A 45164-nucleotide genomic window follows, 5' to 3' on the forward strand; every position below is an offset into this window, starting at 1 on the left:
TGCGCAATATATAGCAGAGGTTTTACGAGGATCAAACCGATCGAAGATAAAAGAAAACGGACATGATCGTTTATCTGTTTATGGTATTGGAAAAGAACACTCCATTGATTATTGGCTTCATGTGATAAGGCAATTAATTTATCATGGCTATCTAATACAAAATATTGCTGCGTATAATACCCTACAATTAACAGAGCGTGCACGCCAAATATTGAAAGGTGAAATTGCATTATCCTTGGCTAAACCACGACTTGAAATTGTGAAGAAAAGCCGTTTAAATCGTTATGCAAGAGCAATAAATTTAACCACTATTTTATCTTATGAAGAGCGTATTTTATTTGGTTATCTTAAAAAATTACGTAAAGACATTGCCGATAGTGAAGATGTTCCACCTTATATTATTTTTAGTGATGCAACCTTACTCGAAATGGTACAAACGATGCCTGAAAGCAAACAACAATTACTCAATATTACTGGTGTTGGTAAAATTAAATTAGAAAAATATGGCAATCTTTTTCTTGATAAAATTAAAGAATTCATGATTAACAATATATAATATTAAAACTATTTAAAAATAAACTTAGCATAATAATTATTTGTATGATCCAACAGGAAAAGTTAAATAATTAACAACCAATAAAATGGAGCTTTTTATGTCAACAATGAATGATATGTCTCAAATGCTTGCATTAGTATTATTGCTACTAATTCTTTTTTTAGGCGATATCGTATCTACACGAACCAAAGCATGGGTGCCGTCAGTTTTCGTTTGTGCCGTGCTTTTCTTAGCAGGTTACTTCACTTTTTTCCCAAAAGATATTGTCGCTCGAGCAGGAATACCTAAAGTTGTTGCTGTCATGTTTATGTATCTGTTAGTCGTTAACATGGGAACTTTGCTTTCAGTTAAAGAGTTACTGCGTCAATGGAAAACTATCGTTATTTCACTGTCAGGTATTGTTGGAATCATCATTGTGGTTGTGATCGTTGGATACTTATTTTTTGACTACAATACAGTTATTGTTGCGATTCCACCTTTAGTGGGTGGGATCGTTTCCGCGATTATAATGGCAGGCGGAGCAACAAAAGCCGGTTTGCAAGATCTTGCCGTGTTCGCCATTATTATTTATGTCATGCAAGGCTTTATTGGTTATCCTCTCACTTCAATCATGCTTAAACGTGAAGGGCGCAGAGTGCTTAAACAGTATCATGACGGTACATGGAATGCTTTAAATGATCCTAAGCCTACATCGAATAAGGAAGAAACCGAATCTAATGATGAACATCCAATGCCAAAAATGTTTGCGATGTTTTCAGCACGGTATAACACAACCTATTTTATTTTTTTACGAATTGCGATTATTGGATTTTTTGCCTATTACGTGGCGAAAGTATTGGATCCTATTATCAGTATAAGTCCATTTGTACTTTGTCTATTATTCGGTGTGATTGCCGCATCGTGTGGTTTTCTTGAACGCCATCCTTTAAAAAAGGCGGGTGGTTTTGGTTTAGCGGTTATGGGGCTTATGCTGTTTATTTTTGACACATTAAGTCAAGCTACACCTGACATGCTAGTAAGATTAATTACGCCTTTGGTTGTCTTTATATTAGCAGCTGTACTTGGTATGTTTATCTTTTCGCTTATTGCCGGAAAAATGCTAAACGTTAGTCGAGAAATGGCGTTTTCGATAGCACTAACAGCACTCTATGGGTTTCCTGCTGATTATATTATTACCAATGAAGTGATTAATAATTTGACCAAAAATGAAAAAGAAAAAGAGGTACTTACTCGTCATATGTTACCGCCTATGTTGATTGGTGGATTTATTTCAGTCACTATAGTGTCGGTTGTTTTAGCAGGCTTTATGGTCAATATGATAGTCGCCCCTGCAATACAGTAAATGATAAATGTCTACAAGTTTGATGACAACTAATCGGATAACAAGATTTAAGAACAGTTTTTCTAACTATCTTCTTATTATGTTTTCAATATCAAACGCATTAATTTTGATGGACTAAATAACAAGAACAAAGGTAGTAAAATGATAAATCAAGATATTAAAAAGATAGTACAACAAAATATAAAAGAAATGGTCGCTTTTCGCCGTGATTTGCATCGTCACCCAGAATTACCGTGGGAAGAGTTCAGAACGACAGATAAAATTGCAGAGCAGCTTGATAAAATTGGCATCCCTTATCGTCGTACTGAGCCAACTGGTATTATTGCCGATATCCAAGGCGGAAAACCAGGTAAAAGAATTTTATTGAGAGCTGATATCGATGCGTTACCGGTGCAAGAGTTAAACGACAATATTGATTACAAATCAACCATAGACGGTAAAATGCATGCTTGCGGACATGACACGCATGCAGCCATGCTACTGACTGCGGCAAAAGCGCTTTATGCAATACGTGATCAACTAAAAGGTAATGTGAGATTGGTTTTTCAGCCTGCTGAAGAGATCGCACAAGGTGCAAAAGGCATGATAAAACAAGGTGTATTAGATGATGTGGATACAGCCTTTGGTATGCATATCTGGTCACAAACACCTGTCGGAAAAGTATCCTGTGTGGTAGGTTCAAGTTTTGCTTCTGCCGATTTGCTTACTGTCCGATTCAAAGGAAAGGGCGGGCATGGCTCGATGCCTCACGACACGGTTGATGCTGTCATGGTGGCATCTTCATTTGTGATGAACATACAATCGATTGTCTCACGTGAAGTGTCTCCGCTTACCCCGGCGGTGGTCACTATAGGAAAAATGGATGTCGGCACTCGTTTCAATGTTATTGCGGAAAATGCGGTTTTAGAAGGTACAGTTCGCTGTTTTAGTGTTGAAGTGCGAAATAAAATTGAAGATGCTATTCGCCGTTATGCCAATCAAGTTGCTGCAATGTATCGTGCAACGGCTGAAGTAGAATACATTTATGGCACCTTACCCGTCATTAATAGTGAACAATCTGCGCTATTAGCACAGAAAGTCATTGTTGAATCGTTTGGTGAACAAGCCCTTTATTTCGAGCCACCAACAACTGGCGGTGAAGACTTCAGTTTTTATACTGAAAACATTCCTGGTGCATTTGCATTAGTGGGTTCGGGTAATCCTGAAAAAGATACACAATGGCCACATCATCATGGTTGTTTTAATGTTGATGAAGACGGCATGACTATGGGCGCAGAATTTTACGCACAATATGCTTGGTCATATTTGAATCAACAATAAATATGAATAATCAACCATTATGGAATCGAAATAATGGTTGAGATTTATCTACTCTGGATTCAAATTTTCAACTACAATGAATCTGTATTAGTAAACACGCCCATATTTCTGAATAACTAACCACAACAAATTCAATTTATTCTTATTATTCATTTCTTATTAATAATCTATTTATTAAAAGCATTCATCAAAATAAACGTCAATAATAAAAATTGACTGGATTCTCATTCAATAAAGTATTGTAAATTGTTTACTGTCATCTTAAAGACTAATTTTACGCTTTATGATATTATTGATGCCAAATTGATTAGTTATACGCAATGGTGAATATGAGTTATCAAGTTCTGGCACGCAAATGGCGACCAAAATCATTTACTGAAGTCGTAGGGCAACAGCATGTCCTCAAAATTCTATCAAATGCACTTTCGCTAGGTCGGGTTCATCATGCTTATCTATTTTCAGGCACGCGTGGTGTTGGAAAAACCTCCATTGCTCGCTTACTTGCTAAAGGCTTAAACTGCGAAACAGGGATTACTGCCACGCCTTGTGGGGTATGTGATAATTGTCGTGATATTGAGCAAGGCAGATTTGTCGATCTTTTAGAAATTGATGCTGCTTCACGAACTAAAGTTGAAGATACACGTGAAATATTAGATAACATTCAATACTTGCCAACTAAAGGGCGCTTTAAAGTCTATTTAATTGACGAAGTGCACATGTTATCTCGCAGCAGTTTTAATGCCTTGCTAAAAACATTAGAAGAACCACCAGAACATGTTAAATTTCTGTTGGCAACAACCGATCCACAAAAGTTACCGATTACCATATTATCACGCTGTCTACATTTACATTTAAATGTGCTTGATACTTCGCTTATATCGGAACAGCTTTCTCACATTTTACAACTTGAAAAAATTGAATCTGAACCGAAGGCGATTCAGTTATTAGCCAAAGCGGCTAATGGTAGTATGCGAGATGCCTTAAGTTTAACCGATCAGGCCATTGCCTTAGGTAATGGCGTTGTTGATGCGCAATCAGTCAGTGTTATGTTAGGGACACTGGATAAAACAATTCCTTTTTTATTGGTTGAGGCACTTTATCAAAATGATGGCAATGCTTTGATGCAACAGATTGAAGCAGCTGCAACACAAGGCGTGGATTGGGATAACTTATTGGCTGAAACCATTACGCTTTTGCATCAAATCGCTTTATTACAAATTGTACCAACAGCATTGGGTGATTATACCGATAATGAAGAACGAATACGCTTTTTAGCACAATACATTGCGCCAAATGATATTCAGTTATTTTATCAAATATTATTAATGGGGCGAAAAGAATTAGCCTATTCACCCGATAAAAAAATAGGTGTTGAAATGAGCTTTCTAAGAGCATTAGCATTTCAACCCAAAACTAATGATAACAATACGTTAGTGTCAAATACAAAGCCAACGGTTCAGGCACCGCAGCCATCAAAGCCTTTACCTATTCAAGCATCAGCTAGTAAGAGTGACATATCAAACGCCACATCCGACTCGATGAGTAATGTACCGCCCGTGACTGATATTCATCAAAAATCAGCACCTGGCTCACCACAATCAGTGCACAATTTTCAACAAGTTGAGTTAGAAAAGACATCACGTATTGAGAGTAACGCACAATCTGATATAAAACACTCTCAAAATAATCAGCAACAACCGGCTAAACACGATATGCCGATCCCAGATGATGTCTCTTCAATGACGAAAAGTATTTTAGAAATGCGGATGCAATTAATACAAGAGGAACAAAATAAAAAAAAGTCTGAACTGGTTGAAAAAAATCAACCAATTCAGGCGAGTATCAATGCATCATTAGCGCATGGCACAGACAAACGTTCACACGTAGAGTCAAATGAAAATAACTTAAATAAGCCCGATAAGGATGAAGAGCAAATTACCGCAGAAAATTATCAATGGCAGGCGTGTGGGCTGATTGAAACCAAAGATGAATTAATCATTGATACGAAAAGTTTTCGCGAATCATTAAATGGTGATAAAACACCTGAAATGATGAAAAAATTAATTGATGAAATGGCGCAAAAAGACGCATGGTGTGCCGAAATTGAGCAACTTGATATTGCGCCTTTAATTAAGCAAATTGTGATAAATTGCTCTATTGAACAAATAGATGATGAAAATATCGTTTTACATTTGCGATCAGCGGTAAAACATCTCATTAATGCATCAGCAAATATTTCAAAATTAGAAAAAGCAATGTCGAATTATCGACAAAAACCGTTAAAAATTAACGTTATTATTGATGATAATCAAACGATAAAAACACCTTTGGAAATGCGTGAAGATCTTTATCAACAAAAACTTGCGCAAGCTAAAGTGACAATTAATCAAGATCCAAAAGTGGCAATGATCTGCCAATATTTTGAAGCCAAGATTGATGAAACAAGTATTCGTCCTGTATAATTATGGACTAAATATATTTAACGAGGAATAATTATGTTTTCAGGTGGAAAAGGCGGTTTGGGTAATTTAATGAAACAAGCCCAGCAAATGCAAGCAAAAATGCAGCAAGCGCAAGAAGAAATCGCCAAATTAGAAGTAACAGGAGAGTCGGGTGCAGGTATTGTTAAAGTCAGCATTAATGGCGCTCATAACTGTAAACGAGTTGAGTTAGATCCGTCATTATTGAATGAAGATGACAAAGAGATGTTAGAAGATCTTATTGCAGCAGCTTTTAATGATGCAACTCGCCGATTAGATGAAGCTCAAAAAGAGCGTATGGCTCAAGTTACAGGTGGAATGCAATTACCACCAGGTTTCAAAATGCCTTTTTAATTTAAGCAAATTATCAGCTGTTTCTACTTACTATTTTGCCGAATTGGTCGGCAAAATTTTTCCTTTTATTGCCTGTCTATTTATACAGTTTTTCTTTATTATTTCAATTTCATCAGGTAAACTAAACAACAATAGTTTATACACTCGATATCAATGACAACATACACTTTACTCATTAATACTGTATTTGATTGAGTAATTATTCTTTTTTCATTGTTACATGTCATTGATAAATCTGATAACACTCAATATTAAGGATTAATTGTGATAGGTCGTTTACGCGGAATCATTATAGAAAAACAGCCACCCAAAGTGCTTATTGATGTGGGCGGTATCGGTTACAATGTTTTTATGCCCATGACCTGTTTTTATGAATTACCCAACAATGGTCAAGAAGTTATCGTTTTAACACATCTGATTGTTCGTGAAGATGCCCAATTATTATATGGATTTAATCATGAACAAGAACGCGAATTGTTTCGTGAATTGATCAAAGTGAATGGCGTTGGACCAAAATTAGCATTGGCAATATTATCAGGAATGTCGGCTCAACAATTTATCGTGGCGGTTGAACAAGGTGAAATCAAAACGCTGGTTAAATTACCGGGCGTGGGGACTAAAACGGCAGAACGATTAATTGTGGAAATGAAAGATCGTGTTAAACGCTTTGGTGAAGAATTATCTGACTCAATGACCATTGTTGAAACTGGCAATATCAAAAAATCCTCAAATCAAATTGAAAGTGAAGCTGTTTCCGCCCTTATTGCTTTAGGCTATAAGCCACAAGAGGCCAGCCGTATAATCAGTAAAGTTATCAAGCCTGAAATGGATTGTGAAACGCTTATACGTGAAGCATTAAAATCAGCGTTATAAAAAGGTAAGCATTATGATTGAAGCGGATCGTTTAATAGCTCCACAAGCTCAAAAAGAAGAAGAGTCTCTAGATCGTGCAATTCGTCCAAAGTATCTGGATGAATATATCGGGCAACCTCATGTGCGTGAGCAAATGAAAATTTTTATTCAAGCTGCAAAACAGCGTAGTGATGCTCTCGATCATGTTCTTATCTTTGGCCCTCCCGGGCTGGGTAAAACGACCTTAGCAAATATTGTTGCTAATGAGATGAGTGTTAATTTGCGCACTACCTCTGGCCCAGTTTTAGAAAAAGCGGGTGATCTTGCTGCCATGTTAACTAATTTAGAGCCTAATGATGTCCTTTTTATCGATGAAATTCATCGATTATCGCCAGTCGTTGAAGAAATCTTATATCCGGCAATGGAAGATTATCAACTAGACATTATGATTGGTGAAGGTCCTGCTGCACGTTCAATAAAAATTGATCTTCCGCCTTTTACCCTTATTGGTGCGACAACAAGAGCTGGTTCATTAACATCGCCATTACGTGATCGCTTTGGAATCGTACAACGCCTTGAATTTTATCGTGTCGAAGATCTGGAATATATCGTTAGTCGAAGTGCCAAATTTTTGGGTATGGATTTATCCTGTGAAGGGGCTCATTTAATTGCTAAACGTTCACGAGGTACCCCTCGAATAGCTAACCGTTTGTTACGTCGAGTCAGAGATTATGCTGATGTAAAATCAAAAGGTATTATCGATGAAAAAATAGCGACCAAAGCACTCGATATGCTCGATGTCGATAATGAAGGTTTTGATTATATGGATCGCAAATTATTGCTAGCTATTATTGAAAAATTTATGGGTGGTCCGGTTGGTTTAGATAATATTGCTGCTGCAATTGGCGAAGAGCGAGAAACGATTGAAGATGTGCTTGAGCCTTTTTTAATTCAACAAGGTTATATTCAAAGAACACCAAGGGGCAGAATTGCAACACCGCATGCTTATCGGCATTTTGGCATTATTCACGAATAACGATTTTAATCTGTTTAAATTATTAATAGATCTCTAAATTAAATGGATTAAATACCGTCGATTGACGGTATCTTTTATTTTAAGTCATCCTAATTCTTTTTCGGTAAAAATCCCGCTAAATAAGTCAGTACTTAAATAACGTTCACCTGATGAAGGTAATATTACCACAATGGTTTTATCGCTATTCTCCGGTAAGTTAGCCAATCTATCAGCGGCAAAAACTGCTGCTCCTGAAGAGATTCCCGCCAAAATTCCTTCCTTTTCCATTAAAATGCGCGCAGTTTCGATCGCTTCTTCATTCGATACTTTTTCCACTAAATCAATTAAACTCAAATCCAGATTAGCCGGAATAAAACCCGCTCCGATACCTTGAATTTTATGTGGCCCTGGTTTAAGCGGTTCGCCAGCAAGTGCTTGAGTGATTACAGGTGACTGGCTTGGTTCGACCGCAACCGCCATAATATTTCGACCTTGGGTATTTTTAATGTAACGTGTTACGCCTGTGAATGTTCCGCCTGTTCCAACCCCTGCGACAAAAATATCTATTTTTCCATCAGTATCAAGCCAAATTTCAGGCCCGGTTGTTTTTTCATGAATTTCGGGATTGGCTGGATTGCTAAATTGTTGTAGCATAATATTACGTTTGGGATTACTTGCTACCATTTCCTCAGCCTTTTCAATGGCGCCTTTCATTCCTTTTGACGCTTCTGTTAGAACTAAATTTGCACCTAATGCTTTCAATAATTTTCGTCGCTCAATGCTCATGCTTTCAGGCATGGTTAACGTTAATTTATAACCACGCGCTGCGGCAACGGCTGCTAATGCGATACCTGTGTTACCGCTGGTGGGTTCAATCAATTCAACATCCGGCGTTAATAAACCACGCTTCTCCGCATCCCAAATCATATTTGAAGCTATACGACATTTAACACTAAAACTGGGATTGCGTGACTCCACTTTAGCTAAAATATTACCATGACCAAAATGCTTTAAACGAACAAGAGGTGTATAACCAATAGTTTGAGAATTATCATCAAATATCTTACCCATGAATAAATCCTTATTAAAATATTAGAAAGGGATAGCATTGGAACATTATCGCTAATCATAGCTAATATTATAAATAGAACTCAAAAAGATGATACTAATTATTCATTATAACATTATGCATTTTAGCTATATCTTTGATCAAAGGAGTAATGCAATAAATCTAGACGCTGATTTAGCGATTATTTAAAAAGTTCATCGAAGTCAACAATATGCATTCCGTGTGCATTGGCATTTTTTAATAAATCCCGCTTTCCGTATCTAATTCCTGTTCAATGTTTTTGATCGCTTGTTCACACCGATAAATACGATTATCCAGTGTTGCAATCTTGATTGGATCGATTGACTCAGCAGAAAGTAATAACTCATATTTCATTTCTTGCAATCGACGCAAATAATCTAAATGGCGACAATGTTTTTCAGAGAGTGTTTCTTGAAATGAAAGTTTAGATTCTTCTTTTTTACGAAGTTGATGCGTCGCTAATTCACGGGTGAGGGCGGTGATTTGATTAACTAACATTTCAGACAAATAGACAATTTGTTCATCTTTTTGATTCATCACATTATTGACTAAAGCTTGAAAAGTTTGTTTGATTTTTTCTAAATAAAAAGCGTTATCCGTATTGATTTTGGTGGTATTAAATAAGTGTTCATCAAAATAGTGTTCTTGATAATTTTGTTGTTCAGATATATTGACTTGTTGTTCAAGTATATCAATTTGTTTTTTTAGTGATGCCAGCCGTTTCTGCATTTATTTTGATCTTAATAATGAGTTTCTGAACTATCATCTTGAGCAAAGTAATTGCCAAAATGCTTTTTTGATAAAGTTATCAGCTTCATAAATGATTCGAAGGTTAATTTTTCGTTCGTTTCTTTATTTTCTACCAAAATTTTTTTTTCAATTAGTTTTGATTGAATATGATTATAGCAATCGACTAAATTGAGTGGTAACGGAGATTGTGAACGCTTGCCTAACCAATAGATACCCTGAACAGGTAAACTTAACGCAAACAAGATTGCGATAATCGTCACCGCTAATTGTGCTGGCATATAATATTGCCAAACAGCTAACGCAATAATTATTGGGGGTAAATACTTCTTCGCGGTTTTTATGTGGTTTATGATTTTTAATTCGGGAAATGAATACGAAAGTGCTTTATCTTTTGGACAAAGTTCCATATATCGTTGACCAGTCTTAAATGCCTTAACTAAATTCATAAATTTGTGATTCCTCGACATTCACCTATTATTGTCTTAAAATAGTGCCATCCAATTAGGGGCTTTCTTTATTTTATCTTAAAATGCAGAATATCAGAAGTCACCTTGTATATTCACATCGATTATTAAATCATGTGTAGAGTTACCAATTTTGATTGGTATATATCTTTTTATTCAATTTATAGGAATTACTATGTCGTCAAGTAACAATGTTCTTGTTCTAAATTGCGGAAGCTCATCTTTAAAATTTGCTATTATCAATCCTGAAAATGGCGATGAATTTTTATCTGGGTTAGCTGAATGTTTTAATCTTCCTGATGCACGCATTAAGTGGAAACTTGATGGAAGTAAAAACGAAGCATCTTTAGGCGCAGGAGCTGCACATAGCGAAGCAATTAAATTTATTGTTAATAGCATCTTCCCACAAAAACCAGAATTATTAGATAGTATTAAATCTATTGGGCATCGAATCGTTCACGGTGGCGAAAAATACACGCAATCAGTTGTAATTGATGATTCTGTTCTAAAAGGAATTGAAGAAGCAGCGGCATTTGCACCATTACATAATCCAGCGCATTTAATCGGTATTCGTGAAGCATTTGCAGCATTTCCTCATTTGAAAAATAAAAATGTGGCTGTGTTTGATACGGCATTCCATACAACCATGCCGAAAGAAGCATATTTATATGCAATTCCTAACGAATTATACACCAAACATGGTGTTCGCCGTTACGGTGCTCATGGTACAAGTCATTACTATGTTAGCCGTGAAGCGGCAAAATTATTAAATAAACCAGTTGATCAAACCAATGTGATCACTTGTCACTTAGGTAACGGTGCGTCAATCACAGCAGTTAAAAATGGTAAATGTGTTGAAACCTCAATGGGGCTAACTCCGTTAGAAGGTTTAGTCATGGGGACTCGTAGTGGTGATATCGACCCTGCAATTATGTTCTTCTTACACGACAACTTGAAAATGTCTGTTGCTGATATCAATAACTTGTTAAATAAAAAATCAGGTTTATTAGGTTTAACTGGTGTAAGTAGCGATTGCCGTTATGTGACAGATCATTATGACACTGATGAAAATGCGAAAAATGCCTTAGATGTATTTGTACATCGTTTAGTCAAATACATTGGTGGATATGCAATGTTATTAGATGGTCGTTTAGATGCGATTATCTTTACGGGTGGTATCGGTGAAAATGCGGAAGAAGTTCGTCGTATGGCGCTTCAAAAATTATCAATTTTAGGATTTGAACTTGACCAAGAACGCAATTTAGCTGCACGTTTTGGTAAAGGTGGCACAATCACTAAAGATGGTTCAGCAATTGCAATGGTTATTCCTACAAATGAAGAACTCGTCATTGCTCAAGATGCTGCGCGTCTAACAGCTTAAAAGACAAATAAAACCGCCTTTATGGCGGTTTGTTTTTATATTTAATAAAGAATTAAGAGGAAATTGATTATGTCTCGTACTATTATGCTAATCCCAACCGGAACAAACGTCGGGTTAACAGGTGTGAGTCTTGGTGTTATTCGAGCAATGGAGCGTCAAGGAATTAACTTAAATGTATTCAAACCTGTTGCTCAACCAAGAGCAGGTGGGGATGCGCCCGATAACACCACCACTTTAGTAAGCAGCAACACATCTATACCAGCTTTAAAACCACTAAAAATGAGCCATGTTGAAAATCTATTAGGTTTAAATCAACAAGATGTGTTAATGGAAGAAATTGTCGCGCTTTATGCTGAAAATACCAAAGGTGCAGATGTTGTTTTAGTTGAAGGGATTGTGCCTACCAGTGATTATCCTTTTGCTAACGAACTAAATAATAATATTGCTAAAACATTAGGTGCTGAGATTATTTTTGTTGTTAATATGGGTAAAGATACTCCAGAACAATTAAAAGAACGAATCGAAATTGCACGTTCTAATTTTGGCGGTATTAAAAATGAAAAAATCGTAGGTGTTATTGTCAATAAAGTGAATGCTCCCGTTGAAGAACAAAGCCTTGCACGTCCAGATGTGGCAGAAATTTATCATACACCAAAATTTGATGATAAAAAAATCACAATCGACGATTTAAATGCGCACAGTCCTTTACCGGTACTTGGCTGCATTCCTTGGAATATGGATTTAAGTGCATGTCGTGCAATTGATATTGCCAAACATTTTGATGCAAAAATCATTAATGAAGGTGAGATCAAAAACCGTCGTATAAAACACATCTCATTTTGTTCTCGCAGTGTGCCAAATATTGTTAATCATTTACAACCAAATGCACTACTTGTCACATCAGCTGACCGTGTTGATGTTTTAGTTGCAATCAGTTTAGCCGCAATGAATGGTGTGGCAATTGGAGGGGTATTATTAACAGGTGGTTATGATATAGATGAAAAAATCTATAAATTATGCCAACCTGCATTTGATACAGGTTTACCGGTATTTACGGTAAAAACCAATACATTCCAAACTTCAATCTGTTTACAACAGTTTAATTTAGAAATTCCTGTTGATGATAAAGAGCGCATGGAAAACACGCAAAACTTTGTTGCTGACCATATTGATAGCAATTGGATCAAGTCGCTAAACCAAGTAGTGAATTCTGTTCGTCGCTTATCTCCTCCTGCATTCCGTTATCAATTAACTGAACTTGCACGGAATGCGAAAAAAGTGGTGGTATTACCTGAAGGTGATGAACCAAGAACAGTTAAAGCAGCCGCTATTTGTGCAGAGCGTGGAATTGCAAAATGTGTGTTAATTGGTAATCCAGATGATGTGCGTAAAGTTGCTGCTTCACAAGGAGTGACATTGGGTGAAGGCGTTGAAATCGTCGATCCTGAAAATATTCGTGAAAAATATGTACCGCGTTTAGTTGAGTTACGTAAAAACAAAGGCATGACCGAAGTGATTGCGCGAGAACAATTGGCTGATAACGTTGTGCTTGGAACCATGATGCTTGAAGCAAACGAAGTTGACGGTTTAGTGTCTGGTGCAGTGCATACTACGGCAAATACAATTCGCCCACCATTGCAATTAATTAAAACGGCACCGGGTAGTTCTTTAGTTTCCTCAGTATTCTTTATGTTAATGCCTGACCAAGTATACATTTACGGTGACTGTGCAATTAATCCAGATCCGAATGCGCAAGAACTGGCTGAAATTGCGATTCAATCTGCTGATACTGCTATTGCCTTTGGTATTGAACCAAGAGTTGCAATGATCTCTTATTCAACCGGTAGTTCAGGTCAAGGTGCTGATGTTGAAAAAGTAAAAGAAGCAACTCGAATTGCTCAAGAAAAACGTCCAGATCTCATGATCGACGGGCCTTTACAGTATGATGCTGCTGTCATGCCTGATGTGGCTAAATCGAAAGCACCTAATTCTCAAGTTGCAGGTAAAGCAACCGTATTCATCTTCCCAGATCTTAATACGGGTAACACGACTTATAAAGCCGTACAACGTTCTGCTGATCTTGTTTCAATTGGTCCTATGCTTCAAGGTATGCGTAAACCAGTTAATGACTTGTCTCGTGGTGCATTAGTGGATGATATTGTTTATACCATTGCATTAACGGCGATCCAATCAGCGCAAGAACAAAATGCAAATAACTAATTTATAAAGGTTATTTCAATATAAAAAAGAGGTGAGTAACATCACCTTTTTTTATATGCATTGATTTTTACCACACGCTTTTTTATCGACTCCATTAACGCTATTTCATTAATGTTATTTGATTGGTCAAAAAAAGTGTTTTAATTGACTATAATAAGAGTCAATACTCAGTTTTTTTAAATTAAATTTTACAATATAAAGGGGAGTAGAGACACAAGAATAAAATATAAAAACAATTCTAAGATAATTCATACTGTTTTAACAAAAAAATTTCAATTCACTCTTCATCTCATAACTGATTAAAAATTAATTAATGCCTTGAATTGATTATCAATCTTAATTATTTTTTTATAAAAAATAAATTGATGAATTTTTATCTTTTATGTAATACAATTGTATGTAAATGTTAACAAAGGTAAAGTTATATGAAAAGTCTTGAGCAAGACTTGATTAGAATTATTGCACCGAGTTTATATCATGACACCTCATGGAATGAAGCTGAGGTATTAGGGGCTATGATCTGGTTATGGAATCGAAATCCTGAATACAAAAAAGCGGAATTAAACTCCGCTTTAACCGTTTTGTTACCTATTATTCAGTCTAAAAATTTTGCTCTATTTATTCGCAACAACCAACCGCTAGGTTATTTAAATTGGGCTTATCTCAATCGAGAACAAGAGCAACTCTATTTAAACAAAAAAAAACCTTATATCAATTTTGTTCAATGCAATCAGCCAATGGAATCTACACGCTTGTGGATATTATCTTTTTTTTGCCCATTTGGACTGCATGAAGTGTTACTAACCAAATCGTTAGGAAAAAAAGTCCTAAAAAATAATCTTTGCTTTTTTGGCTATCACAAGTCAAAAACAGAAACAGTCGTTAAAAAAGTTCAGTGCTAATCATTAATATGCAGTTTAAATCTGTTTTTTCTCTATAGTTTCAGATGGTTCTTAATTAAATCGTTGTCATTCTCGATAGTAATTTGTTGTCGTACTTATTTTTTATCGTTAATTTGAAGGAAATTAATATGAACCAAATTTATCAAACGAAATTTAATGTTATCACGGGTACTACTATAGTGTGTTCTGAATTAGTACGACGAGCAAGTAAAGCAATGATAACATTATGTGTTTTAGTTACCTCTGCTTCTTCGTTTGCTTTAGACTGTACCGCCAGTGCCGATGGCTCTTACTTGGTCGGTCAAAATAGCCCAAGCTGTAATAATATTAACGCAGCGACCGTTAACCAATCGGGTAATGCCAGTTTTTATATTCTTACTCGAAGCCGATTACATGAACAACTCAATGTCGGTGATACAACGCTTACCGCCAATGTAAACGGTGATTACACTGGTCTGGCTAATCAATATACCTATGGCGTGTCGGGCGGCTCAATTAATGCAGGTAATTTAAATTTTACCTTGAATAACAACGGTAACATGCTAGGTCTTGCCACTTATCACAATGTTAATCTGACTGCAAAAAATGTGGAATTAAATATCAATGATAACTATACGCGTGGTGGCAATTCAAGTGGTACGGTTGCCTCTTATGGTTTATTAGCTGGTTCGTCCGTTAATGCCGGTGAGAGAGATACGTATAATGGTAAATACAGTACAATCACAGTGGATAGTTTGAAAATTAATCAAACAGCAAAGGGGGGCAAAACCCAGCCAATTTTAAATAACGGTATTCGAGCAATTCAAGGCGCCTATGATAATTCAGGCGATGGTTCTGCAGGACAAGTTATTATCAATGATAATTTAGATATGACATTAACGGGAAATCGCTCAATTGGTATTTATGTTTCGGGCAATCCAACCAATCATGGCGTTGCAGAAAATAAAGGCCGAAACGGTCAGTTAACCCCAAAAGTAATTTTGAAAGGAGAGAAAAACACTATCATCATTAATAAAGGTAATGATAGCTCAAGGTTAAACTGGGATAGTGTGGGGATTAAACTGGGTAAAACCCGTAATACAGGTGAGGGGCCAGGTATTTTAGAATCACATGGGGAGTTGACTATTGATACCACTAACGCTTTAAATGGTAGTGGTATCAAAATGGTTAGGAATTCTTCATTAACAGCAAATTTTGATAATAGTAAAACGATCATTAAAACCAATGGTTATGCATTGGAAATTGGTACCCATGATGATGCGACTTCAAGTGGACAATTTGAACAAGCTGCATCACACAATATGAGTATCAGTTTAAATAATGCAATATTTACCACAACAGGAACAAGTGCTGATCCCGTAATTGAAGGTTCTGTTGCACGCAAAGATTTAATTTTTGTTGATCAAGGTCAACAAAATGTTAATTTTACAATTATGGGTGATGAAACCGATCTCCATGCTAATCAAGACGGCTATATTCTCAACGTCAGCGGTAATTACACTGCACCTAATTATCAATTTTTTTCTAATACGTATGATGCTAACGGTGTTGAACAAGGACATGATGACTATGAAGTTTCCTCTGTCAGCTTTTATGCTTATGGTAAAGGAAGTATGACTGGGTTAATTTCCAAAGGGCAAGTAAAAGAGAAGGAGGGTCAAATTCTTGATATAAATAAAGAACCAGGAGTTTGGTTAGATTTAGCTAATGACTTTCGTTGGAATTTGCAAAAAAAAGGTAATGATAATATATCAAAATTAAATACGATTCTAATTGAATCTGGTGGAACAATCAATGCAGCTTATAATGATGATGGTGGTAATGATTTTATCGTACAAGCTGATGTTTATAGCAATTCAGGCATTATTAATTTAGATAATTCCTCTCATCAAAAATATAATGATATATTAACTATCGATGGTAACTATACCGGATCTAATGATGCTCAAATAAGATTGAACACATCGTGGAATAATGCCAGCGATACTTATGCGATGAATTCACAATCTGATGTGTTAAAAATCACAGGTACTGCATCTGGTTGGACTAAAGTGATACCGATAGATGCGAATGGCACAGAAAACGTGATTGATGGTAATATAAGTCAAATTGACGCAGTGATAAATACTGTTCCCGTGATTTATGTAGGACAAAGTAAAAATGAACTTAATTTTCATGGTGAAGCGCACACAAACGGCGCGACTGAAATTCAACTAGCAAAACGTCAAACAGCTGATGGTGACGAATATTTCTGGACTATGCAAGCAGGTACGACACCACCACCACCGCCGCCGCCACCACCACCGCCGCCACCGCCACCGCCACCACCGCCGACGCCAGAACCGCCGACGCCAGAGCCACCGACGCCAGAGCCACCGACGCCAGAGCCACCGACGCCACCGACGCCACCGACGCCGACGCCGACAATTAAACCTAAACCCATTTTTGCCAGTCCGGTAGCAGGATATGTTGCTATGGCGAGAGTCAATCAGGAACAAGGATTTTTAAGTATTGGTTCTTTACATGAACGTCGGGGAGAATACACCAATTTTGATTTAGCAAATTGTAATACTTGTGAAGAGTTTTTAAGTGAAACTTGGGGTAGGATTTTAGGCAAACACATAAAACAAGATGGTAAAGATCGATTAAATTTAGAGAGCGATATATATGGATTCCAATTTGGTCATGATTTGCTGAATAATGTAAGTGATGATGGAAGTCATAATTATACAGGTATCTATTTAACCTATAGCAAAGCGCATACCGACTTTTCCGATAAATATCGAGCTGTACATGGGATAATTGACCATAATAAACGAACAGGAAAAGGCAAATCAGAATCGTTGAGCTTGGGATTAACCAATACTTATTTTTCAGTAGAGAATAACTATTTAGATTTAGTTGGACAGTTTTCCTATTTACGTAATAAATATGAAGCTCGTAATGGTAATAATCCACATACTCAAAATGGGTGGGCATTTGCCATTTCGGCTGAAGCTGGGCACACCTTTAAAATAAATCAGAATGATCTTGATAAAGACTATTGGATAGTTGAGCCTCAAGTTCAATTAGTGTACCAATATGTTGATTTAGATAGTTTTAAAGATAAATATCGTCGTGTTGATCAAAATAATCAGGATCTATTACGGGGTAGAATCGGTATTCGTTTGGGTAATAATAACCAAGCAACAGTTGAGCAGCATACCACATTCTATGCAATTGGTAATATTCTGCATGACTTTATCAAGCCAAGCCAAGTTACCATAGGTAGAGATAAACTGCGTGAAAATTATGCTCGTACATGGGGAGAATTGGGCGTTGGGTTAAAAACGCCTTTATTTGAAAAGACTTATCTTTATGGCGATGCTCGCTACGAACACGATTTTGGAAATACCAAACGGCAAGGTTATCGAGGAAATATCGGTATTGAACATAAATGGTAAGTGTAAATTAATAATGTAAATTATGATTTAGTTTCAAAGTGTTATCTATGTTACACTCATCTTATACGTAATGGCTTGTTTAGCATTACGTATATTTTTTATCTAACATAATAGTAAGTTACATAATAAAAAATATTGATTTTTTTAGACTTATTAATCAACTAAGTTTGCAGCAAGATAACTCAATAATCATAATGAATAGCTAAAAACAGCAAATACTTAAATTTTTAACTCAAGCTATTCTTCAATCAGTTCGGTTTTTTAAGAGTGTTAAAAGCATCGTCATAAAGTGCTTTTTATCCTCTTTTAATAATGAAAAAAATTCTTGATCCATTTGTTCAACTAAAGGAACGGTTTCATTTGCCTTATCAAGCCCTTTTTGCGTTAATACAATTGATTTTGCACGACTATCTTTGATTGAACAAGTGCGTTTAATGTAATCTTTTTTCTCTAAATTCTCTAATATTTGAGAAATAGTCATGACATCAATATTCGTTTTATGGGATAGAATAACTTGTGTTATCTCATCAGGATATTGAGATAAATAAGCTAGGGTCGCTAGCACAATAAATTGGGGATGTGTGATAGACTGTTTTTTTAAACAATTTTTTATATTTGTATGCCAGGACGAATAAGTTTTCATAAAAAGAAAACCAACAGAGTCTGAATCAGATTGGAATTGCGTCAAAAACTTATTGTCCTTTGCCATAACTTACCCTTCAACTAAACTATTTAATTTGTATGTTTTATCAATAATATCATCCGAAATCTGTTTAATAAAATTATAAGATGCATGAGTATCCATTTTCGGATCCGGTTTTAATGAAATTTCTGACTTCAATGCATATTGATTATGCGATAATTCAATAATTTGATGTGAAAAATAGAGTAAACCTATGTCAGGCATATCAAATTGTTCGGTAAATTCTTGTTCATTAATTATTTTAGATAACGTCACGTCCATTTCTGGCATATTTTGTAATTTAAAAATACCTTTAGAACCGGTTTTTAACTCGCCCGTGATACGAAAATCTTCAAGATCGGTTTCCCATAATTTTCTGAAATTAAGATCAGTATAGTATGGCCATATTTTAGATGGTGTAGCCTTTGTTGGTAGTACAAAAGAAATTGAAATAGTATTCATCGTTTTTTCCTCGTTTTGATAAGTCTGCATATTATAAGTATACTTATTAAATAAGTAAAGAAATTTTATTGTATTAAAAAAAATTATATTCATGATTAAAATCGGTTAGTTAATTCAAAAAGAAAATAATTAAGATCTGACTAATTCATATAAGGATTGTCGTTTTATTAACAAAATAAAATACCGTATCAGGATATATTGAAACTTGCAAAGGTAAAATATTTACAATTGTTTTTTTATTTAATCCGTTCAATTTAGTCGGTAAATGATACAATACCACCTTGATTTTGTAATAGACCATAGTTTAGGAACAAATTTGATGAAAAATGACATCCACCAGCAACGTATTTTAATTCTTGATTTTGGTTCACAAGTTACCCAATTAATTGCACGTCGGATTCGTGAAATTGGTGTTTATTGTGAGCTTTGGCCGTGGGATGTATCGGAAGAAAAAATTAAACAATTCAATCCTAAAGGGATTATTTTATCGGGTGGTCCAGAAAGTACGACAGCACAAAATAGCCCAAGAGCCCCCGAATATGTTTTTAACGCAGGTGTGCCTGTTTTAGGTATCTGTTATGGTATGCAAACTATGGCAATTCAAGTTGGTCAAGGTGGACAAGTCACCGGTTCAAATCAACGTGAGTTTGGTTATGCTAAAGTCGACATTATCGGACGCTCAAAATTAACTGACGGCATTTTAGATAGTACTAACAACGATGGTATAGATCAACTTGATGTCTGGATGAGTCATGGTGATAAAGTCACAACTTTACCGGATAGTTTTACGGTCATTGGTCGAACAGAAACCTGCCCATTTGCCATCATGGCTAATGATGAAAAGCAATTTTATGGCGTTCAGTTTCACCCCGAAGTCACTCATACAATAAAAGGGTTTGAATTGCTCCAACGGTTTGTAATTGATATTTGTCATTGTGAAAAACTATGGACACCATCTTCTATTATTACCGATGCAATTACCCGAATAAAAGAAAAAGTCGGCAAAGATAAAGTATTATTAGGGTTATCGGGTGGCGTTGACTCTTCTGTTACGGCATTATTACTCCATCAAGCCATTGGTGATCAGCTGACCTGTGTTTTTGTCGATCATGGTTTATTACGTTTGAACGAAGCGCAACAAGTTATGGACATGTTCGGCAATAAATTTGGGTTAAATATTATAGCCGTGAATGCCGAAGACCGCTTTTTAGCAGCCCTAAAAGGGGAGGCCGATCCCGAAGCTAAACGCAAGATTATAGGGCGTGAATTTGTCGCTGTGTTTGATGAAGAAGCGGCAAAACTCAAAGATGTGAAATGGTTAGCACAAGGTACTATTTATCCTGATGTGATCGAATCTGCGGCAGCTGATACCGGTAAAGCACATGTGATTAAATCGCATCATAATGTCGGTGGTTTGCCAGAAGAGATGAAAATGGGGTTAGTGGAACCACTACGAGAACTTTTTAAAGATGAAGTACGTAAAGTTGGGTTAGAGTTAGGTTTACCATATGACATGTTATATCGTCATCCATTCCCTGGACCGGGTTTAGGCGTTCGAGTACTTGGCGAAGTGAAAAAAGAGTATTGTGACTTACTCCGTCAAGCTGATGCGATCTTTATCGAAGAACTGTATAAAGCCGACCTATACCACAAAGTCAGCCAAGCTTTCACCGTATTTTTACCGGTACGTTCAGTCGGCGTAATGGGGGATGGGCGTAAATACGACTGGGTTGTCTCGTTACGTGCAGTTGAGACTATCGACTTTATGACCGCTCACTGGGCACATCTGCCATATGACTTCTTAGGACGAGTATCAAATCGGATCATTAATGAAGTAAACGGAATATCTCGCGTTGTTTATGACATCAGCGGTAAACCGCCAGCGACGATTGAGTGGGAATAAAAAATAACTTAATAATCCAGCATAATCGAAATATCAGCGCTGATAAAGCGCTGTTTTTTGCTGTAGTATTTTCCAATCTGCTGATTACAAACAGTATAACAGTCATTTGGGTAGAGAAATTGTCTTATTATCGTTGATGATTAAGAATCAGTGCTTAATGTCTAATTACAACCTTATCCTTTAAACCCAATCAAGATAAGGTTGTCATGTTTATTCCATAAAATGATCTAAAATAAACTATTTTTATTAACCGATTTTACTTTTTCTACATGGGACTCAATGACATCCCAATGTTCAACGATCTTATTGCCTTCGACACGATAAATATCACATACTTTATTTACAGTACCGTCTGGTAGGGAACATTTATAAAATACGTAAACCATATTCGCTTCACAACTGATGTTGATAATGTCGAGTTTGGGTTTAGTTTTAATAAACCCTTTGAAAAATTTAATAAATCCTGCTTGACCATCTTCAACTTGAGGATTATGTTGAATATAGTTTTCTGCAATATAATGAGGAATTTTATCCACATTACCGTTAATAAAAACATCTTTGTAATAATTTTCGATCAATTCTTTATTTTTCATCATAGTTACCTTTTGTTAGAAAGACATACATTCTATTGAAATTAATGACTTATTAAGAAAAGAAGAAAATCTGAATAGCTATTGTGTATTAAAAAATGGATATGATAATGATAAAGACTGTAAATAATAAATGGCAGTTAGTGTTATACCACCTCCTTAATCAAATGTCACGATTTCTGTTTAAACTCGATTAGTCTAAAGTCGACCATATTAGGTCATTTTAATCTTACTGGGATAACTTAACACAATAACTAATTATTTTATCAATATAAAGCATTCGTAATAGGAATCAAAAAAGTCTAAAGGCTATCACAGTCTATCTATTAAAATGTATTGGATAAGTATATACTTAAACAAATGCTGTGTATTTGTGATATCAGTAATGTTTCATTTATGAAGGATTATCAAATATGATTTTAGGTAATATTAACCATTTAAATTTAGTCCCTTATTTGCCTGCCAAAATAAAGCAATCGATTGAATATATCAAAGATAATGTCAATCAAAATACGCCTATAGGGCGTTATGACATTGACGGTGATAAGATATTTTTTATGCTATCTGATAGTTCAACTCGTCACATTGACAAGGCTAAACCTGAATATCATCAAAAATATATTGATGTGCAAATTGTATTAGACGGTCAAGAGGGAATGGCGATTAATACTTTACCACCTTACACTAACAGGCTCGATGATCAACTTACTACTAACGATATTGCATTTGTTGAAACCCCTAAGGAAGAAACATTACTGGTTTTGCATTCAAACGATTTCATTGTTTTTTTTCCTAATGAAGTCCATAAACCTTTGTGTGCAATAAACAATAACATTAATACTGTTCGTAAAGTGGTCATTAAAATAGCCTTAGATCATCTTTAATTTAGGAATCATTGCGCTAAATTGAGATGAATTTAGCGTATATACTATGACATACTTGCCAAAATTGCATCCAAGCTAATGAGTTTAATAAATAGTGAACATCTATTTTCAATGCTTACTTCGAAAAGTCGGTTAACTGGCACATTATGCTTAAATGTTCTGGCATTAACGGAGTACGATAAAACTCATTATGATATTTTGCTCATTGAATTTTATTGATAAATTTGTTAGCGTTAATAAAAGAACCGTAAAACCCATAAACTCATCAACGGTGAATTAGTACTATATTTCATCACTCATCACTGGTATAATATACAGTTAAATTTTCATTTGAATTGTACAAAAAACATACTTAAGAAGAGATCTATGTCAATTAAAGATATCGATATTCGAGGTGCGAGAACGCACAACTTAAAAAATATTAATGTCATTATTCCACGCGATAAACTTGTCGTTATTACAGGGCTTTCAGGTTCTGGTAAATCTTCATTAGCATTTGATACGCTTTATGCAGAAGGGCAACGGCGTTATGTCGAGTCATTATCCGCCTATGCACGACAGTTTTTATCATTAATGGAAAAACCCGATGTTGATCACATTGAAGGATTATCGCCAGCGATTTCAATTGAACAAAAATCTACATCACATAATCCACGTTCAACGGTCGGCACGATTACTGAAATTTATGATTACCTCAGGTTGCTTTTTGCCCGAATAGGAGAGCCTCGTTGTCCAAATCATAATTTACCGTTAGCAGCGCAAACCGTGTCGCAAATGGTCGATAGCATTATGGCATTACCGGCTGAAAATCGATATATGCTACTTGCACCAGTGGTGACCGAACGTAAAGGGGAGTTTGTTAAGCTTTTTGAACAGCTTTCTGCAAGCGGTTATATACGGGTAAGGGTAGACGGTGATGTCTATGATTTATCTGATCCACCACAACTTGAATTACAAAAGAAACATACTATTGAAGTTGTTGTCGATCGTTTTCGTATTCGTGATGATTTAAAACTACGTCTGGCAGAATCGATTGAAACAGCACTATCCATTACCAATGGTATAGTTAAAGTAGCTAATTTGGATGATCCAAAAGCTGAAGAAAAAATATTTTCGGCTAATTTTGCCTGCCCAATTTGTGGTTACAGCATTTCTGAGTTGGAACCTCGTTTATTTTCATTTAATAATCCAGCGGGTGCTTGTCCCGAATGTGATGGTTTAGGTGTTCAACAGTACTTTGATCCTAAACGCATTGTACAAATGCCTGAAGTTTCGTTAGCTGCGGGCGCAATAAAAGGCTGGGATCGTCGTAATTTTTACTATTTTCAGATGTTAAAATCTTTGGCGGATCACTATAAATTTGATATTGATAAGCCTTACGAAAAATTACCTGAAAAAATAAAAGATATTTTATTAAATGGTTCGGGTAGTACCGAAATTACCTTTGTTTATACTAATGATCGTGGTGATGTGGTTAAACGAAAACATACTTTTGAAGGTATCATAAATAACTTAACGCGTCGCTATAAAGAAACCGAATCACAAACGATTCGTGAAGAATTAGCTAAATACATCAGTAACCGCCCATGTCCATGTTGTCATGGATCAAGGTTATGTACAACAGCAAGACATGTATTTATTAACGATACAAATTTACCAACGATTAGTGATTTAAGTACTCAACAAGCAAAAGAATTTTTTGACAACTTAGTATTAACCGGCCAACGTGCCCAAATTGCAGAAAAAATTCTGAAAGAAATTAATGACCGATTACAGTTTTTAATTAATGTTGGACTTAATTATTTAACGTTATCACGTTCGGCAGAAACCTTATCCGGCGGTGAAGCGCAACGTATTCGCTTAGCCAGTCAAATCGGTGCCGGTTTAGTTGGCGTAATGTATGTACTTGATGAGCCTTCTATCGGTCTTCATCAGCGTGATAATACTCGCTTAATTGATACATTGACTCATTTACGTGATTTAGGTAATACCGTCATTGTGGTTGAACACGATGAAGAAGCGATTATGGCTGCCGATTACGTGATTGATATTGGTCCGGGGGCAGGGGTTCACGGGGGCGAAGTTGTGGCTCAAGGAACACCTAAACAAATCATGGAAAATAATGCATCGCTTACAGGAAAATATTTATCCGGTAAAGAAAATATCGAAATCCCCGCAACACGTACTAAAGTTGATAAAAAACGGATGTTATCGCTAATCGGGGCAACGGGTAATAATCTTAAAGATGTCACGTTAAATATTCCGGTCGGACTGTTTACCTGTATCACAGGGGTATCGGGATCGGGCAAATCCACATTAATTAATGATACTTTATACCCACTCGCTCAAAATGAACTCAATGGCGCTGAAAAAAGTGATATTGCACCTTATAAATCCATTAAAGGTCTTAACTTTTTTGATAAAGTTATCGCGATAGATCAAAGCCCGATTGGACGAACACCACGTTCAAATCCTGCTACTTATACCGGATTTTTTACATCGATTCGTGAGCTTTATGCAGGAGTACCTGAAGCACGAGCCAGAGGGTACAATCCGGGGCGATTTAGCTTTAATGTAAAAGGTGGACGTTGTGAGGCTTGTCAAGGCGATGGCTTAATTAAAGTTGAAATGCACTTTTTACCTGATATTTATGTGCCATGTGATCAATGTCATGGTGCACGCTATAATCGTGAAACGCTTGAGATCAAATACAAAGGTAAATCTATTAACGAAATTTTAAATATGACCGTTGAAGAAGGGCGTGAATTTTTTGATGCGGTTCCAATGATCTCTCGAAAATTACAAACCTTGATTGATGTTGGTTTGGCTTATATTACTATTGGTCAATCGGCAACGACATTATCGGGTGGGGAAGCTCAGCGAGTTAAATTAGCCAAAGAACTATCAAAACGTGACACAGGTAGTACGCTCTATATTTTAGATGAGCCAACGACTGGTTTGCATTTTGCCGATGTTAAACAATTACTTGCGCAATTGCATACTTTACGTGATAAAGGTAATACTATTGTCGTCATTGAACATAATTTAGATGTCGTCAAAACCGCTGATTGGATCGTGGATCTTGGGCCAGAAGGGGGGAATGGTGGCGGTGAAATTATTGCCGAAGGTACACCAGAAGAGGTTGCAAAATCGAAAATATCTTACACGGGTCAATATTTAAAACCACTATTAGATAAACAAAAAAGAAAGTAAAATAGAGTCAATTTTGATTAAAGGATTAAAAAGGACGGGAGGCAACTCCCCACTTTTATTTATTTCTCTATTAATAAACATCGATAAAAAGTTCATTAATTGAATTAGTTTAACTTTTTATCGATATAATAATCAGAAAATAGGTACATCTAGGGAGGGGCTTTTGTCATTAGAAATCTTAGCGATGATCATCATCGCCTATCTTTGTGGTTCATTGTCAGGTGCTATGATAGTTAGTCATGCTATGAAATTGCCCAACCCCTTAACGCATGGCTCTCACAATCCTGGGGCAACCAATATCCTACGAATTAATGGTAAACTACCTGCTATTGTTGTCTTAATTTTTGATATGTTCAAAGGTACGCTACCTGTGTATCTGGCGTATCGAATAGGAATATCGCCCTTCTTTTTAGGTATTATTGGCATTTCTGCTTGTCTTGGGCATATTTTCCCCTGTTTTTTTCATTTTAAAGGTGGTAAAGGGGTTGCGACAGCATTAGGGATGATGGCTCCGATTGGACTTGATTTTACAGGATGTTTTATACTGACTTGGCTAATAACCTTATTGATAACGGGCTACTCATCAGTTGCAGCTATTATCGGGTTTCTTATGGCGCCATTTTATGTTTGGTTGTTTAAACCTGAGTTGACCTTACCGGTAACTATGCTTTCTTGCCTCATTATTGTTCGCCATAGTAGTAATATTATGCGTTTATTAAAAGGTGAAGAACCAAAAAGCTTAAAGCGATTAAAACTGTAATTTAATGGCATCAGTCGGATTCAGATCGGTTAACATAACAGTATTGACATGACGATAGCGATGAAAAATGAGTTGTTAACTTCACAAATTATTACTTGATGATTATCAGTTAGAAATTCGCCTAAAAAAGTATCAATCTCAATAAAATTCTCGAAAAAAGAACACGTACATTGATGATGATTGATTCTTCATCGAATTAATTGGTGTTATCACTTTCCTTTTAACTTATCCAAAAATAATCATCTTTTCAGTTTAATGGTATTGAGTATATTGCTCTTTGGATTCATCATTGACCAAAAATAACGTTGTATCACTGGCTAACACCGCGTTATGCAAACGTATTTTATCTTGTTCATTAAGCTGCTTAATACAAGCAACGACATAACTACACGTTTTATTTTGTAAGGCTTTTTCAATCGTTGATACCAGATTTTCATTTTTTATATTGGTGATATGGATTACTTTTTGCTTATCTAAACCGGCAAAGTTAACCCAAGATCGCTTTAACATCGGTCTATCGGATAACCAAAGCTGCCATTTTTTTGCTTTATTAAATGAACGTAATAACGGTCGCTGTTGTTGTAATACTTGCTGAAAAGGAGATTCAAACTCAAACGCCATAATTTGTTGTGATGATTGTTCAATAAGCATAATGACCTCTAACTGTATTAATATACAGTGTATATTAATACAGTATTTTAAGGTTGTAAATATTTTTTATGTTATGTTAGGCTAATCAATTATTAGGCTAACAAAACGATCAAGAACGAAAATATTGATAAGTCCAAATGCCTAAAAAAGTCATCAATACCGAGCCAACAACATGGATACCTATTGTCGCTAATGCCCATGTTACTCTGCCTTCCTGTAAAAAATTAACAATTTCAGCCGAAAAAGTAGAAAAAGTTGATAAACCACCACAAAAACCCGTGACGATTAATAAACGCCATTCAGGGGAAAGATTAGAATGATTAAAAAAAGCGATGGCAAAACCAATAATATAGCCAGCAATTAAATTAGATAATAGTGTTCCGATTGGAATAGTAAAGGCAACCACATTGAATTTAAGTGATAAAAACCAGCGAAGTAAACCACCCGCTACAGAACCGAATGAAATGGCTAAAATAAGTTTTAGCATCAACAATCCTTAATAAAATTTGAGAAATGATTTTTACTCAGTGAATGAGAATGTCATTATAAAATGACTTAATAAATATTGACTAGTTTTTGTATAACAAATTCTAATAACGCTGCTTGAACACTGAGTTTCAATAGGGTATCAAAAAAATAGAGTTCTTAGGGTATATCTAATAGTACTTAACATAAGTTATTCAAACCAATCTTAACCGATTAAATTGATTTGTTAAGGAATGAATGATAAACATAGAAATTTATTATTAGATTACGATAAAATGGAGATCTCAAAAGATTCAAACGGAAATAATATGTTTACGGGTATTGTACAGGGTGTTGGTCAAATAATTGATATTAACGATCAAGATAAATTACGAACTTATAAAGTTAAACTTCCAAGTCAGCTAACGCAAAATATTGAAATTGGTGCTTCGATTGCGAATGATGGATGTTGTTTAACGGTAACAGGTTTTGCAGATGATTGGGTCTCATTTGATATCATGCAAGAAACGCTAGCTTTAACCACATTAGGCGATAAAAAACTGAATGATTACGTTAATATTGAACGCAGTGCAAAATATGGCGATGAAGTCGGTGGACATATCATGTCTGGACACATCTCTTGTACAGCAACGATTGTTGATATTCAAAAAACGGCAACCAATTGCCAGATGCAACTTACACTACCCAAACAGTTTATAAAGTATGTTTTATATAAAGGTTTTATCGGCATTGATGGGGCTAGTTTAACGGTGGGCGAAGTAGATGAAAATCGTTTTAAAATTCACCTTATTCCCGAAACATTAGCGATAACAACGTTTAAAAATAAAAAAGTTGGTGATAAAGTCAATATAGAAATTGATTCACAAACTCAAGCGATAGTTGATACGGTTGAGCGAGTATTAGCAACTAAGTTTAAATGAGGTTGAAATAGAACATTGTGATGTAAACTGCCGATTAGTCAATAAGTTAGTTATTTATTTTATTCATTTAAAATATAAGGAGTAAACATGCGTCATTCTACCAAATTGAAACCCTTGTTTTACGGAGTATTATTGTTATTCACTAGTTACAGTTATGCATCTGAAATGCAGCTATCCAGTCCTGATTTAAATAAAAATGGTTTTACAGATCAATTTATTTATAATCAATTTGGTTGTCAGGGTAAAAACCTATCGCCTAGCATTGAATGGAATAATGTACCTAAAGAAGCAAAAAGTTTGGCATTAACCATGTATGATCCAGATGCGCCAACCGGATCAGGATGGTGGCATTGGACGGTTGTCAATATTCCGGTCGATGCGACAGCGTTAAAGCAATCAGCTGGTAATAATATTGATTTATTGCCTAAGGGAAGTCAGCAAGTTCGTAATGATTTTGGTACGGCAAATTATGGCGGACCTTGCCCACCAGAAAACTCTAATCACCGTTATCAATTTACACTCTATGCACTTGATATAGACAATATCAATGTTGATGATAAAACAACGCCAGCTTTAGTTGGTTTTATCATCAATTCGCATCAAATCGCTAAAGCATCCATTACCTTCAATTACGGTCGTTGATGAGAAAGTTACTCTTCAATATGAAGTCTTTTATTAGTGATTGAATATAAAAGTTTGATAATATCGAAATCAACTAATCAAACCAAAAGTATACAAAATCAACATTATTTGATTTTGTATACTTACTCAACGAAAAGTTTTATTTATCTTGCAGGAATTTAGCGATATTAGCAATATCGTTAGGCGTGGTTTGACAACAACCGCCAATTAATTTAGCACCAGATTCTATCCAGTTTGTTAACTGATTAGCAAAGGTACAATTATGTTGCGGGTTAGGGTGCCATTGTTTGATTAAAGGATCATATACTTCGCCAGAATTTGGGTAAACGATTAATGGTTTTGATGTGAGTTTGTTTAACACATTTAGTGACCTTGTCACTTTTTCTAATGCAATGCAATTGATGCCTACACTGGCAATTTGCTCAATATTATTTAAATATTCGACAACTAATGATAACGGTGTTCCATCACTCAGATGCTGATCATCTTTCAGTGTAAATGAAAACCAGCAACGTATTGCAGGAAATTGTTTAATCACCTTTGTTAATGCTTTTATTTCTGTAAAAGAAGGCAAGGTTTCACAAGCGAGTAAATCCACATTGGCATCGATAAGTGCTTTTATGCGGACATAATGAAACTCCATAAAGGCTTCTTCACTCAGTTGATAGGCTCCTGTATATTCGGAACCGTCAGCTAAATAGGCGCCATAAGGCCCAACAGACCCGGAAATGAGTAAAGGTTTAGGTTGGTCTAATTCGCTTAAATATTGTTGTTTAGCTTGTTGTGCAAGTTCAACACTTTTTTGTATTAACGCAATAGAATCATTGAGATTAATCCCTTTTTTAGCAAATCCTAAAGGTGTTGCTTGATAGCTTGCTGTAATGGCACAGTCTGCGCCAGCTTTAAAGTAGTCATAATGAACTTGCCGAATTAATTCAGGTTGCTCAAATAATACTTTTGCTGACCATAAACTATCATTTAAATCGCATCCACGACGTTGTAACTCGCTGGCAAGTGCACCGTCAACAATGATAAAGTTTTTTTGGTTTAATAAATTCTTAATCGGATTATTATTAATCATTTTGAGTAACTCGAGTGTGATACTTATGCGTCAAATGGTAAGCCATAAAACAAACAATGACAAAAGGGATGCCACAATATAGTGCTATTCGTTGCTCGGGATCAAAAGCCAGTCCAATACAGGCAATCACGCACAAAATTGTGCCTAAAATCGGGACTAAAGGGTAGTAGGGCGCTTTATATTTTAAATTAATAATTTGTTCTTGAGAAAGCTTTTGTCTAAAAAAGTAATGTGATACACAAATACTTAACCAAACAGCAACCACGGCAAAACCTGAAATAGCCGTTAATGCAACAAAGACTGTATCAGGTGCAATCACACTGGAGAATAGCGCCAGTAATCCCCCTAACATACTCACTGTTATAGCGGTGGTTGGAATACCTTTAGTGGTTAATCTTGAAAAGCATTTTGGCAAAGTACCTTGATTTGATAACGACCATAACATTCGACCCGATGCATAAAGTCCTGAATTAGCCGCCGATAAAATGGCAGTTAAAATCACAAAATTAAAGATATCGGCAGCATAAGGGATACCAATATTTTCAAAAACCATCACAAATGGACTCTTAATGACGCCTGCTTGTTCCATGGGCAATAAAGCCGCCAGTACAAAAATAGTGCCAACAAAAAAAATGATTAACCGTAAAATGGTTGTTTTTATGGCTAAAGGAATACTTTTTTCAGGCTGCTTAGTTTCACCCGCGGCAATACCGATTAGTTCTGTACCAGAAAAGGCAAAATTAACCGATACCATTGTCATGATGATAGGTGTCAATCCATGTGGAAACCAACCATTATCTGTAATATTGTGTAGAAATGGGGCTGGCATATCGTTTTTCATCGGTATAAAACCAAAAATAGCTGCGCTGCCCGCAATAATAAAAACTATAATCGTAATGACTTTAATTATTGAAAACCAAAATTCACTTTCCGCAAAAAATTGTGCAGTCACAATATTCAAAACAAATATAACTGCACAAAAAATTAAACACCAAACCCAAACAGAAATATCCGGAAACCAATACTGCATACACATACCCGCAGCGGTTAGACTTGAACCCAATGCAACTGTCCAGGTTAGCCAATATAACCAAGCAACGGTATAGCCTGTAGCGGGGCTAATGAAACGTGAAGCATACGTATGAAAAGCACCGGTTTCGGGCATAGCAACCGCAAGTTCGCCAAGGCACAACATAACTAAAAAAACGACCAAAGCACCAATTAAATAGGCAATAATCGCTCCCACGGCTCCTGCGGTTGCAATAATATAACCGGTATTAAAAAATAATCCTGTGCCAATCACGCCACCTAACGATAACATAATTAAATGCCGAGTTTGCATAGTACGTTTAAATTGATTCTCAGGTGATTTAGATAGATGATTGTTCATAACATGGTATGTCCGCTAGCGTATTAAAAAATTATTTATTGTCTCAATTCACATCAAAAATGAGTGAAAAAATCGTCTTCACTATAAAATTTACCATTCACTTCTGCTTGATGTGTATCACTTGAATAGTTGGCATCTGAATATATCCCTTCCATTCCATTTTTTTCAAAAGTGAAAAGAATTGATTCATCTAACCACGATTTTATATCATTTCCTAATACTATTTTATCAATTTGTTCTTGTGTAACAATGTTTTGTTGATAATTTTCAAATTGAGCTGCAATATAATTTATAACGTCAAATGGCATATCAAGTTTAAGTTTGAAAAGATGAATATTATCGTCACTAGATAATCCACGAAAACTCTCATTACTATCATAATCAATTAATAAATCAGCATTAATATCGCCGACATTAGTATGCCAATTAAATTTATAGGACATGCTCCTATTAAGTTTATCAGGATTAACATAATGAGGATCGCTCGATTCGAATCCATATCCAAATTCGCCTAATACAAACGACAGCATACTGATTCCATCCATATTTATAAATTCATTATTCGATGAGATTGAACCAAGGTTTTGGTTTCCATACGTTAATGAACCTATCTTAATGTCTATTGAATCATAATAATCCTCATCAGTTTGATTTATTGATTGATTTATTAATATTTGGTTTAATATGGCGGTTGCGTTGTCATTGAAAAAATTCTGGGATATAACTTTATAAATGGTTAAATTGTTATGTAATATTCCATTTTTGACATCACCATTTCTGACAGCTTTTACATCCTGAAAATTTAGCTCTTTTTTAAATGTCGTAACATATTGATAATTTCTGTCAATAAGATCATAATTTTCTTCTGAATAATAAAGATTTTTCAACTCCAATACATAATTTAAAGAGTTATGACTGCTTTCGGGCTCGGTTTTGATAGAAACTTGATCAAGTTTTAAGGATAGGTTTCTGAATTCCGATGTTAATTCTAATTTGTCCCAGTGTGAATTTACGCTGACAGTTGAAAAATCTTTAGAAACATTGAAAAAGCACTCACCTTCAGATAGGTAGAAATTGTTTTTGCCAAACACATGATTGACCAGATTTATATTAATAGGGTTATTTTTCAAATAAATATTGAACTCTTTTTGAAAACTTAAACTGGCATGACCAGTGATGAATGATTGGTTATTCGACCATTTCCAAAGCTCAGGAAATGCTTTTTCAGTCATTTGATAATCTATCGTTGCGACTTGAGGCGTGAAATCACCTTTTGCGATATTGACGAAAGGAAAAGGACCGTGATAAATCGTAATATCATCACTAAAGAGGATATTTTTATCATTATCAAGATCCGTTTGATAATCTAATGATTCGGTGATAGTCAGGTGTAATTTCGTTGAAAATAGACCTTTATCATAATGACTTTTGGTTATATTGATCTTACTCATATCCTTGCTGCTATTAATGTTTTCACTAATTAATGACAGGGTATTATCAATTTCTTTTTCAATTTTATTGCCAATGTACCAAGTTGAACCTAAATATCCTATGCTTAAAACTGTAACTATTCCTATTGTAAATTTAATTTTTTTCATTGTTTTCCCGTTATTTTTTATAATTCTTGATTTGATTTTGATAAACTTAAAGCAATGCCTAGCTAGCCTATCAAGCTAATTAGGCGTAACTAAAAAGAGTCTTAAAGAGAAAAAATTAGACGATTAAAATCATTTTTATTCATTTTTTGTCCATTGATTATCACGTCAGAATCACTCTGTTTTATTTTCAAATCCATATAGATACCTTGCTTATCTTCATCAATAGAAATAAGAGGATGATCTTTAATCTTAGATTTCGCGATCAAATTAATCATATATAATTTTCCAGCAATCATATCATCAGTCACATCCGTTTCATTGTAATTTTCCGTTTGTGCCCACATACGTGCTAATACTTTGAATGGAATCTGAATATTATAACTTAACATGCGATCGGGGGTAATATCATTATTATTGTCATCTGTTGATAAGTTGTTATCGACTATAGCTGATGTGTTGGCAATAATATCGCCTGCAGCATTATGCCAATTTAACAAACCATCCCATTGAATTTTTGAAAAGTCAGATGCATTTTGTTCAATAAATAAACTTTCAAACGGATTCTGTGTGTTAACCCCTTCAAAATTAAACTTAAACTCACCATGACCTAAATTTTGTTTGCCAAAATTGAACGATTCAATATTAGCCTCATAACTGCCCTCTGTGCTATTATTTGGATTAGATCGAACATCTTGCTTAAAGAATATATTATTAAAAACAAATGGCGCTTGTGGATTGAAACTTAAGACAGTTGTTTTCAATTTTTCTATGTTCATCTTGGATTGATAATTAGGTATATTAGCTCCATTGATCGGATCAAATGTTATTGTGTACTGAGCTGAACTACTTATATTATCAATATCTATTTGGACTGGAAGACTTGATCGAGCGTTTATCGTTAAAGTATCAACGTTTGAGTTTAGATCAACGATATCATCTCCTTTATTTTCTAAGTTAACCTTAAGATTGCTCAATGAGATTGAACTAACCTGATCAATTTTATATCTTAATTTATCAAGCTTTATAGACATCGATGAGGTCAATTCATTTAAATCACTGGTGATGGTGATGTTGCCTTCTGAAATATCTATTCCTTCTTTAAACTGAGGCATGTCAATAGTATTCAAGGCTTTTGTGGTAATTTTTGTGACGACATAATCACTAAATTTAATCCCCATAGTGGCGGTAATAAAAGGTTTATCTCCTGCAAGTTTCCAAAGAGTTGGATTGTCTTTTTCAGTCATTTCATATTCAATCCATGCCAATTGGGGGACAAAGTTACCTTTAATTAATGCGGCCATAGGGAATGGACCATGATGGATAGTTATATCGTCATCAAAAACGGTTTTTGGTTCATTGACATCATATTCAATACGGGGTTTTTCGGTTATAGTAAGGTGAAATTTGGATGTAAAAATATTTTTTTGATAATTGCTTGTTTTGATTGATATATCATATTGATTTTGGTAGCCATTAATCGTTTCATTAATGTTGATTAATTGACTATCTAATTCTTTCTCAATTTTATTGCCAACATACCATGAACTACCTACATATCCGATTGCTAATAGCGCTACAAAGCCGATAGCTAATTTACTTTTTTTCATTGGTTTTCTCTTTTAATTCATTGTTATTACATAAATTATGTGCTCATAATTCAGAGACGAGTAAAACTAAATTATTATCAATAAACTATCTTATTATGAATAAATAGTTTTATGCGATTCTGACCTTTCAATTCTAATGGATTTCAGAACGATAAGCGAGTTTTTAAGTGATTTTATAAAATCACAATTTATTAGAGAAAATATTGATTCTAATTTCATCGCACACTTAGCGATACAGATAAAAAAGCATAGCTAATGGTCAAAATGAGTATGACCTTACTCATTAAGAAGGATAAAGAAAATGTTTGGTAGATAGGAATCAAAACATGATAGTTATTCAGCTAACAAATAACGTTTTATATTAACTTCAAATTGACCGGCAATATTAATTTAGCTCTGCTCATTGCTATGTGGGTGGCATCTATACAGAGCAATGAGCTATTTATTAAACAATTTTCAAGATGTTGTGTGTTATGTTTGATGTGTGGAAAATTCAGTTAACAAGTTTTTGATATATTCAATACGCTCTACACGTTGTAAATCAGTTTTTTGTAATCTTAATCTATTATTGCCTTCTAAACGATAATTTTTAGGTTCTTTTTGAATGGTTTCAATTAAATAATCAACTGAAATTTTATTATTACTACCAAATTCGATAAACCCACCTTTTTCACCAAATTCAATTTTAGTAATGCCTAATTGATTAGCATGAAAACGAATTTTAGTTGTTTCTAACAAAAAGAGAACTGCATCAGGTAATTGCCCAAAACGATCACGCATTTCAACTTGTATATCGGTCAATTCATCTAAATTATTGATACTCGCAATACGTTTATACAAAGATAAACGAGTATTAACATCCGGAATAAAATCGTCTGGAATCAATGTAGGTAAACGTAACTCAATTTCCGTTTGTTGACTCGTCAACAGTGATTCAAGCGTAGGTTCTTTTCCTTCTTTTAAAGATTTTACGGCATCTTCTAGTAGTTCAATATATAAATTAAACCCAATAGTTTCAATTTGACCACTTTGATCGCTTCCTAACAACTCGCCTGCACCTCGAATTTCCAGATCATGCGTTGCTAAAGCAAAACCTGCACCCAAATCTTCTAGGGTTGCGATAGCATCAAGACGTTTTTTTGCATCTTTACTCAATAATTTAGGATGTGGTGTTAATAAATAAGCATAAGCTTGATGATACGAACGACCAACCCGACCACGCAACTGATGCAATTGCGCTAAACCAAATTTATCGGCACGCTCAATAATAATCGTATTAGCATTAGGAATATCGATACCGGTTTCAACAATGGTGGTACAAACTAAAATATTAAAACGTTGATGATGAAAATCATTCATCACTCGCTCTAAATCTCGTTCATGCATTTGACCATGACCAACGCCAATACGTGCTTCTGGCACTAATTCGGCTAGCTTTTCACTCACATTATTAATATCCGAGACATCATTATGTAAATAATAGATTTGACCACCACGCAAAATTTCACGCAGGATAGCTTCTCGAATCACTAAATCATCGTATTCTCTGACAAAGGTTTTCACTGCTAATCGGCGAGCAGGAGGCGTGGCAATGATAGAAAGATCACGCATGCCACTCATCGCCATATTCAATGTTCTAGGAATAGGGGTAGCAGTTAGGGTCAAAATATCGATATTGGCTCGCATAGCTTTGATACGTTCTTTTTGACGAACACCGAAGCGATGCTCTTCATCAACGATCAATAGACCAAGATCCTTCCATTTTACATCTTCCTGCAATAATTTATGCGTGCCAATGACAATATCGACTTTACCTTCTGCAAGTGCATCAATGACGGCTCGTTGCTGTTTTGCGGTTTTAAAACGAGACAAACTTTCAATACGTATTGGCCAATTAGCAAAACGATTACAAAAACTTTCATAATGTTGTTGAGCAAGTAAGGTGGTTGGCACCAAAACTGCGGCTTGCTTTTGATTGACGACAGCTAAAAAAGCAGCGCGAATTGCAACTTCGGTTTTGCCAAAGCCGACATCCCCACAAACCAATCGATCCATAGCATAAGGTGAACACATATCCCCGATAACGGCGCCAATGGCATTTTGTTGATCTTCCGTTTCTTGATAAGGAAAGGCTTGGCAAAACAGTTCGTATTGTTCACGATCTTGCTTAAATTCAAATCCTGGTTTACTTTCACGCTCCGCATAAATATCTAACAATTCGGCAGCAACATCACGGACTTTTTCTGCTGCTTTTTGTCTGGCTTTGCTCCAAGCATCTGTCCCTAATTTATTTAAAGGCGCATTTTCTTCATCACCGCCAGAATAACGGCTGATCAGGTTAAGCGATGAAACAGGTACATAAAGTTTGGTATCATTTGCATAAAGCAAAATAAGATATTCAGCCGTAATACCGCCTGTTTCTAACGTTGTTAACCCAGCATAACGTCCTACACCGTGCTCTAAATGCACGACTGGTTTACCAGGGGTTAATTCGGCTAAACTACGAACTAAACTATCGGTATTAATAGCTTGTCTGTTCTCATTTTTACGACGGATAACACGTCGTCCTAATAGTTCATTTTCGGTAATAAATGCAAAATGCTGTTGTTCATCAATGAAACCTTGTTCACCCGCACCGACCATGACACAAAAGCGGTTATCAACCGTTGCTTGCTGATCAAGCTGATTAATGCTGGTTGGATAAATACGAATTCGACCTAAAATCTCTTGTAATGCTTCTTTACGACCTTCTGATTCAACCGAAAAAATAATCTTGCCATTAAAGTTTTCAGTGAATTGATTAAATTGATGATAAGGGTCTTTCAATTGAATCTGAAAACCAATATCAGGCAAACTCATAAAAGGTAAATTGATATTTTTAGATGACTCATCCACCGTGTTATTCGATACAATCATCCTTGGATAATGTTTAAAATTAGCAAAGATTTCATCCGTTTTAGACCAAATAACCGCGGGTTCAAGTAAAGGACGCATAGGATCAACTTTGCGACTTTCATAACGTTGATTAATATCTTGCCAATATTTATTGGCAAACTGCTCGATATTGACCGTATTAATAATTAACGTATTATCTAAAAAATAAGAAAAAAGTGTCGTTAACGGCTCACTAAAAAACAAGGCTTGCCAGTATTCAATCCCTGTTGGTAAGATATTTTTACTGACTTGCTGATAAATACTTTCAGGCTCTAATCTGACTTCAAATTTTGCACGCCATTGGCTACGAAACAATTCAATAGCCGCTTTATCAAAAGGAAACTCATGAGCTGGTAATAACTCAATTTCAACAATTTCTTCAAGCGTTCGTTGTGTTTCAGCATCAAACGTTCGGATACTATCAATTTCATCATCAAAAAAATCAATACGATAAGGTTTATCGCTACCCATAGGAAAAATATCAAAAAGTGCGCCTCGTGTAGCATACTCGCCATGTTCCATGACTTGGCTAACAGCGCGATAACCGGCATTTTCTAATTGCATTCGCAAATGTTCACGGCTAATTTGTAAGCCTTTCTTCATAATGAACACATGCCCACCTAAATAACTTTTTGGGCAAACTTTTTGCATTAACGTATTGATCGGTAAAATTAACGCGCCTTTGGTTAAATGTGCAAGATGATAAAGGCAAGATAAGCGTTCAGATACAATATCTTGATGAGGTGAAAAACTATCATAAGGCAAGGTTTCCCAATCAGGAAACGAAATAGCCGGAAAATGGCTAAATTGCTTCAGCTCTTCATAAATGCGGGTTGTTTGCTGCATATCATCGGTGACAATCACCACTAAACCGTTATGCGCAGCAATTGCATCGGCACACAGTTTCGATAATGATGATCCTACCAGTTGTCCAAACTGTTTTACTTCACCGGGTTTTTGTGGAATAAGTGTTGAAATATTGAGTTTTTTAGACATGATAAATTTAATTGATATTGGTGCAAAAAGTATTAATACATTATAACGTAATTACTTGGATGTTTTCTATAACTGTTTAATCCTGTATGATAAACGTCTTCTATTTAACTTGCAAAACTTTGTCAAAAAGTTTCGGAAATGATAAACATTTATGTCAAAAATATTTCGTCCATTAGTGCTTTATATTGGGTTACGTTATGTATACGGTCAAAAGACTGATGGCTTTGGTCGCTTTGTTTCATGGTTATCGATGATAGGGATCATGCTTGGATCATTGGGATTAATTCTGGTGTTATCGGTCATGAATGGACTAGAAGATCAGATGCAAAATAGTGTGTTAAAGTTCTTACCGCAAGCACAAATCACCACACCACAAGGCAAAATCGTCATAGATAACACGGCATATGAACAATTTGGACAGATTAATGGCGTAAGTCGCATTACGCCGTTAGTCACTAGCGACGTGGTATTGCAAAGTGAACAAAGTATCAATGTAAGTACCTTGATGGGCATCAATCCAGAAGATGATGATCCCATTCAAGATTATATTTATACCGGATCGATATCCGATCTACAGGCTGGGCAATATAATGTAATCTTAGGACAAACATTAGCCAATCAACTCGGCGTGACAGTAGGTAATAAAATACGTTTAATGGTTACCGATGCCAGTCAGGTCACACCAGTGGGGCGTATACCATCACAACGTTTATTTACTGTTGTTGGACTATTTTCGGTTAACCATGACATTAACCAAACCTTAATTTACGTCAACCAAACCGATGCCCAAAAATTACTCCGTTACCCAGCTAATACAATTACCGGTTGGCGATTATTTTTGAAACACCCTCTACAAATTGCTGAAATTACGAATACTCCGCTACCGGAGGGACTCGAATTTAAAGATTGGCGAGCAAAACGGGGCGAATTATTTCAAGCAATAAAAATGGAAAAAAACGTCATGGGCTTACTGATTAGCCTTATCGTGATTGTTGCAGCATTTAATATTATTACGTCTTTAAGTTTATTGGTGATGGAAAAACAAGGTGAGGTCGCCATTTTAAAAACTCAAGGATTATCACGTTTTAAAATAATGCTAATTTTTATCATACAAGGCGCAAGTTCAGGGGTAATAGGTACACTACTAGGAAGCACATTAGGACTTGTACTTGCTTGTAACTTAAATAACATCATGGAAACCTTAGATTTATCGCTTGCAGGTATAGAATTACCGACATTAATCGAACCTTCACAAATTGTTTTTATTATTATCGGATTACTCATGTTATCGCTAATATCAACCTTATATCCTGCTTATCGTGCTGCAACCATTCAACCTGCCGAGGCGCTACGTTATGAATAATACTCAGCCATTACTGACTGCTAAAAATCTCTATAAAACCTATAAAGAAGGGAAAATGGTGACTGAAGTCTTAAAAAATGTTTCATTTGATCTTCATCCTCAATCATTACTCGCTATTATAGGAAGTTCAGGTTCGGGTAAAAGTACACTATTACATCTACTGGGTGGATTGGACAAACCGACATCAGGTGAAATCATATTCAAATCACAACAGCTTAATCAATTATCAGAACAAGCAAAAGCAAAATTACGCAATCAAGATATCGGTTTTGTCTACCAGTTTCATCACCTTTTACCCGATTTTACCGCACTTGAAAATATCGCTATGCCACTCTTAATTGGTGGTGTATCGCCCAACGAAGCCAAAAAACGGGCAAAAGACATGTTAGCATCAGTTAATTTAACAAACAGAGCCGAACATCGTCCGTCCGAACTATCGGGCGGAGAACGTCAACGTGTGGCAATAGGACGGGCATTAATTAATAACCCGTCTTTAGTCATGGCGGATGAACCCACCGGAAACTTGGATAAAGCAACAGCGGATGCCATATTTGATTTGCTTATCAAACTCAATAAAGAACAAGGAACCGCTTTTTTGGTTGTTACTCATGATCTTGAATTGGCTAAAAAATTAGATAAACAATTGGTTATGAGTGACGGGCAGCTTTCTGAAAGCGGACATTAAAAAAACGATTTAGTGGAAAACAAAATGAATCTATCCTTAATGACGGCAATAAAATTTCGTCAAGGTCGCCGTAAAAGTGGCATGGTATCACTTATCTCGATTATCTCAACTTTAAGCATTGCAATTGGAATTGCCGCACTCATTATTGGCTTAAGTGCCATGAATGGCTTTGAATATGAATTAAAAAACCGAGTGTTATCGGTTGTACCACATGGACAGATATATTCTCAATATGGCAATTTAGATGACTGGCAGCATATTCAACAAGAGTTAGAAGAAGATAAAAATATTGTTTCAGCGGCACCATTTATCAGCTTTACAGGGCTTATCGAAAATGGAAGCAAGCTTGGCGCCGTTGAGGTACAGGGAGTTGATCCACAGCGCGAAAAAGCCATAAGTGCATTACCAAAATATGTGTTAGATGATCGTTGGCAATATTTTAAAACCGATAGTCAGCAAATTATTATCGGATCGGGACTGGCAAAAAAACTGTCGGTAAAACAGGGCGCATGGATAACATTGTTAATTCCGGTATCAAGTGATAATAACCAACTCAAACCACCTAAACGTGTGCGTTTACAAGTGGTGGGTATTTTAGATTTAAGTGGTAGCTTAAGTAACAATGTTGCGTTAATCCCTTTAGCTGACGCACAAAAACTTTTAAATATTGGTGACAGTGTCACAGGAATAATGGTCAACGTTAACCAAGTTTATTTGGCTAAAAGCCTATTAGGAAGGGCGATATTAAATCTTGACGAAAACGTCACATACACCAGTTGGGAAAACTCGTACGGGTTTATGTACCGAGACATTAAAATGATACGACAAATCATGTATTTAGCAATGATTGTGGTGATTGGTGTTGCCTGTTTCAATATTGTTTCGACATTAGTGATCGCTGTAAAAGATAAACAACGAGATATTGCAATTCTTAAAACACTGGGCGCAAATAATCGCCTAATTAAACATATCTTTATTTGGTATGGGGTTATTTCAGGCTTAATAGGCAGTTTACTCGGCGTTGTTTTAGGCGTTCTATCCGCTTGGCAGCTGTCAAATATAATGAAAATAATTGAATCGCTGATCGGGCATAAAGTATTAAATGGAAATGTCTATTTTATTGACTTTTTACCTTCAAAAATTCATGCAACTGATGTGCTAATTGTATTTATTACTGCCATGCTATTAAGTTTAATCGCCAGTTATTATCCGGCTAAGCGGGCATGTAAAATTGATCCGGCAAAAATATTAAACAGTTTTTAATATGATAAAGCAGGCGCTGATAGCATTAGTTATCAGCGCAATATAATGTAATTAATAATGATATTTTAAATTATCCGGTAATTCATAATGCACATAGCCCATATAAATTCCCCAGATAGTCACGATAAATAATAAACAAATAAACAGTATTGTAAATTTACTTGAATAACCAAACCATTTTATCAATAGCGACACGACCAAACCCAAACCAAAACCGGCAACAGCCCCCCCCAAATGCGCCATATTATTAATACCAGGAAGCAAGCCTAAGCCAGCGGTAAGCACTAAGCTAATGATAATAGCATTGATGGGCATTTCTTTAAGATTGGCCCGATTAACCAAACTATAAGCCAATAATGCGGTAATAATTCCTAAAATTGCACCGGATGCCCCACAACTAATCACGGTACGATCAAGATTAGCAATATCACTGACTAAATTACTGATTAATCCAGAAAGAAAATAAATACCAATAAAGGCAAATTTTGGAAGGCGCTTTTCTAAAATGATGCCCACACTCCATAAAGCGATCATATTCATTAACAGGTGTGACAGGCTGACATGCATAAATAAGCTAGTGAACATGCGCCAATATTGCCCCGAAAAAGTCAATTGCGATACATCGGCGCCCCAATCAACCAAAAACAAGTTTTTTAAAGAATCAACAAAACTACGGCTATCACAAAGACGGGATATAACAAACCAAGCAATATTAATCACAATCAGTGAACTGGTTATTTTGGCTTGGCGTCCTAGATAAATTAAATTTTGTGAAATGGTCATGTAAACTTGTATCCTTATAAATAAATTACATAAGTTATTTGATATTGACAACGTTTAAATAAGTGATTTTCCAAAAATAATTAAATCACGCTTTACACCGTCCAGTTCGGCAATCTTTGGACATAATCCCCATTGCTGATACTGCATTTTACTAAAAAGACTGATACTGGGAATATTATGACCAAATACATAACTCAATATGCTATCGATACCGACTTTACGGGCATATTCTTCAATTTGAGCAAGCATATATTGCCCAATTTTTTTACCTCGAAACTGTTCATGAAGATATAAACTCACTTCGACCGTTTTAGAATAAGCAGGTCGCCCATAAAACGAAGATAAACTAATCCAACCACAAGGTTGATTTTGATGCTGAATTAACCAAAGAGGGCGGTTATTCTCATTATGTTGTTCAAACCAATCACGCTTACTGTCGATTGAAACAGGTGATGTATCAGCTGTGACCATACGGCTGGCAATGGTCGAATTATAAACCTCAACAATAAAAGGCAAATCACTGAGTGTGGCATGACGATACGTGATCATAAAATAGAGTCTGTCAATGGATAAGGGAAGGTATTGTAATGAGATTATTTAAATCAGACAACCAATTAATTACCGAAACCGAGTTAACCATTATCAATAAATACAGGACGAAAAATAGTCAATAAACGTAGTTGCAATCATGCTTGAAGGACAATCATTATCACCACGGTTATAAATTAACTCTATGATAAACAAATAATTATTTTGCAATGTGTGTTAGGGTCTTTTATAATGGCAAAGTGATTATCACTACAATGAATAGGAATAGCAGAATGAATGGAGCCGTTAACCAACCTTATATCGCCTTTGATCCTGAAGAGGCAGAATTTTTGTGTGATTACGATGTCAAATTAGAGTCTAAAAAAATTATTCTTTCCAATATCCACAATATAGTTCTTCGATTTCACCTTCCTAAAAAAAGAATACTAACCTTTATCGCATTAATTGCGTCTTGGGTACTGCTTACTGTGCTATACCTAAATTATAATCCGACAGATAAACTATTTTTTAATCTTCTATTAGTCATGTTGCTAGGTGCTATCATGATAGTATTTTCGATCCTTCAACATTATATTGCAGTTTCATTTGAAATCAGGCGACTAAAAAAACTTTACAACAGCTTAAAATGGCCTGTCACCAGTTATTATGCCTTTTTTGAAGAAGGAATTTTAGTCAAATCTTATGATATAGAAGGGATATTTTATTGGGATGACTTTAAAAACATCATAGCCAGTTCTAACGTTATTACTTTTCAATTTTATCCTAAAGGTACCCCAAAAGGTGACTTACTAAAAAATCACTATCCAAAATTACGCCCATTTTATTTAATTATTGATGATGACAAAAAAATCCAGTCAATTTTGGCAAAGGTCAATCATCAACATGATGATTTGGTTGAATTTAAGTGATGAATTTAAGCAAGTCAAAATTTTATTATAATGAAGATCACCGTAGGATTATTGAGTTGATATTAGGGTATAAGTAAGATAATTAATTCCACGATTTTCATCATAATCTCCATACAGTCAACACCGTTTTATAATCAACTATCACTTTTGAAAAATTATCTTTATTCAATATTTTTAGAATAATTAAAATACAACGTTAATAAAAAGCTTACTTCGATATTTGAATTTACACGTTTTTTAATTTATTGTTAATTTTACATAACTTATCAAAAATTATATTGCAAATTTTTGATAAGTAATATAATTTTTTATAAATAAGATTATCGTAATTGATAATACAAAATAAATAAAAGTTAATTAATAGGGATAAGTATGGATATTAAGGAGTAGTTGTGGTTCGTTGTTTAGTGCTATCAGATAACCGATTACCCATTTATGGTAATTTCTGGCATTATCGTGATGATTGGTATCTTAATTTACAATCATTATCACATCAATTTCTTGATTCTTTTCTGATTATTAATACCCCCAATTATTCCAACTTAATCAACCGAAATCATTATTACCCAAATAACGTTGGAAAGCTGACTAACCAGTCCGACACATCAGCAAAGGAGTAACCCATGGCGAACAAAATAACTACCC

37 protein-coding genes (1 of these 37 only partly in view) are annotated in these 45164 nt (G+C 35.4%); 22 read left to right on the top strand and 15 right to left on the bottom strand.

All coding sequences use genetic code 11. From position 1 onward, the window contains the following. From recQ to ruvB, 7 genes are all read left to right on the top strand, one after another. A protein-coding gene (gene recQ / locus ACGH46_RS08350; protein WP_411605240.1) for a DNA helicase RecQ crosses the window boundary here: on the top strand, window positions 1-556 show its end. 1274 nt of this gene lie to the left of the window's left edge; 556 of the gene's 1830 nt are visible here — the last part of the coding sequence; its start codon lies off the left edge, out of view; the stop codon is at window positions 554-556. 115 nt (window positions 557-671) lie between these two features. Continuing rightward, a complete protein-coding gene (locus ACGH46_RS08355; protein ID WP_411590792.1) occupies window positions 672-1898 on the top strand; it encodes a hypothetical protein in 1227 nt (408 codons plus the stop codon). Window positions 1899-2039: 141 nt separating this feature from the next. Beyond that, on the top strand, window positions 2040-3218 hold the full coding sequence (locus tag ACGH46_RS08360; RefSeq protein WP_411605241.1) for a M20 family metallopeptidase: 1179 nt from the start codon (window positions 2040-2042) through the stop codon (window positions 3216-3218). A 329-nt stretch (window positions 3219-3547) separates the two neighbouring features. Beyond that, window positions 3548-5680, top strand: a complete 2133-nt coding sequence (gene dnaX, locus ACGH46_RS08365) for a DNA polymerase III subunit gamma/tau (RefSeq protein WP_411605243.1) — start codon at window positions 3548-3550, stop codon at window positions 5678-5680. Window positions 5681-5713: 33 nt separating this feature from the next. Next, window positions 5714-6052: a YbaB/EbfC family nucleoid-associated protein gene (locus ACGH46_RS08370; protein ID WP_267351877.1), complete on the top strand. Its 339-nt coding sequence runs from the start codon at window positions 5714-5716 to the stop codon at window positions 6050-6052. A 264-nt stretch (window positions 6053-6316) separates the two neighbouring features. Beyond that, window positions 6317-6925 carry a Holliday junction branch migration protein RuvA gene (gene ruvA / locus ACGH46_RS08375; RefSeq protein ID WP_411605244.1) on the top strand — a complete coding sequence of 203 codons (609 nt, stop codon included), beginning with the start codon at window positions 6317-6319 and terminating at the stop codon, window positions 6923-6925. Window positions 6926-6938: 13 nt separating this feature from the next. Beyond that, complete coding sequence (gene ruvB, locus ACGH46_RS08380; RefSeq protein ID WP_411605246.1) at window positions 6939-7940, top strand: Holliday junction branch migration DNA helicase RuvB; 1002 nt, start codon at window positions 6939-6941, stop codon at window positions 7938-7940. Window positions 7941-8024: 84 nt separating this feature from the next. On the opposite strand, the gene cysK is transcribed toward ruvB, so the two are convergent. The 3 genes from cysK to yfbV form a co-directional block, all read right to left on the bottom strand. Beyond that, window positions 8025-8990, bottom strand: a complete 966-nt coding sequence (gene cysK, locus ACGH46_RS08385; protein WP_411605247.1) for a cysteine synthase A — start codon at window positions 8988-8990, stop codon at window positions 8025-8027. A gap of 235 nt (window positions 8991-9225) precedes the next feature. Next, a complete protein-coding gene (gene priC, locus ACGH46_RS08390; RefSeq protein WP_411605249.1) occupies window positions 9226-9738 on the bottom strand; it encodes a primosomal replication protein PriC in 513 nt (170 codons plus the stop codon). 11 nt (window positions 9739-9749) lie between these two features. After that, window positions 9750-10205, bottom strand: a complete 456-nt coding sequence (gene yfbV / locus ACGH46_RS08395) for a terminus macrodomain insulation protein YfbV (protein ID WP_267351883.1) — start codon at window positions 10203-10205, stop codon at window positions 9750-9752. Window positions 10206-10398: 193 nt separating this feature from the next. On the opposite strand from yfbV, the gene ACGH46_RS08400 reads away from it, so the two are divergent. The 4 genes from ACGH46_RS08400 (at window position 10399) to ACGH46_RS08415 (ending at window position 18169) form a co-directional block, all read left to right on the top strand. Next, window positions 10399-11604: an acetate kinase gene (locus ACGH46_RS08400; protein WP_065558167.1), complete on the top strand. Its 1206-nt coding sequence runs from the start codon at window positions 10399-10401 to the stop codon at window positions 11602-11604. Window positions 11605-11673: 69 nt separating this feature from the next. Then, complete coding sequence (gene pta, locus ACGH46_RS08405; protein WP_267351884.1) at window positions 11674-13824, top strand: phosphate acetyltransferase; 2151 nt, start codon at window positions 11674-11676, stop codon at window positions 13822-13824. Window positions 13825-14249: 425 nt separating this feature from the next. Next, complete coding sequence (locus tag ACGH46_RS08410) at window positions 14250-14726, top strand: toxin-activating lysine-acyltransferase (RefSeq protein ID WP_411605251.1); 477 nt, start codon at window positions 14250-14252, stop codon at window positions 14724-14726. Window positions 14727-14854: 128 nt separating this feature from the next. Further along, window positions 14855-18169, top strand: a complete 3315-nt coding sequence (locus tag ACGH46_RS08415; protein WP_411605253.1) for an autotransporter outer membrane beta-barrel domain-containing protein — start codon at window positions 14855-14857, stop codon at window positions 18167-18169. Window positions 18170-18413: 244 nt separating this feature from the next. Here ACGH46_RS08415 and ACGH46_RS08420 read toward each other — a convergent pair whose 3' ends face one another. Together ACGH46_RS08420 and ACGH46_RS08425 are read right to left on the bottom strand one after the other, a co-directional pair. Further along, the gene (locus ACGH46_RS08420; protein ID WP_267351887.1) at window positions 18414-18878 is read right to left on the bottom strand and encodes a MarR family winged helix-turn-helix transcriptional regulator; all 465 of its coding nucleotides are present in this window, start codon (window positions 18876-18878) and stop codon (window positions 18414-18416) included. 3 nt (window positions 18879-18881) lie between these two features. Further along, window positions 18882-19313, bottom strand: a complete 432-nt coding sequence (locus tag ACGH46_RS08425; protein WP_267351888.1) for a hypothetical protein — start codon at window positions 19311-19313, stop codon at window positions 18882-18884. Between the two features lie 319 nt (window positions 19314-19632). On the opposite strand from ACGH46_RS08425, the gene guaA reads away from it, so the two are divergent. Continuing rightward, window positions 19633-21216 carry a glutamine-hydrolyzing GMP synthase gene (gene guaA / locus ACGH46_RS08430; protein WP_267351889.1) on the top strand — a complete coding sequence of 528 codons (1584 nt, stop codon included), beginning with the start codon at window positions 19633-19635 and terminating at the stop codon, window positions 21214-21216. A 227-nt stretch (window positions 21217-21443) separates the two neighbouring features. On the opposite strand, the gene ACGH46_RS08435 is transcribed toward guaA, so the two are convergent. Further along, window positions 21444-21809: a nuclear transport factor 2 family protein gene (locus ACGH46_RS08435; protein ID WP_411605255.1), complete on the bottom strand. Its 366-nt coding sequence runs from the start codon at window positions 21807-21809 to the stop codon at window positions 21444-21446. Window positions 21810-22219: 410 nt separating this feature from the next. On the opposite strand from ACGH46_RS08435, the gene ACGH46_RS08440 reads away from it, so the two are divergent. The 3 genes from ACGH46_RS08440 (at window position 22220) to plsY (ending at window position 26663) form a co-directional block, all read left to right on the top strand. Then, window positions 22220-22690 (top strand): YhcH/YjgK/YiaL family protein, encoded by a 471-nt coding sequence (locus tag ACGH46_RS08440; RefSeq protein WP_411605257.1) that lies wholly within the window; start codon window positions 22220-22222, stop codon window positions 22688-22690. A gap of 372 nt (window positions 22691-23062) precedes the next feature. Beyond that, complete coding sequence (gene uvrA / locus ACGH46_RS08445) at window positions 23063-25903, top strand: excinuclease ABC subunit UvrA (protein ID WP_411605277.1); 2841 nt, start codon at window positions 23063-23065, stop codon at window positions 25901-25903. Between the two features lie 163 nt (window positions 25904-26066). Beyond that, complete coding sequence (gene plsY, locus ACGH46_RS08450) at window positions 26067-26663, top strand: glycerol-3-phosphate 1-O-acyltransferase PlsY (RefSeq protein ID WP_267351893.1); 597 nt, start codon at window positions 26067-26069, stop codon at window positions 26661-26663. Window positions 26664-26915: 252 nt separating this feature from the next. Here the strand turns inward: plsY and ACGH46_RS08455 are convergent, their stop codons facing one another. Together ACGH46_RS08455 and crcB are read right to left on the bottom strand one after the other, a co-directional pair. Beyond that, window positions 26916-27314, bottom strand: a complete 399-nt coding sequence (locus tag ACGH46_RS08455; protein WP_267351895.1) for a cell division inhibitor SulA — start codon at window positions 27312-27314, stop codon at window positions 26916-26918. Window positions 27315-27423: 109 nt separating this feature from the next. Further along, window positions 27424-27801 (bottom strand): fluoride efflux transporter CrcB, encoded by a 378-nt coding sequence (crcB, locus tag ACGH46_RS08460; RefSeq protein WP_411605259.1) that lies wholly within the window; start codon window positions 27799-27801, stop codon window positions 27424-27426. 307 nt (window positions 27802-28108) lie between these two features. Here crcB and ACGH46_RS08465 point away from each other — a divergent pair, with 307 nt between their 5' ends. Both ACGH46_RS08465 and ACGH46_RS08470 read left to right on the top strand, forming a co-directional pair. Continuing rightward, a complete protein-coding gene (locus ACGH46_RS08465; RefSeq protein ID WP_267351897.1) occupies window positions 28109-28720 on the top strand; it encodes a riboflavin synthase subunit alpha in 612 nt (203 codons plus the stop codon). A gap of 87 nt (window positions 28721-28807) precedes the next feature. After that, window positions 28808-29362: a YbhB/YbcL family Raf kinase inhibitor-like protein gene (locus ACGH46_RS08470; protein WP_267351899.1), complete on the top strand. Its 555-nt coding sequence runs from the start codon at window positions 28808-28810 to the stop codon at window positions 29360-29362. Window positions 29363-29501: 139 nt separating this feature from the next. Here ACGH46_RS08470 and mmuM read toward each other — a convergent pair whose 3' ends face one another. From mmuM to mfd, 5 genes are all read right to left on the bottom strand, one after another. Then, window positions 29502-30443, bottom strand: a complete 942-nt coding sequence (mmuM, locus tag ACGH46_RS08475) for a homocysteine S-methyltransferase (RefSeq protein WP_411605261.1) — start codon at window positions 30441-30443, stop codon at window positions 29502-29504. Continuing rightward, complete coding sequence (gene mmuP / locus ACGH46_RS08480; RefSeq protein ID WP_411605263.1) at window positions 30436-31833, bottom strand: S-methylmethionine permease; 1398 nt, start codon at window positions 31831-31833, stop codon at window positions 30436-30438. Before mmuP ends, mmuM begins: the two co-directional genes overlap by 8 nt. A gap of 53 nt (window positions 31834-31886) precedes the next feature. After that, window positions 31887-33431 (bottom strand): DUF945 family protein, encoded by a 1545-nt coding sequence (locus ACGH46_RS08485; RefSeq protein WP_411605265.1) that lies wholly within the window; start codon window positions 33429-33431, stop codon window positions 31887-31889. A 101-nt stretch (window positions 33432-33532) separates the two neighbouring features. Continuing rightward, window positions 33533-35038 (bottom strand): DUF945 family protein, encoded by a 1506-nt coding sequence (locus ACGH46_RS08490; RefSeq protein ID WP_411605267.1) that lies wholly within the window; start codon window positions 35036-35038, stop codon window positions 33533-33535. Between the two features lie 471 nt (window positions 35039-35509). Continuing rightward, window positions 35510-38968, bottom strand: coding sequence for a transcription-repair coupling factor (gene mfd, locus ACGH46_RS08495; RefSeq protein ID WP_411605269.1), 3459 nt, complete (start codon window positions 38966-38968; stop codon window positions 35510-35512). A 160-nt stretch (window positions 38969-39128) separates the two neighbouring features. Between mfd and lolC the strand changes: the two genes are divergently transcribed. The 3 genes from lolC to lolE are packed head-to-tail and all read left to right on the top strand — an operon-like array spanning window position 39129 to window position 42279. Beyond that, on the top strand, window positions 39129-40331 hold the full coding sequence (lolC, locus tag ACGH46_RS08500) for a lipoprotein-releasing ABC transporter permease subunit LolC (protein ID WP_411597398.1): 1203 nt from the start codon (window positions 39129-39131) through the stop codon (window positions 40329-40331). Continuing rightward, on the top strand, window positions 40324-41016 hold the full coding sequence (gene lolD, locus ACGH46_RS08505; RefSeq protein ID WP_411590737.1) for a lipoprotein-releasing ABC transporter ATP-binding protein LolD: 693 nt from the start codon (window positions 40324-40326) through the stop codon (window positions 41014-41016). Before lolC ends, lolD begins: the two co-directional genes overlap by 8 nt. A gap of 24 nt (window positions 41017-41040) precedes the next feature. Continuing rightward, window positions 41041-42279, top strand: coding sequence for a lipoprotein-releasing ABC transporter permease subunit LolE (lolE, locus tag ACGH46_RS08510; protein ID WP_411605271.1), 1239 nt, complete (start codon window positions 41041-41043; stop codon window positions 42277-42279). 51 nt (window positions 42280-42330) lie between these two features. On the opposite strand, the gene ACGH46_RS08515 is transcribed toward lolE, so the two are convergent. Further along, a complete protein-coding gene (locus ACGH46_RS08515; RefSeq protein WP_267380117.1) occupies window positions 42331-43062 on the bottom strand; it encodes a rhomboid family intramembrane serine protease in 732 nt (243 codons plus the stop codon). A 54-nt stretch (window positions 43063-43116) separates the two neighbouring features. Further along, window positions 43117-43611, bottom strand: a complete 495-nt coding sequence (locus tag ACGH46_RS08520; protein WP_411605273.1) for an N-acetyltransferase family protein — start codon at window positions 43609-43611, stop codon at window positions 43117-43119. A 272-nt stretch (window positions 43612-43883) separates the two neighbouring features. On the opposite strand from ACGH46_RS08520, the gene ACGH46_RS08525 reads away from it, so the two are divergent. Both ACGH46_RS08525 and ACGH46_RS08530 read left to right on the top strand, forming a co-directional pair. Continuing rightward, complete coding sequence (locus ACGH46_RS08525) at window positions 43884-44519, top strand: hypothetical protein (protein ID WP_411599725.1); 636 nt, start codon at window positions 43884-43886, stop codon at window positions 44517-44519. A gap of 392 nt (window positions 44520-44911) precedes the next feature. Then, a complete protein-coding gene (locus ACGH46_RS08530; RefSeq protein ID WP_411605275.1) occupies window positions 44912-45139 on the top strand; it encodes a hypothetical protein in 228 nt (75 codons plus the stop codon). Window positions 45140-45164: the final 25 nt, after the last annotated feature.

Source organism: Gilliamella sp. CG22, from assembly GCF_046635725.1.
Classification (GTDB): domain Bacteria; phylum Pseudomonadota; class Gammaproteobacteria; order Enterobacterales; family Orbaceae; genus Gilliamella; species Gilliamella apicola_I.

What these genes read in the sequence shown, in the direction of transcription:
- ACGH46_RS08355 (WP_411590792.1), top strand. Translation starts at nt 672, where the DNA reads ATGTCTCAAATGCTTGCATTAGTATTATTGCTACTAATTCTTTTTTTA.
- ACGH46_RS08360 (WP_411605241.1), top strand. Translation starts at nt 2,040, where the DNA reads ATGATAAATCAAGATATTAAAAAGATAGTACAACAAAATATAAAAGAA.
- dnaX (WP_411605243.1), top strand. Translation starts at nt 3,548, where the DNA reads ATGAGTTATCAAGTTCTGGCACGCAAATGGCGACCAAAATCATTTACT.
- ACGH46_RS08370 (WP_267351877.1), top strand. Translation starts at nt 5,714, where the DNA reads ATGTTTTCAGGTGGAAAAGGCGGTTTGGGTAATTTAATGAAACAAGCC.
- ruvB (WP_411605246.1), top strand. Translation starts at nt 6,939, where the DNA reads ATGATTGAAGCGGATCGTTTAATAGCTCCACAAGCTCAAAAAGAAGAA.
- cysK (WP_411605247.1), bottom strand. Translation starts at nt 8,990, where the DNA reads ATGGGTAAGATATTTGATGATAATTCTCAAACTATTGGTTATACACCT.
- priC (WP_411605249.1), bottom strand. Translation starts at nt 9,738, where the DNA reads ATGCAGAAACGGCTGGCATCACTAAAAAAACAAATTGATATACTTGAA.
- yfbV (WP_267351883.1), bottom strand. Translation starts at nt 10,205, where the DNA reads ATGAATTTAGTTAAGGCATTTAAGACTGGTCAACGATATATGGAACTT.
- ACGH46_RS08400 (WP_065558167.1), top strand. Translation starts at nt 10,399, where the DNA reads ATGTCGTCAAGTAACAATGTTCTTGTTCTAAATTGCGGAAGCTCATCT.
- pta (WP_267351884.1), top strand. Translation starts at nt 11,674, where the DNA reads ATGTCTCGTACTATTATGCTAATCCCAACCGGAACAAACGTCGGGTTA.
- ACGH46_RS08410 (WP_411605251.1), top strand. Translation starts at nt 14,250, where the DNA reads ATGAAAAGTCTTGAGCAAGACTTGATTAGAATTATTGCACCGAGTTTA.
- ACGH46_RS08415 (WP_411605253.1), top strand. Translation starts at nt 14,855, where the DNA reads ATGAACCAAATTTATCAAACGAAATTTAATGTTATCACGGGTACTACT.
- ACGH46_RS08420 (WP_267351887.1), bottom strand. Translation starts at nt 18,878, where the DNA reads ATGGCAAAGGACAATAAGTTTTTGACGCAATTCCAATCTGATTCAGAC.
- ACGH46_RS08425 (WP_267351888.1), bottom strand. Translation starts at nt 19,313, where the DNA reads ATGAATACTATTTCAATTTCTTTTGTACTACCAACAAAGGCTACACCA.
- guaA (WP_267351889.1), top strand. Translation starts at nt 19,633, where the DNA reads ATGAAAAATGACATCCACCAGCAACGTATTTTAATTCTTGATTTTGGT.
- ACGH46_RS08435 (WP_411605255.1), bottom strand. Translation starts at nt 21,809, where the DNA reads ATGAAAAATAAAGAATTGATCGAAAATTATTACAAAGATGTTTTTATT.
- ACGH46_RS08440 (WP_411605257.1), top strand. Translation starts at nt 22,220, where the DNA reads ATGATTTTAGGTAATATTAACCATTTAAATTTAGTCCCTTATTTGCCT.
- ACGH46_RS08455 (WP_267351895.1), bottom strand. Translation starts at nt 27,314, where the DNA reads ATGCTTATTGAACAATCATCACAACAAATTATGGCGTTTGAGTTTGAA.
- crcB (WP_411605259.1), bottom strand. Translation starts at nt 27,801, where the DNA reads ATGCTAAAACTTATTTTAGCCATTTCATTCGGTTCTGTAGCGGGTGGT.
- ACGH46_RS08465 (WP_267351897.1), top strand. Translation starts at nt 28,109, where the DNA reads ATGTTTACGGGTATTGTACAGGGTGTTGGTCAAATAATTGATATTAAC.
- ACGH46_RS08470 (WP_267351899.1), top strand. Translation starts at nt 28,808, where the DNA reads ATGCGTCATTCTACCAAATTGAAACCCTTGTTTTACGGAGTATTATTG.
- mmuM (WP_411605261.1), bottom strand. Translation starts at nt 30,443, where the DNA reads ATGATTAATAATAATCCGATTAAGAATTTATTAAACCAAAAAAACTTT.
- mmuP (WP_411605263.1), bottom strand. Translation starts at nt 31,833, where the DNA reads ATGAACAATCATCTATCTAAATCACCTGAGAATCAATTTAAACGTACT.
- ACGH46_RS08485 (WP_411605265.1), bottom strand. Translation starts at nt 33,431, where the DNA reads ATGAAAAAAATTAAATTTACAATAGGAATAGTTACAGTTTTAAGCATA.
- ACGH46_RS08490 (WP_411605267.1), bottom strand. Translation starts at nt 35,038, where the DNA reads ATGAAAAAAAGTAAATTAGCTATCGGCTTTGTAGCGCTATTAGCAATC.
- mfd (WP_411605269.1), bottom strand. Translation starts at nt 38,968, where the DNA reads ATGTCTAAAAAACTCAATATTTCAACACTTATTCCACAAAAACCCGGT.
- lolD (WP_411590737.1), top strand. Translation starts at nt 40,324, where the DNA reads ATGAATAATACTCAGCCATTACTGACTGCTAAAAATCTCTATAAAACC.
- lolE (WP_411605271.1), top strand. Translation starts at nt 41,041, where the DNA reads ATGAATCTATCCTTAATGACGGCAATAAAATTTCGTCAAGGTCGCCGT.
- ACGH46_RS08515 (WP_267380117.1), bottom strand. Translation starts at nt 43,062, where the DNA reads ATGACCATTTCACAAAATTTAATTTATCTAGGACGCCAAGCCAAAATA.
- ACGH46_RS08520 (WP_411605273.1), bottom strand. Translation starts at nt 43,611, where the DNA reads ATGATCACGTATCGTCATGCCACACTCAGTGATTTGCCTTTTATTGTT.
- ACGH46_RS08525 (WP_411599725.1), top strand. Translation starts at nt 43,884, where the DNA reads ATGAATGGAGCCGTTAACCAACCTTATATCGCCTTTGATCCTGAAGAG.